Annotated in this window: 53 protein-coding genes (1 of these 53 only partly in view); 31 read left to right on the top strand and 22 right to left on the bottom strand. The window is 69.3% G+C overall.

Going from position 1 to position 55,441, the window contains the following annotated elements; genetic code table 11:
• Positions 1 to 1,800, bottom strand: the 5' portion of a protein-coding gene (locus tag ACQFZP_RS11995; protein ID WP_211891448.1) for a fibronectin type III domain-containing protein. It extends 3,603 nt beyond the left edge of the window; 1,800 of the gene's 5,403 nt are visible here — the first part of the coding sequence; its start codon is at positions 1,798 to 1,800; the stop codon falls past the left edge of the window.
• Positions 1,801 to 2,040: 240 nt separating this feature from the next.
• Between ACQFZP_RS11995 and ACQFZP_RS12000 the strand changes: the two genes are divergently transcribed.
• Positions 2,041 to 3,129 carry a substrate-binding domain-containing protein gene (locus ACQFZP_RS12000; protein WP_211891546.1) on the top strand — a complete coding sequence of 363 codons (1,089 nt, stop codon included), beginning with the start codon at positions 2,041 to 2,043 and terminating at the stop codon, positions 3,127 to 3,129.
• A gap of 3 nt (positions 3,130 to 3,132) precedes the next feature.
• Here the strand turns inward: ACQFZP_RS12000 and ACQFZP_RS12005 are convergent, their stop codons facing one another.
• Positions 3,133 to 3,684, bottom strand: a complete 552-nt coding sequence (locus tag ACQFZP_RS12005; RefSeq protein WP_211891449.1) for a methylated-DNA--[protein]-cysteine S-methyltransferase — start codon at positions 3,682 to 3,684, stop codon at positions 3,133 to 3,135.
• A gap of 188 nt (positions 3,685 to 3,872) precedes the next feature.
• Between ACQFZP_RS12005 and ACQFZP_RS12010 the strand changes: the two genes are divergently transcribed.
• The 3 genes from ACQFZP_RS12010 to ACQFZP_RS12020 all read left to right on the top strand — a co-directional run bounded on the left by ACQFZP_RS12010 (position 3,873) and on the right by ACQFZP_RS12020 (position 7,991).
• Positions 3,873 to 6,044: an ATP-dependent Clp protease ATP-binding subunit gene (locus tag ACQFZP_RS12010; RefSeq protein ID WP_104310132.1), complete on the top strand. Its 2,172-nt coding sequence runs from the start codon at positions 3,873 to 3,875 to the stop codon at positions 6,042 to 6,044.
• 100 nt (positions 6,045 to 6,144) lie between these two features.
• A complete protein-coding gene (locus tag ACQFZP_RS12015) occupies positions 6,145 to 6,672 on the top strand; it encodes a hypothetical protein (protein WP_104254786.1) in 528 nt (175 codons plus the stop codon).
• A gap of 101 nt (positions 6,673 to 6,773) precedes the next feature.
• Positions 6,774 to 7,991, top strand: a complete 1,218-nt coding sequence (locus tag ACQFZP_RS12020) for a hypothetical protein (RefSeq protein ID WP_211891450.1) — start codon at positions 6,774 to 6,776, stop codon at positions 7,989 to 7,991.
• 144 nt (positions 7,992 to 8,135) lie between these two features.
• Here the strand turns inward: ACQFZP_RS12020 and ACQFZP_RS12025 are convergent, their stop codons facing one another.
• Entirely contained in the window at positions 8,136 to 9,245 is a 1,110-nt protein-coding gene (locus ACQFZP_RS12025; protein ID WP_211891451.1) for an alcohol dehydrogenase catalytic domain-containing protein, read from the bottom strand.
• A 55-nt stretch (positions 9,246 to 9,300) separates the two neighbouring features.
• On the bottom strand, positions 9,301 to 10,467 hold the full coding sequence (locus ACQFZP_RS12030; protein WP_211891452.1) for an acyl-CoA dehydrogenase family protein: 1,167 nt from the start codon (positions 10,465 to 10,467) through the stop codon (positions 9,301 to 9,303).
• A 216-nt stretch (positions 10,468 to 10,683) separates the two neighbouring features.
• Between ACQFZP_RS12030 and ACQFZP_RS12035 the strand changes: the two genes are divergently transcribed.
• From ACQFZP_RS12035 to ACQFZP_RS12075, 9 genes are all read left to right on the top strand, one after another.
• Complete coding sequence (locus ACQFZP_RS12035) at positions 10,684 to 11,502, top strand: N-acyl homoserine lactonase family protein (protein WP_249312300.1); 819 nt, start codon at positions 10,684 to 10,686, stop codon at positions 11,500 to 11,502.
• The gene (locus tag ACQFZP_RS12040; RefSeq protein WP_211891453.1) at positions 11,499 to 11,951 is read left to right on the top strand and encodes an FmdB family zinc ribbon protein; all 453 of its coding nucleotides are present in this window, start codon (positions 11,499 to 11,501) and stop codon (positions 11,949 to 11,951) included. Before ACQFZP_RS12035 ends, ACQFZP_RS12040 begins: the two co-directional genes overlap by 4 nt.
• Positions 11,948 to 13,078 (top strand): zinc-binding dehydrogenase, encoded by a 1,131-nt coding sequence (locus ACQFZP_RS12045; protein WP_211891454.1) that lies wholly within the window; start codon positions 11,948 to 11,950, stop codon positions 13,076 to 13,078. The genes ACQFZP_RS12040 and ACQFZP_RS12045 overlap by 4 nt, the downstream gene beginning before the upstream one ends.
• A 72-nt stretch (positions 13,079 to 13,150) precedes the next feature.
• The gene (locus ACQFZP_RS12050) at positions 13,151 to 14,596 is read left to right on the top strand and encodes an aldehyde dehydrogenase family protein (RefSeq protein WP_211891455.1); all 1,446 of its coding nucleotides are present in this window, start codon (positions 13,151 to 13,153) and stop codon (positions 14,594 to 14,596) included.
• 8 nt (positions 14,597 to 14,604) lie between these two features.
• The gene (locus ACQFZP_RS12055; RefSeq protein ID WP_104254779.1) at positions 14,605 to 15,135 is read left to right on the top strand and encodes a MaoC family dehydratase; all 531 of its coding nucleotides are present in this window, start codon (positions 14,605 to 14,607) and stop codon (positions 15,133 to 15,135) included.
• Entirely contained in the window at positions 15,132 to 15,971 is an 840-nt protein-coding gene (locus ACQFZP_RS12060; protein WP_211891456.1) for an HpcH/HpaI aldolase/citrate lyase family protein, read from the top strand. Before ACQFZP_RS12055 ends, ACQFZP_RS12060 begins: the two co-directional genes overlap by 4 nt.
• On the top strand, positions 15,968 to 17,119 hold the full coding sequence (locus tag ACQFZP_RS12065) for a CaiB/BaiF CoA transferase family protein (RefSeq protein WP_211891457.1): 1,152 nt from the start codon (positions 15,968 to 15,970) through the stop codon (positions 17,117 to 17,119). The genes ACQFZP_RS12060 and ACQFZP_RS12065 overlap by 4 nt, the downstream gene beginning before the upstream one ends.
• A 1-nt stretch (position 17,120) precedes the next feature.
• Positions 17,121 to 18,494, top strand: a complete 1,374-nt coding sequence (locus tag ACQFZP_RS12070; protein ID WP_211891458.1) for an MmgE/PrpD family protein — start codon at positions 17,121 to 17,123, stop codon at positions 18,492 to 18,494.
• A gap of 9 nt (positions 18,495 to 18,503) precedes the next feature.
• Positions 18,504 to 19,247 (top strand): GntR family transcriptional regulator, encoded by a 744-nt coding sequence (locus ACQFZP_RS12075; protein ID WP_104254775.1) that lies wholly within the window; start codon positions 18,504 to 18,506, stop codon positions 19,245 to 19,247.
• A gap of 112 nt (positions 19,248 to 19,359) precedes the next feature.
• Here ACQFZP_RS12075 and ACQFZP_RS12080 read toward each other — a convergent pair whose 3' ends face one another.
• Entirely contained in the window at positions 19,360 to 20,139 is a 780-nt protein-coding gene (locus ACQFZP_RS12080) for an isocitrate lyase/PEP mutase family protein (RefSeq protein WP_104310135.1), read from the bottom strand.
• 124 nt (positions 20,140 to 20,263) lie between these two features.
• On the bottom strand, positions 20,264 to 20,845 hold the full coding sequence (locus ACQFZP_RS12085; protein WP_179555724.1) for a nitroreductase family protein: 582 nt from the start codon (positions 20,843 to 20,845) through the stop codon (positions 20,264 to 20,266).
• Positions 20,846 to 21,015: 170 nt separating this feature from the next.
• Between ACQFZP_RS12085 and ACQFZP_RS12090 the strand changes: the two genes are divergently transcribed.
• From ACQFZP_RS12090 to ACQFZP_RS12100, 3 genes are all read left to right on the top strand, one after another.
• The gene (locus ACQFZP_RS12090) at positions 21,016 to 21,714 is read left to right on the top strand and encodes an NUDIX domain-containing protein (protein ID WP_104310137.1); all 699 of its coding nucleotides are present in this window, start codon (positions 21,016 to 21,018) and stop codon (positions 21,712 to 21,714) included.
• Positions 21,707 to 22,600 carry a dihydrodipicolinate synthase family protein gene (locus ACQFZP_RS12095; RefSeq protein ID WP_249312301.1) on the top strand — a complete coding sequence of 298 codons (894 nt, stop codon included), beginning with the start codon at positions 21,707 to 21,709 and terminating at the stop codon, positions 22,598 to 22,600. Before ACQFZP_RS12090 ends, ACQFZP_RS12095 begins: the two co-directional genes overlap by 8 nt.
• Positions 22,601 to 22,745: 145 nt before the next feature.
• Positions 22,746 to 23,351, top strand: a complete 606-nt coding sequence (locus tag ACQFZP_RS12100; RefSeq protein WP_307852825.1) for a 2'-5' RNA ligase family protein — start codon at positions 22,746 to 22,748, stop codon at positions 23,349 to 23,351.
• Between the two features lie 148 nt (positions 23,352 to 23,499).
• On the opposite strand, the gene ACQFZP_RS12105 is transcribed toward ACQFZP_RS12100, so the two are convergent.
• Positions 23,500 to 24,513, bottom strand: a complete 1,014-nt coding sequence (locus ACQFZP_RS12105; protein WP_211891459.1) for an EamA family transporter — start codon at positions 24,511 to 24,513, stop codon at positions 23,500 to 23,502.
• 38 nt (positions 24,514 to 24,551) lie between these two features.
• Here ACQFZP_RS12105 and ACQFZP_RS12110 point away from each other — a divergent pair, with 38 nt between their 5' ends.
• Positions 24,552 to 25,097, top strand: a complete 546-nt coding sequence (locus ACQFZP_RS12110) for a CGNR zinc finger domain-containing protein (RefSeq protein WP_211891460.1) — start codon at positions 24,552 to 24,554, stop codon at positions 25,095 to 25,097.
• Positions 25,098 to 25,201: 104 nt separating this feature from the next.
• Here the strand turns inward: ACQFZP_RS12110 and ACQFZP_RS12115 are convergent, their stop codons facing one another.
• The 3 genes from ACQFZP_RS12115 to ACQFZP_RS12125 all read right to left on the bottom strand — a co-directional run bounded on the left by ACQFZP_RS12115 (position 25,202) and on the right by ACQFZP_RS12125 (position 28,047).
• Positions 25,202 to 25,540, bottom strand: a complete 339-nt coding sequence (locus ACQFZP_RS12115; protein WP_104254769.1) for a P-II family nitrogen regulator — start codon at positions 25,538 to 25,540, stop codon at positions 25,202 to 25,204.
• A 121-nt stretch (positions 25,541 to 25,661) separates the two neighbouring features.
• The gene (locus tag ACQFZP_RS12120) at positions 25,662 to 26,915 is read right to left on the bottom strand and encodes an ammonium transporter (protein WP_151424981.1); all 1,254 of its coding nucleotides are present in this window, start codon (positions 26,913 to 26,915) and stop codon (positions 25,662 to 25,664) included.
• 82 nt (positions 26,916 to 26,997) lie between these two features.
• Positions 26,998 to 28,047, bottom strand: a complete 1,050-nt coding sequence (locus tag ACQFZP_RS12125) for a phosphotransferase enzyme family protein (RefSeq protein ID WP_179555729.1) — start codon at positions 28,045 to 28,047, stop codon at positions 26,998 to 27,000.
• A gap of 235 nt (positions 28,048 to 28,282) precedes the next feature.
• Between ACQFZP_RS12125 and ACQFZP_RS12130 the strand changes: the two genes are divergently transcribed.
• The 3 genes from ACQFZP_RS12130 (at position 28,283) to ACQFZP_RS12140 (ending at position 31,170) form a co-directional block, all read left to right on the top strand.
• A complete protein-coding gene (locus ACQFZP_RS12130) occupies positions 28,283 to 29,614 on the top strand; it encodes an aspartate aminotransferase family protein (protein WP_211891461.1) in 1,332 nt (443 codons plus the stop codon).
• 291 nt (positions 29,615 to 29,905) lie between these two features.
• Positions 29,906 to 30,568: a GAP family protein gene (locus tag ACQFZP_RS12135; RefSeq protein ID WP_211891462.1), complete on the top strand. Its 663-nt coding sequence runs from the start codon at positions 29,906 to 29,908 to the stop codon at positions 30,566 to 30,568.
• Between the two features lie 41 nt (positions 30,569 to 30,609).
• Positions 30,610 to 31,170, top strand: a complete 561-nt coding sequence (locus tag ACQFZP_RS12140) for a hypothetical protein (protein WP_211891463.1) — start codon at positions 30,610 to 30,612, stop codon at positions 31,168 to 31,170.
• 151 nt (positions 31,171 to 31,321) lie between these two features.
• On the opposite strand, the gene ACQFZP_RS12145 is transcribed toward ACQFZP_RS12140, so the two are convergent.
• Positions 31,322 to 31,966, bottom strand: coding sequence for an NAD(P)-dependent oxidoreductase (locus ACQFZP_RS12145; protein WP_211891464.1), 645 nt, complete (start codon positions 31,964 to 31,966; stop codon positions 31,322 to 31,324).
• Between the two features lie 178 nt (positions 31,967 to 32,144).
• Between ACQFZP_RS12145 and ACQFZP_RS12150 the strand changes: the two genes are divergently transcribed.
• The 3 genes from ACQFZP_RS12150 (at position 32,145) to ACQFZP_RS12160 (ending at position 34,127) form a co-directional block, all read left to right on the top strand.
• Complete coding sequence (locus ACQFZP_RS12150) at positions 32,145 to 32,513, top strand: winged helix-turn-helix transcriptional regulator (RefSeq protein WP_211891465.1); 369 nt, start codon at positions 32,145 to 32,147, stop codon at positions 32,511 to 32,513.
• Between the two features lie 103 nt (positions 32,514 to 32,616).
• Complete coding sequence (locus ACQFZP_RS12155) at positions 32,617 to 33,468, top strand: SDR family oxidoreductase (protein ID WP_211891466.1); 852 nt, start codon at positions 32,617 to 32,619, stop codon at positions 33,466 to 33,468.
• Between the two features lie 47 nt (positions 33,469 to 33,515).
• A complete protein-coding gene (locus tag ACQFZP_RS12160; protein WP_211891467.1) occupies positions 33,516 to 34,127 on the top strand; it encodes a hypothetical protein in 612 nt (203 codons plus the stop codon).
• 15 nt (positions 34,128 to 34,142) lie between these two features.
• On the opposite strand, the gene ACQFZP_RS12165 is transcribed toward ACQFZP_RS12160, so the two are convergent.
• The 4 genes from ACQFZP_RS12165 to ACQFZP_RS12180 all read right to left on the bottom strand — a co-directional run bounded on the left by ACQFZP_RS12165 (position 34,143) and on the right by ACQFZP_RS12180 (position 36,918).
• A complete protein-coding gene (locus ACQFZP_RS12165; protein WP_211891468.1) occupies positions 34,143 to 34,580 on the bottom strand; it encodes a VOC family protein in 438 nt (145 codons plus the stop codon).
• Positions 34,581 to 34,650: 70 nt separating this feature from the next.
• Entirely contained in the window at positions 34,651 to 35,424 is a 774-nt protein-coding gene (locus ACQFZP_RS12170; RefSeq protein WP_211891469.1) for a class I SAM-dependent methyltransferase, read from the bottom strand.
• Positions 35,425 to 35,461: 37 nt separating this feature from the next.
• Positions 35,462 to 36,157, bottom strand: a complete 696-nt coding sequence (locus ACQFZP_RS12175; RefSeq protein WP_249312302.1) for an esterase/lipase family protein — start codon at positions 36,155 to 36,157, stop codon at positions 35,462 to 35,464.
• Positions 36,154 to 36,918 (bottom strand): DUF429 domain-containing protein, encoded by a 765-nt coding sequence (locus ACQFZP_RS12180; protein ID WP_211891470.1) that lies wholly within the window; start codon positions 36,916 to 36,918, stop codon positions 36,154 to 36,156. The genes ACQFZP_RS12175 and ACQFZP_RS12180 overlap by 4 nt, the downstream gene beginning before the upstream one ends.
• 247 nt (positions 36,919 to 37,165) lie before the next feature.
• Between ACQFZP_RS12180 and ACQFZP_RS12185 the strand changes: the two genes are divergently transcribed.
• The gene (locus ACQFZP_RS12185; protein WP_307852832.1) at positions 37,166 to 38,110 is read left to right on the top strand and encodes a DMT family transporter; all 945 of its coding nucleotides are present in this window, start codon (positions 37,166 to 37,168) and stop codon (positions 38,108 to 38,110) included.
• 62 nt (positions 38,111 to 38,172) lie between these two features.
• Here the strand turns inward: ACQFZP_RS12185 and ACQFZP_RS12190 are convergent, their stop codons facing one another.
• The 4 genes from ACQFZP_RS12190 to ACQFZP_RS12205 form a co-directional block, all read right to left on the bottom strand.
• Positions 38,173 to 39,402: an MFS transporter gene (locus ACQFZP_RS12190; protein ID WP_211891471.1), complete on the bottom strand. Its 1,230-nt coding sequence runs from the start codon at positions 39,400 to 39,402 to the stop codon at positions 38,173 to 38,175.
• Between the two features lie 44 nt (positions 39,403 to 39,446).
• Positions 39,447 to 40,577, bottom strand: coding sequence for a Gfo/Idh/MocA family protein (locus ACQFZP_RS12195; RefSeq protein ID WP_211891472.1), 1,131 nt, complete (start codon positions 40,575 to 40,577; stop codon positions 39,447 to 39,449).
• A 79-nt stretch (positions 40,578 to 40,656) separates the two neighbouring features.
• Positions 40,657 to 41,733 carry an NADPH:quinone oxidoreductase family protein gene (locus ACQFZP_RS12200; RefSeq protein ID WP_249312305.1) on the bottom strand — a complete coding sequence of 359 codons (1,077 nt, stop codon included), beginning with the start codon at positions 41,731 to 41,733 and terminating at the stop codon, positions 40,657 to 40,659.
• A gap of 269 nt (positions 41,734 to 42,002) precedes the next feature.
• A complete protein-coding gene (locus tag ACQFZP_RS12205; protein ID WP_211891473.1) occupies positions 42,003 to 45,503 on the bottom strand; it encodes a glycosyl hydrolase in 3,501 nt (1,166 codons plus the stop codon).
• Between the two features lie 163 nt (positions 45,504 to 45,666).
• Here ACQFZP_RS12205 and ACQFZP_RS12210 point away from each other — a divergent pair, with 163 nt between their 5' ends.
• From ACQFZP_RS12210 to ACQFZP_RS12235, 6 genes are all read left to right on the top strand, one after another.
• On the top strand, positions 45,667 to 46,290 hold the full coding sequence (locus tag ACQFZP_RS12210) for a TetR/AcrR family transcriptional regulator (protein WP_211891474.1): 624 nt from the start codon (positions 45,667 to 45,669) through the stop codon (positions 46,288 to 46,290).
• Between the two features lie 189 nt (positions 46,291 to 46,479).
• A complete protein-coding gene (locus ACQFZP_RS12215) occupies positions 46,480 to 47,988 on the top strand; it encodes a sugar ABC transporter ATP-binding protein (RefSeq protein WP_211891475.1) in 1,509 nt (502 codons plus the stop codon).
• Positions 47,988 to 49,040, top strand: a complete 1,053-nt coding sequence (locus ACQFZP_RS12220) for an ABC transporter permease (RefSeq protein ID WP_374100762.1) — start codon at positions 47,988 to 47,990, stop codon at positions 49,038 to 49,040. Before ACQFZP_RS12215 ends, ACQFZP_RS12220 begins: the two co-directional genes overlap by 1 nt.
• Positions 49,037 to 50,110, top strand: coding sequence for an ABC transporter permease (locus ACQFZP_RS12225; protein WP_179555770.1), 1,074 nt, complete (start codon positions 49,037 to 49,039; stop codon positions 50,108 to 50,110). The genes ACQFZP_RS12220 and ACQFZP_RS12225 overlap by 4 nt, the downstream gene beginning before the upstream one ends.
• A gap of 96 nt (positions 50,111 to 50,206) precedes the next feature.
• Positions 50,207 to 51,238 (top strand): rhamnose ABC transporter substrate-binding protein, encoded by a 1,032-nt coding sequence (gene rhaS / locus ACQFZP_RS12230; RefSeq protein ID WP_211891476.1) that lies wholly within the window; start codon positions 50,207 to 50,209, stop codon positions 51,236 to 51,238.
• 285 nt (positions 51,239 to 51,523) lie between these two features.
• Positions 51,524 to 51,856 carry an L-rhamnose mutarotase gene (locus tag ACQFZP_RS12235; RefSeq protein WP_211891477.1) on the top strand — a complete coding sequence of 111 codons (333 nt, stop codon included), beginning with the start codon at positions 51,524 to 51,526 and terminating at the stop codon, positions 51,854 to 51,856.
• Between the two features lie 183 nt (positions 51,857 to 52,039).
• On the opposite strand, the gene ACQFZP_RS12240 is transcribed toward ACQFZP_RS12235, so the two are convergent.
• Positions 52,040 to 52,555, bottom strand: a complete 516-nt coding sequence (locus ACQFZP_RS12240) for an adenine phosphoribosyltransferase (protein WP_211891478.1) — start codon at positions 52,553 to 52,555, stop codon at positions 52,040 to 52,042.
• A gap of 70 nt (positions 52,556 to 52,625) precedes the next feature.
• Entirely contained in the window at positions 52,626 to 53,498 is an 873-nt protein-coding gene (locus tag ACQFZP_RS12245) for a LysR substrate-binding domain-containing protein (protein WP_211891479.1), read from the bottom strand.
• Between the two features lie 68 nt (positions 53,499 to 53,566).
• On the opposite strand from ACQFZP_RS12245, the gene ACQFZP_RS12250 reads away from it, so the two are divergent.
• Positions 53,567 to 54,049, top strand: coding sequence for a GNAT family N-acetyltransferase (locus ACQFZP_RS12250; protein ID WP_249312306.1), 483 nt, complete (start codon positions 53,567 to 53,569; stop codon positions 54,047 to 54,049).
• A 249-nt stretch (positions 54,050 to 54,298) separates the two neighbouring features.
• Here the strand turns inward: ACQFZP_RS12250 and ACQFZP_RS12255 are convergent, their stop codons facing one another.
• A complete protein-coding gene (locus ACQFZP_RS12255; protein WP_211891481.1) occupies positions 54,299 to 55,309 on the bottom strand; it encodes a LacI family DNA-binding transcriptional regulator in 1,011 nt (336 codons plus the stop codon).
• Positions 55,310 to 55,441: the final 132 nt, after the last annotated feature.

Raw genomic sequence — 55,441 nt, forward strand, 5'->3', positions numbered from 1 at the left:
GTAGCCGCTGATATTGCCGGTGCTGGCGTACTCGAAGTCGTCGGCGTAGAGGAACGTGTCGTCGGCGACACCGTTCTGGGCGCCGGTCGAGTCCGTGTCCAGGACGTCGCGGCCGCCGGCCGGGTCCGTGTATTCGGGGGACGTGGGCAGTGCGCTCGCGTAGCCGTCCTTGGCGGTGAGCGTGCCGTCGGCTGCTGCTGTCGCCTGGTCGAGCGTCGTGAGGGTCATCGAGGACCAGGGCTTGACCTCGACGGTGTAGAGACCGTCCCCGTTCGGCTCGATCTCCCCGACGGGTGCGAGGTAGTTGGCGTTGTACGCCTGCCCGGCATCCGCGGCGCGAGTCTCCCAGAGCTCGGCCGTGCGGTCTGCGCCGAGGGCCATGTCCTTCGCCGTGATGCGGTAGCTCTTCGTGAAGCTGCTGTCGTTGATGATGACGGTCGAGAAGTCGCTGGCATCTGGAGCCGCCAGGGTCGTGTAGGACGCGCCTCCGAGACGTGCGCCGTCCGGCGGGTTGCCCTTTCCGAGCTGGCTGTCGGAAGCCTGCGGGATGGCACGCCAGATGCCGGCGGTGTTGTCGTCGTTCTCCCAGCCGAGCTTCGCGAACTTGGTGAACTGCTCGATCATGGCGAGACCGCCGTCGTAGTACAGCCAGCCGGACCACGGGTCGCGAGCGCTCACGAGCTCCTTGGACGAGTACTGGAACCCGTCGTAGAAGGAGCCGATCGCGGGCTGGAAGATGTTGAGGGTGCGTCGCGACTCGTCGAACCCGGTCGTCACCCAGTTGCCCATCTCGAGAGCGCTGTTCGGCCCGCCGAATCCGGTGCCCGTTCCGCCCTGCTCGTCGCTGTTGGTGTTGTTCGGGCGGTCGGCCGAGTTGGAGAACGTGGACTGGCCCTCCGAGTTCCACACCTCCTTGTCGAGCTGCTCGGCCACCTTCTTGAGGTTGCCGGCGCTGTCGTCGGCGCTCGAGTAGTGGAAGCCCACGACATCCACCGCGTCGCGCAGCGAGGAATCGGTGGGGGACATCATCTCGTTGCCGAAGGAGACCGGCGGGGTGCCGACCGTGTCGGCGGCGACCGTCTCGATGGATCGGTAGAGGTCCCGCTCCTCATCCGAGGCGAAGCCGCTGTTCGGGTCTGCCGAGCTCGTGCCCTCGTAGCCCTTCTCGTCGCCGCGGAGCCAGCCGGAGAAGTCCTTGTACAGCTGGATCTCGGGGGTACGCGTCTCGTTCGCGTCCGGGTTGATCGAGTCGACCATGATCCCGTACTCGCGGTAGGCGGCGAGCACGGTGTTCTTGAACCAGATGTACTGGGCGGCGTGGTCGGTGGCCCAGGCCGGCCGGTTCCAGCGCAGGATGCTGACGTGCACGTCGCCGTGCGCGACGAGCTGCGCGTCGGCGGCGAGCTGGAAGCCCGGCTCGCGCTGCACGTTGGGGTACTCGTCACGCGTGCGCATCGTCGACGGGTTCGGTCCCGTGGAGGTGTTGCGGTCGTTGCCCATCTCGATCTTGATGGTGTTCATGATCGGGCGGTCGCCCCCGAAGAGGGTCTCGATGAGCTCCCAGTACTTCTCCGGATGCTGCGACTTGTAGTCGAGGAGCAGCGCGCTCGTCGAGTTGGCGGTGAGGACGCCGAAGCCCTTGAAGGTGAGCCCGTTCACGTTCTCGGCGGCCGCCGCGACGTCTGCGGCGTCGATGGTGACCGAGACCGGGTCTGATCCTGCGGCCTGGGCAGGTGTCGGTGAGACGAGGACCGGGGCGATCATCGCCACGGCCGTCGCCGCGATGAGGGACAGGCTCATCCGCCTCCTGCGAGCTCTCGGGGTGCTCGAGACTCGATCGAGCCGCTGGTCCTGAGGCATGTGCGCTCTCCGTTCTGTGCGCTGTCCGCGCTGCCTCGTCGACCGAGTGCGCGGCGGGCACGACTGTGTGCTTCCGAGCTGATCTTGGAGGGGGCCCGGGGAAAAGGCCAGCAAAACGAACAGGATCGTTCATGCTCGACGCGAAGCGAACACCTCTGTACGCTCGGATCCGTGGAAGACATGCCGCAGTTCGGTCTGACGAGGCGAGAACGCATCCTCGGCGAGCTCCGGCGCGCGGGCTCCGTACGAGTGGCTGCGCTGGCGCGGCAGCTCGAGGTGTCCGAGCTCACGATTCGGCGTGACATCACGAACCTCTCCGACCGAGGTCTCCTCACCAGGGTTCACGGCGGCGCGACCCTGCGGAGTCGCCTCGACACGTCGGTGCCAACGGTCGCAGCACAGGCCACCCCGATCCGCTTCCGGGTCGGCATGGTCACCCCCTCGCTCAGCTACTACTGGCCGCAGGTCATCGTCGGGGCGCGGGCGGCGGCCACCGACCTCGGCGTGCAGCTGGTGCTCCGCGGCGCCAGCTACTCCGTCGATGATCAGCGTCGACAGATCTCGTCCCTCGTCGAATCCGGAGGCCTGCACGGGATCATCGCGGCGCCGGAGACCAGCGGCCCCGACGGTTGGGCGCTCCTGCACTGGCTGGAGTCTCTCCCGGTGCCCGTCGTGCTGGCGGAACGCCATGCCGCGTCTGTCGGCTCGCTCACGAGTCTCGAATGGGTCACCACGGACCACGTCTTCGGCGGTTCCCTCGCGGCCGAGCACCTTGCGGCGCTCGGACACCGCAGGGTCGGCATCCTGACGTCGGCGGGTTCCCCGACCTCCGCGCAGCTGCGGCAGGGGTGGACCGGCGCCGTCAAGGAGCTCGGCCTTGAGACGGCCGTCGACGTCGACGCGAATCTCGACGCCATGGATGGGCAGGCGAGGGAGGAGCTCATCGCCCGAGTGCTCGACGACTGTCGCCGGGCCTCGGTGAGCGCCCTGCTCATCCACTCGGATCCTCAGGCGGTCCTCCTGCAGCAGTACGCCCGCGACCATGGCTGGTCGATTCCGCAAGACCTCGCGATCATCGCCTACGACGATGAGGTGGCGCAGAATGCCGAGCCGCCCATCACGGCGCTGCGTCCCCCGAAGCAGCACATCGGGCGCCTGGCTGTCGAGACGATGGTGTCTCGCCTCGACGAGGGGCCAGGCCGCCCGGTCCAGCGCACACGGGTCCTCCCCGTGCTGCACGCGCGCAGGTCGACCGCCGTCCCCTCCTGACCGTCAGCGGCCCATCCCCATCGCCTGCTCGTGGTCGATGAGCGCCTGCCGCACGGCGATGTCGGCAGCGTGCCCCGCGAGCTTCCCGCTCGCCCGCACGATGCGGTGGACGGGCACGAAGAGGCCGACGAGGCAGGCCCCGCAGGCGCTCGCGGCAGCCCTGGCGGCGCGGGGATGCCCCGCGATCGCGGCCACGTCGCCGTAGCTGGCGAGGGTGCCTGGCTCGACGAGCCTCGCCGCCCGCCACATGGCGCGGCGCAGCTCGGTGCCGTCCTGGTGGATGTCGATGGTCTCGAGCAGCGCGGGGTCGCCGTCGTCGTAGGCGCGGACGGCGGCGAGCGCCGGGTCGGTGTCGCCGAGCGCCTGCACGTCGAGGAGCTCCGACTGGCGGCCGAACACCGAGTAGGCGAGCGAGCTGGGGTTGCCGAAGCCGGCCGCGCGCACCGTGTCCGAGTCGCCCGCCTTCACGACGGAGAACTGCTCGCCCAGCAGCTCGACGCTGCCGACGCGGAGCGAAAAGGAGGGGGCGGTTCTCTCGTCGTGGGTATCGGCCATGGCAAGAACTCTGCCACGTTCGGAGAAGTCCTGATCAGGCGCGGAAGAGGGCGGCATGCGCGACGCTGGGAGTTGACTGAGGGAGGCCGCCGATGGTGGCACTGACGCGCTCCAGACTCTAAACTTGAGTCATCACGACTCAACTCTTGTTCGTCTGAGTCGAAAGCACACGTTCAACAAGGAGCCCCATGGCAAACATGCAAGGCGCTCAGGCACCAGACGAAGAGGCCAAGAGCGCACTCGAACAATACGGAATCAACCTCACCGACATCGCCCGCTCGGGTAAGCTCGACCCGGTCATCGGTCGTGACTCCGAGATCCGCCGCGTCAGCCAGGTGCTGACCCGCCGCACGAAGAACAACCCCGTGCTGATCGGCGAGCCCGGCGTCGGGAAGACCTCGGTCGTCGAAGGCCTCGCCCAGCGCATCGTCGCCGGCGACGTCGCCGAGTCGCTCAAGGACAAGGAGCTCGTGAGCCTCGACATGTCGGCGCTCATCGCGGGGGCCAAGTACCGCGGCGACTTCGAGGAGCGGCTCAAGGCGGTGCTCAAGGAGATCACCGAGTCCGACGGCCGCATCATCACCTTCATCGACGAGCTGCACACCCTCATGGGCGCTGGCGGCGGCGAGTCGAGCATCTCGGCCGCCAACATGCTCAAGCCCATGCTCGCTCGCGGCGAGCTGCGCCTCATCGGCGCGACCACACTCGACGAGTACCGCCAGTTCATCGAGTCGGATGCGGCGCTCGAGCGACGCTTCCAGCAGGTGTTCGTGGGCGAGCCAAGCGTCGAAGACTCGATCGCCATCCTCCGCGGCCTGAAGGAGCGGTACGAGGCGCACCACAAGGTCTCGATCGCCGACCAGGCGCTCGTCGCCGCTGCCGCGCTCTCGAACCGCTACATCACGGGCCGCAAGCTGCCGGACAAGGCGATCGACCTGATCGACGAGGCCGCGTCCCGCCTCCGCATGGAGATCGACTCCTCGCCGGTCGAGGTCGACACGCTCCAGCGGCAGGTCGACCGGCTTCGCCTCGAGGAGCTGGCGCTCAAGAAGGAGCACGACGACGCGTCCAAGCAGCGTCTCGCCGCGCTCCGTGCCGACCTCGACGCCAAGAATGCGCGCCTGGGGGAGCTGAAGGAGCGCTGGAACGTCGAGCGCGCATCCCTCAACCGCATCGGCGAGCTGCGCGAGCAGCTCGACAACATCCGCATGCGCGCCGACCGGGCGCAGCGCGAGGGCAACCTCGAGCTCGCCTCTCGTCTCCTCTACGGTGAGCTGCCTGGCATTCAGAAGCAGCTGCATGAGGCCGAGGCCACGGAAGATGGCGGGCCCAAGCTCGTCAACGACCACGTCACGGCCGAGGACATCGCCGGGGTCGTGGCCGCGTGGACGGGCATCCCCGTCGGGCGGCTGCTGCAGGGCGAGATGGAGAAGCTCCTCCACCTGGAGGGTGAGCTCGGCAAGCGACTCGTCGGCCAGGAGAAGGCCGCCGCGACGGTGGCGGATGCGATCCGCCGCACCCGCGCGGGCATCGCAGACCCCGACCGTCCAACCGGCTCGTTCCTGTTCCTCGGCCCGACCGGTGTCGGCAAGACGGAGCTGGCGCGTGCGCTCGCCGAGCTCCTCTTCGACGACGAGAAGGCCATGATCCGCATCGACATGTCGGAGTACGGGGAGAAGCACTCCGTCGCCCGACTCGTCGGCGCCCCTCCCGGGTACGTCGGCTACGAGCAGGGCGGGCAGCTCACGGAGGCCGTGCGGCGCAGGCCGTACTCGGTGGTGCTGTTCGACGAGGTCGAGAAGGCACATCCGGAGGTCTTCGACATCCTCCTGCAGGTGCTCGACGACGGGCGGCTCACCGACGGGCAGGGCCGCACGGTCGACTTCCGCAACGTCATCCTCATCCTCACCTCCAACCTGGGCTCGCAGTTCCTGATCGACCCGCTGCTCTCCCAGGAGGAGCGCGAGGACCGCGTCATGGCGGCTGTCCGGCAGTCGTTCAAGCCGGAGTTCGTGAACCGCCTCGACGACATCGTCGTGTTCAGCGCGCTCTCGCAGGACGAGCTCGCGCAGATCGTGGCGCTCTACATCGACCGCCTGCAGCGCAGGCTGGGCGAGCGGAGGCTCACGATCAAAGTCGACGACGATGCGCGGGCCTGGCTCGCCGAGCGCGGCTACGACCCCATCTACGGGGCCCGGCCGCTGCGGCGCCTCATGCAGCGCGAGATCGACGACCGCCTCGCGCGGGCGCTCCTCGCGGGAACCGTGCGCGACGGCGACACCGTCTCGGTGGTCGTGGCGAGCGACGGCGACTCGCTCAACGTGCAGTCGACGACGCCGCACACGGCCGCAGTGGAGTAGGCGGCTGGCGGCGGGGGAACGTGGTGCCGGAGATCTCTGGTGGGTAACTCGGGCGCGTCGTGCGCATCGCCTGTCCGCATCCGCGCTTATCTTGAGCGGCATGGAGCACCTGCGCTGGATACTGCCACTCATCGCCGCGCCCGTCGTCGCCGTGCTCGGCATCGTCGGCGTCATCGCCCTCTCGTTCCGGAGGCTCACGTCCGCGCCGGTCGCGAGCGACGACGTCATGGTGCTGTTCGGTCGCGACGCCTACCAGTTCTTCCTCGGCACGCTCGTGCCGTTCGTGCTCCTGGTCTTCATCGTCGGCCTCATCGTCTACGCCGTCTACGCCGTCGGGACGACGTTCGGGTGGATCGCGCTCCGTGAGACCCCGCTCTTCAAGACCTGGACGCTGCCCCTGCTCTTCTCGCCAGCCATCGCCGTGGTCGCCTTCTTCGTCGTCGCGTTCATGCCGTTCGTCGCGGGACCGAGCGAGGCGCTCGTGCCGGTCGTCAGCGCGTTCGGCGCGTTCATGGTGTGCCTCGCCGTCGCGGGTGCGCTGTGGTTCCGTGCGACGCTCGGCGCCCGCGCCAACAAGCGCGCCGCGGAGGCGGCGCCGGTGACCGGCGAGGTCGGCGTCACCGCCTGAGGTCGGCGTCGTACCCGCATTCGGGTGCCGTTTCCGCTTCTGCGACGGAGCGGGGAGGACTGACCTGGCCGAACGTCGGCGGGCGGTCGTACGTTGGCAGGATGACGTCGAAACGAGGCTCTCAGGTCGGTCGCTTCATCTGGCTCGGGATGCTCGTCGCCCTGGTCATCTTCGGGCTGGCAACCGCGCCTGAGCTGCTCGAGGGGCTCCACCTCGGTCCAGGGGCAGACGAGGTCGCGTTCAGCTTCGCCACGCTCGCGTACTTCCTGCTCCTCCCCGCCGCGCTGCTCGCGTTGGTGATCCTGTCGACGTACGTCGTCCGCGTCGACCTCCTGCACGCCATGGAGAGTCGGTGGGCATCCCGGATTCGTACTGAGTCAGGCGCCACCAAATCCAGCAACGCCGAGAAGTTGCGGAGGCGAGGACGTTGGGCGCTGCCGCTGCTTGCGCTGGCCGGAACGCTTGCGCTCACCGCGGCTGTCGTCGCCCTGGCCTTCACCGGGTATGACGGGGGTCCGTACGCGGAAGATGACGTCGCTCGGACACTCAGGGGTCTCGGCCTGGCGCTGCTGTTCTGGGCTAGCGTTCTCTTCGCAGTACTTCTGCTCTTCGGACTCGGGCGGGCGTCGCTTCGCGGGGCGGCTGCGAATCGACGAGAGAGCAGGCACCGCAAAGGCAACTACACGCGCAAGGAGCGTTCGCAGTTCGAGACTCAGCGGTACTCGCATGACCGGCTTGCGGCCGCGCTCCGCTTCCGAGATGAGCTGCTCGATGAACGCGTTCCGCAGACCATCGATGTCTGGGATTTCGGAGCCGCGGACGGCGAGGTGTTCTTCCAGGACGCGCCGGCGACCTATGCGCGGTACTACGGCCGCGACGTCGCGTACTCGACGAGTTCAGGCTTCTTCTTCGGCCACCCGGCTTTCGTCGTGGCTGGTCTCGCGGTGACCGCCATGGGCAACGCCTCGGCGCGATCTCGAGCTCAGATGGAAGCCGCGGAGCAGTGGCGCGAGTGGCAGACCGCTCGTGTCCTCGTCTCGAACCAGCGCCTCGTGTGCTTTGCGGGTGGGCGGTGGTTGTCGTTCTGGTACTCGGGCGTCGTCGCGAGCTACCCGTCGCTGCGTGAGCGGTCGCTGGTGCTGCAGTTCGACGGGGCGGAGCCATTGATGCTCGTGGGTGATCACGTGCCCGTCGCCGTCATGATGGCCACGTACTCGATGCACGGGGCGCGAGGGCTCGCGGGACACCCCGACCTCGTGGCTGCCGCCGACGCGCTCCAGCCCGCGCGCCGGTCGGAGTCTGCGACCGGGGCTGGATGAAGCGGAACCTGTCGGCGCTGGAGCGCACTGCGCTGCGCGAGGCGAGAGGCATCCCGCACGCCGAGAGCGGACCTGTGGTCGTCGACCGTGAGGTGCGACGACGACAGGCCCCTCTGCGTTTCGCGGGACCGGCAGGGGGTCGGGTCACTCGTCGAAGATGATGACTTGTCGCACGGCCTGCCCGTCGGCGAGCTTGTCGAGCGAGTCGTTGATCTCCGACAGACGGATGCGTCCGGAGATGAGCTCCTCGACCGGCAGCTTCCCGTCGCGCCAGAGCTGCGCGTAGACGGGGATGTCGCGCGCGGGCACGGCTGACCCGAGGTAGGACCCGACGATGGTCCGCGCCTCTCCGGTGAGCCCGAGCGGCGCGATGGATGAGCGGGCGTCAGGCGAGGGCAGGCCGACGGTGACCGTCGTGCCGCCGATGCCGGTGGCTGCGACTGCCGTCTCGAAGGCGCGGGGGTGTCCGGCCGCCTCGATGACGATGGGCGCCTTCACACCGTTCTCGGCCAGTTCGGCCGGTGTGTAGACCTCGCTCGCGCCGAGCTCGAGGGCGCGGGTCAGCTTCTCGGGGTTCGCGTCGACGCCGATGACCTTGCCCTTCTCCAGCGAGACAGCGGTGAGGAGGGCAGCCATCCCGACTCCTCCGAGTCCCACGATCATGACGGCGTCGCCGTCCTGCGGCTTCCCGGCGTTGATGACCGCGCCGCCGCCGGTGAGGACTGCGCAGCCGAGCACGGCTGCGATCTCCGGCGGCACGTCGTGTCCGATGGGGACGACCGACTGGCGGTTGAGCACGGCGTGCGTCGCGAACCCGGAGACGCCGACGTGGTGGAAGACGTCCTCCCCGTCGCGGTGGAGCCGGAAGTGCTCGCCGACGAGGTATCCGGCGTTATTGGCGACGCTGCCGGGAGTGCACGGCAGCTTTCCGTCGGTCCTGCAGTTGTCGCACTCGCCGCAGCGGGGGAGGAAGACGGTCGTCACCTGCTCCCCGATCTCGAGGTCGGTGACGTTCGCGCCCACCTTCTCCACGATGCCGGAGGCCTCGTGGCCGAGCAGCATGGGCGTCGGCCTGACCCGGTTCCCGTCGACGACGGACAGGTCGGAGTGGCAGAGCCCAGCCGCTCTGATGCGGATCAGGACCTCGTCTGGTCCCGGATCGTCGAGTTCGATGTCGACGATCTTCAACGGCTTCGACTCCGAGTAGGGCCGTGGCAGGCCGATCTCCTCGAGGACCGCTCCTTGGATGTTCATGCTGACTCCTTCGTCGGGACATGCGGTGGATGCTTGGGCCCGTTCCGGGCTCGGTTCAGTACGACTTCGGCAGCCCCAGCACCTTCGTGGCGACGAAGCTGCGGACCAGGTTGTTGTTGATAGGGGCGACGGAGAACATCCGCGTCTCGCGGAACTTGCGTTCGACGTCGTACTCGTCGACGAACCCGTAGCCACCGTGCGTGTCGAGGCACATGTTGGCGGCCGCCCAGGATGCTTCGGAGCTGAGCAGCTTCGCCATGTTGGCCTCAGCGCCTGCGGGCTCGCCCGCGTCGAAGCGTGCGGTCGCCTCGTCCCGCATCAGCTCCGCCGCGCGCACCTTCATGTAGGCGTCCGCGATGGGGAACTGCACGCCCTGGTTGGCGCCGATGGGCCGCCCGAAGACCTGGCGCGACTTGGCGTAGGCGACGGCCCGCTCGATGAACCAGTAGCCGTCGCCGATGGCTTCGGAGGCGAGGAGGATGCGCTCGGCGTTCCAACCGTCGAGGACGTGGCGGAATCCGTTGCCTACGCGTCCGATGACGGCGTCGCCGGGCACGCGGACCCCTCGGTAGGTGACCTGGTTGGTGGCGTAGTTGAACATCGTGCGGACCGGTGTGACCACGAGGGCGCCTGGCTGCTGTTCGCGGATCTCACGCAGATCGAGGAGGAACAGCGTCAGGCCGTCCGTTGTGCCCTTTGGCGTCTCCGAGGTGCGGGTGAGCACGAGGGCGAGGTCGGATTCCTCGAAGCGGCTCGTCCAGGTCTTGTGGCCGTCGATAACGTAGTCGTCGCCGACGCGGGTCGCCGTCGTCGTGATGGCGAGCGTGTCCGAGCCGGCGTCCTCGGTGATCGAGAACGCCTGGAGGCGGATGCTGCCGTCGGCGATGCCCGGCAGGTAGCGGTCCTTCTGCGCGTCGGTGCCGTGGCGGAGGAGGGCGGCCATCGTATACATCTGCGCGTGGCAGGCGGCGGAGTGCCCGCCGGACCGATTGATGGCCTCCATGACGCCGGTTGCCGCGTCGATGCCGTAGCCGCCTCCGCCGTATCCGCGGGGGATCATGACCGACAGCAAGCCCGCGGCTCCCATCGCATCCACGAACTCCTGCGGGTAGCGGCGCTCGCGGTCGGTCTCTCGCCAGTAGGCATCGCCGAAGCGCTCGCAGACCGCTTCGGTTCGTTCGCGCAGGGCGGTCCTGTCGTCGCTGGCAGTCAGGCTGGTCACGGCTGCTCTCCTTCGATCGATGGGCACACCGCTCTTCTGAGCGACAGACCTTCAAATATTTTTAGCGTGCGCCAAACGTAGCAAGGCTGATAGCCAGCTACAAGACGTTGACCACGTGAATATATTCGCTTACGGTGATCGGGAAGCGCTCCGCAAGCTCGTCACCCGCAGAGCCCGAGCGCCTCCCCCCGTTGGGCCAATCAAAGGAGATGGCACATGACGAACGACATCAAGCTCCACATCCTGGAGTCAGGAACCATGGAAGCCGACCTCACCTGGCTGCTCCTGAAGCCAGGCAGGGTCATCAAGACCCGGGATCACCGCCACGACGAACGCGCCTGGGGGCAGGTGCCGACGCACGCGGTCCTCATCGACCACCCGGAGGGGCGCATCCTCTGGGACACGGGCGTGCCCCGCAACTGGGCCGAGCACTGGGCGCCGACCGGATTCGACGAGTTCTTCCCCGTCATCGACGATCCGGAAGCCGACACCGGCTACCTCGACTCGAGCCTCAAGCAGCTCGAGCTCACCCCGGACGACATCGACATCCTCGTGCTCTCCCACCTGCACTTCGACCACGCCGCCAACGCCAGGATGTTCGACAACGGCAAGACGCGCATCGTCACCAGCCAGGCCGAGCTCGACGGTGTCGCCAGCATCACCGGATACAACCAGGGCGCCCACATCCCCGACGACTTCAAGGGCCTCCGCATCGGCGGCATCGCCGGCGACGACGAGATCCTGCCAGGCGTCAGCGTCATCCAGACGCCCGGCCACACCTGGGGGACCATGTCCCTCAAAGTCGATCTGCCCAACGACGGCACCAAGATCTTCACCTCGGACGCGGTGTACCTCGCCGACTCCTGGGGACCACCCGCAGTCGGGGCGGCCATCGTGTGGAACAACCTCGCCTGGCTCGAGTCGGTCGAGAAGCTGCGCCGCATCGCGCAGGAGACCGACGCGCAGGTGATCTTCGGCCACGACGAGGAGCAGAAGAAGGAGCTCACGTTCGCGCCGAACGGGTTCTACTCATGATCCTCTACGACTTCCGCTGCCAGGAGGGGCACCGGTTCGAGGCCGGCATCGAATCGATGCTGGCCGACAACCCGGTCTGCCCTGGATGCGGCACGCCGACGAGCCGGGTCCCCTCCGCGGTCCGCATCGGCGGCGCCGCAGACGCGGGACCCAGCCGCGCCGAGATGCCGCACAGCTGGCAGGGCATCGACCGCGGCCGCCCCGAGGCGGTCGCCCACTGGCGGTCCAAGATCGAGAAGCGGGAGAAGCTGGAGGCGAAGTACCCGGAGCTCGCCGGGGACCGCCGCCCGATCCTCGCGCACGAGGGGATCTTCCAAGGCCGCCCGCTGCGCGCTGGCGACGACATCGACGCATCCGTCGCCTCCGCGACGGCCGCCGCCGCAACGCTCACGCAGGAACCGCACGCCTCCACGCCGAGCACACCCACCAGGAGAGGTACCGGAGCATGACCGCGACAGGTTCAACGCACGACCAGGCCGAAGCGCAGCAGGCGCAGGGCACGACGACGATCCTCGAGGACGTCGACCGCACCGCGTCCCGCTCCTACGAAGTTCCCTCGCCCGTACCCGGAGGGCTCGTGCTCGCCATGATCCGCGCCAACGTGTGCGGATCCGACGTGCACATCCTCCACGGCAGCCACCCCCTGGTCCGCCCCGGCTGCGTCATGGGGCACGAGGGCGTCGGCCGGGTCGCCGCCCTCGGCGACGGCGTGACGACCGACTTCGCGGGAGAGCCTCTCGCCGTCGGCGACCGGGTGGTCGCGACCTACTTCCAGGCGTGCCGCCGCTGCCCCGAATGCAACAACGGGCACGGCAACATCTGCCGTAACGCCTACACGGGCTGGTCGAAACAGGCCGACGAGGCCCCGCACTTCTTCGGCACCTTCGGCACGCACTACGCGGTCGGCCCGAACCAGGCCGTCTACAAGGTGCCGGACGGCGTCTCGTCGAAGGCGGCATCCTCCGCCAACTGCGCCCTCTCGCAGGTCTACTACGGCTGCCTCCTCGGTGACGTCTCCTACGGCGACAAGGTCGTCATCTTCGGCGCAGGAGGGCTCGGCGTCTGCGCCTCCGCCGTCGCCTCGGTACTCGGTGCTGAAGTCTTCGTGGCAGAGATGACCCCCAGCCGTCTAGAGAAGGTCAAGGACTTCGGCGCGCACCACACGATCGATCTCTCCCAGGAGGCAGACGGGGCCGCTCGCGTGCAGCTCGTCCGCGACGCTACGGGCGGCGGTGGCGACGTCGTCATCGACCTCACCGGCGTGCCATCCGCGTTCTCGGAATCCGTCCGCTCGGCGAGATCCGGAGGCATCGTCGTCGAGATCGGCAACATCTCGCCGAACAAGTTCACCGACTTCGACCCGGGACTGTTCACCAGGACCGGCGTGCAGATCCGCGCCGCCATCCGCTACCCGCTCGAGGTGCTCGGCAAGGCGGTGCGCTTCATCGAGGCGACGCCGCAGTTCCCCTGGGAGTCGCTCGTGGACGCCGACTACACCCTCGACCAGGTTCCAGAGGCCCTCGCGGCGGCCGAGGCGCGGGAGGTCACCCGCGCCGGCATCGTCATCGACGACTGAGCGTCGACGACCGAGCGTCGGACTCTGACCACCCGCATCCCGCCGATCACCAGCAGAGACTCCAGGAGAGACATGTCCCAATCAGTGCACACCGCGCCGGGAACGGCCACGACGACGGCATACATCGGCGGCGAGCTCGTGGCCGCTGACCGCAGCTACGAGAACATCGACCCGGCGACGGGGGAGGTGCTCGGCCTCACCGCACGATGCGACGCATCCCACGTGGATGCCGCGGTCGCCGCCGCCCGCGCCGCGCAACCCGGGTGGGCCGCCACCAAGCCGGAGGCGCGCGCAGACCTCCTGCAGGCGTTGGCCGCGGCGATCATCGCGAACCGCGAGGAGCTCACGCTGCTCGAATCGCAGGACACAGGCAAGCCCCTGACGCAGGCCAGGACCGATGCGACCGTCGCGGCCAGGTACTTCACCTTCTACGGCAGGGCCATCGACTCCTACTACGGGCTGTCCCTGCCCGTCGATCCGGCGTTCCACGTGTACACGCGCCGGGAGGCGCTCGGCGTCTGCGGCAGCGTCATCGCCTGGAACTACCCCATGCAGCTCTTCGGCCGGGCTGTCGCACCAGCCCTCGCAACAGGCAACACCGTCGTGCTCAAACCCGCCGACGAGACGCCACGCACCGCGGTTCGCATCGCGGAGCTCGCCGTCGAGGTCGGCATCCCCGCCGGGGTGCTCAACATCGTCACCGGCATCGGTGTGGAAGTCGGCGCCGCCCTCGCCGAGCATCCGGGCATCGACCACATCGGCTTCGTCGGGTCCACAGCGGTGGGCACCTCGATTGCCACCGCAGCCGCCCAGAACGTGATCCCCGCAGTGCTCGAACTCGGGGGCAAGAGCCCGCACGTCGTGTTCGCCGACGCCGACCTCGATGAGGCGACGACGTTCATCACGAAGGGCATCCTGCAGAACGCGGGTCAGACCTGTTCGGCGGGCTCACGACTCATCGTCCACGAAGACGTCGCCAACGAGCTCCTCGCGAAGCTCAAGACGTCCTTCGAGCGGGTGACGATCGGCCCGGGGGCAGACGACCGCGACCTCGGCCCCCTCGTCTCCGTCAAGCAGCAGGACCGGGTGCGCGGCCTCGTCGACGGCGCCGACGGCCGCGTCATCACGGGCGGGCACGTGCCGGACGGGCACGGGGCGGGCGCGTTCTTCGCCCCGACCCTCATCGCCGACGTCGACCCAGCCTCCGAGATCGCGCAGAAGGAGGTCTTCGGCCCTGTCCTCGTCGCCACGACCTTCACCGACGAGGATGAGGCGGTTCGCATCGCGAACGGCACGGACTACGCGCTCATGGCGGCGATCTGGACCCGCGACATCTCCAGGGCGCACCGCCTCGCCGCTCGCGTGGAGGCTGGACAGGTCTACGTCAACGCCTACGGAGCGGGCGGCGGTGTCGAGTACCCGTTCGGCGGCTTCAGGAAATCCGGCTATGGCAGGGAGAAGGGCGTCGAATCGCTCGACGCGTACACAGAGACCAAGACCGTCATCGTCAAACTGTAGGGAGCATCATGACGCAGATCGTAGAAGGGTGGACGGGGCGGGTCTTCGAGGACTTCACCCCCGGAGACCTCTACTACCACCCGTTCTCCAAGACCGTCACCGAGGACGACAACATGACGTCGACCCTCATGACGCAGAACGTGGCGAAGGTGCACGTCGACGCGCGCCTCACGGAGGGCACCGAGTTCGGGCGCATCCTCGTAAACTCCTGCTTCACGCTCGCCCTCGTCACCGGCCAGTCGACGATCGACCTGTCCATGAACGTCTTCGCGAACCTCGGCTGGGACGAGGTAAGACTCCCGCACCCCGTGTTCGTGGGGGACACCATCTCGTCCCGCTCCAAGGTGCTCTCGCTCCGCGAGTCGCGCTCGCGGCCGTCCGTCGGCATCGTCGAGGTCGCGACCGAGGGGTACAACCAGGACGGGGTCGTCGTCATCAGGTTCCGCCGCACCTTCATGGTCTCGCGGCGCGGCTTCCTGCCCGAGTCCCCGACCCCACGCCCCGACGAGTCGTCGCTGCCGGACGCGGTCGACGCATGAGCGCTCTCGCGGCCGCGCAGACGTTCCTGTTCGTCCCAGGCAGTCGCCCCGACCGCTTCCGGAAGGCGCTCGACTCCGCTGCCGACCTGGTGATCCTCGACCTCGAGGATGCCGTCGCCACCGACGACCGGGAGCAGGCGAGAGTCGCCGTCCGCGACCTGCTGACCACGACGGCACCCGGTCGTGTGCTGGTGCGGGTCAACCCGGAGGATTCCACCGACAGCAGCGCCGACCTCGCGCTCCTCGAGGATATCTCCACCCGGTCACAGCGTGTCCTGGCGGGGGTCGCCGTGCCGAAGGCCGAATCGCGCGACTACCTCAGACGGGTGAGCGACGCCTCGGGCGCGGTGCCGCTGCTCGCGCTCGTCGAGACCGTTCGCGGCCTCAGGGCGGCGGGATCGCTGCTCACCCCCGACCCCGGCGCACCCCACCTCGACGTGCGTCTCGCGTTCGGTGCCCTCGACTTCGCCGTCGACGCGGGAGGAGACGCGACCATCCTGCTGGACACGGCGCGCGTCGAGCTGGTCCTCGCCTCGCGTCTCGCAGGAGCGGCAGCGCCCGTCGAGTCCCCCAGCGCGCACATCCGCGACCTCGACGCCGTCGCGGCCGCCGCCGAGCATGCCGTCGCGCTCGGATTCGGGGGCATGCTCGCCATTCACCCCGCCCAGCTGGCCGGCATCGGGGCAGCATTCCGCCCGACCGACGAGCAGATCGCCTGGGCCAGACGAGTGATCGAGGCTGGCGCCGCAGCAACCCAGATTGACGGGGCCATGGTCGACGCGCCCGTCCTCCAACGTGCGCGCCGAATGCTCGCCACCGTCGGGGATGCATCATGAACGGTCGGCCGCTCGACGGCATCACCGTACTCAGCGTCGAGCAGGCGGTCGCGGCCCCCTTCGCGACACGGCAGCTCGCCGACCTCGGCGCCCGCGTCATCAAGATCGAGCGCGCAGACGGCGACTTCGCTCGTCGCTACGACTCCACCGTGCACGGCACGTCGAGCTTCTTCGCCTGGCTCAACCGCGGCAAGGAATCGGTGGTGCTCGACCTGAAGACCGACGCCGACGCCGAGCTCTTCCGCAGCATCGCCGCGACCGCCGACATCGTCGTGCAGAACCTCGCGCCCGGCGCGCTCGACCGCCTCGGCCTCGGCTACGGCGCCCTCTCGGCAGGCAACCCCCGACTCATCTACGCCGAGATCTCCGGCTACGGCACCGGTGGCAGCTACACGCGCAAGAAGGCCTACGACCTCCTCGTGCAATGCGAAGTCGGACTCCTCTCCGTCACCGGCACCCCAGAGCAGCCGTCGAAGGTCGGAGCCTCCGTCGCCGACATCGCAGCGGGCATGTACGTGTACTCCGGCGTGCTCGCCGCCCTCATCCAGCGCGGACGCACCGGCGTTGGCGACCGCATCGAGGTCTCCATGCTCGAAGCGCTCGGCGAATGGATGCAGCAGCCGTACCTGTTCGCCGAATACGGCGGCACCCCGCCCCAGCGCCACGGCGCGTCCCACGCCACCATCGCCCCATACGGGCCGTTCGAGGCCTGCGACGGGACCGTGTTCATCGGTATCCAGAACGAGACCGAGTTCGCCGGCTTCTGCCGCGACGTCCTGGGAGACGCCGGGCTCGCCGACGATTCCAGGTTCAGCCTCAACGAGCACCGGGTCGCGAACCGCGACGCGCTGAACGGCCTCATTGGCGCAGCGCTCGCCGACACCCCGAGCGAGGAAGTCATCCGGCGGCTCGACTCCCTCGCCATCGCGAACGCCCGGATGAGGACCATGTCGGAGTTCTCCGCGCACCCACAGCTCGCAGAACGCAGCAGGTGGGTCGACGTCGAGACCCCTGGGGGCCCAGCCAGATCGCTTCTTCCCCCCGTCACCGCCGACTCCTACCGCCCCGCCATGAAGCCCGTGCCGGATACGGGCGAGCACACCGACCGAGTGCGGCGGGAGTTCACCGCCCCCGACGAACGGAACTGACATGTCACTCGCCCGCGACTACGCGCAGCACGCACTGCGCCCCGTCGACCTCGACGAGGAGCGATCCGCGTGGATGCGCGCGCTCCTGTTCGACTCCCTCGCCGTCACGCTCGGCGGCTTCAACCGCGAGTCCGCCCGAGCGGCCCGCGCCGCGTGCGGCGGGCACGCCTCCCAGTCTTCGCCATCATCCGTCCTCGGAAGCATCCTCCGCCTCTCGGCGGAGGATGCGGCACTCGTCAACGGCATCACCGCACACGGGCTCGAGCTCGACGACACCTTCGAGGAGGCATCCCTGCACCCCGCCGTGGTGCTGTTCCCGGCGCTCTTCGCCGTCGCCGAGGAACGCGGGGCGAGCTACGGCGCCCTCCTCGACGCCGCGGTCGTCGGCTACGACGTGATGTGCGACGTCGGAGTCGTCCTCGGCGCCGCAGAGAGCTACGGCCGGGGATTCCACCCCACGGGGGTGGCGGGCGCGATCGGAGCCGCCGCCGCCCTCTCCCGGCTCCTCGAGTTCGACGAATCGCAGACGGTCGACGCCATCGGGCTCGCCGCGAACCTCGCGGCCGGCTCGCTCGAGTTCCTCTCCGACGGCGCCTGGACGAAACGCCTCAACGCCGGGCACGCCGCCGCCGTCGGCATCCGCGCGACCCGACTCGCGGCCGTCGGCTTCGTCGCACCAGCCGCAGCGCTCGAGGGCCGCGACGGATTCCTTGCCAACTACGGCGAGGGGTTCCACGCCGACCGAGTGCGCCCCATCACGCCGGGCGACTACGCGTGGCGCACGAGCATCAAGCTCTACCCGTGCTGCCGTTACATGCACGGCAACATCGACCTGCTCCTCGACGTCGCAGCCCAGCGACCAGACCTCACGCCCGCCGACATCGACGACGTCGAGGTCGCCGTGATCGAGGCAGGCGCGCGCCTCGTCAGCGTGCCGGCCGAGGCCAAGCTCCGCGTCGAGTCGGCAGTGGATGCGCAGTTCAACATGCCCTTCGGTGCCGCGCTCGCGCTCACCACGGGAACCGCGACCGTCGACCAGTTCGACCGGGCCGCCGAGCTCACGGGTGAGCTGCTCCCGCTCATGCGCAGAGTACGCTGCGTCACCTCGCCCGCAGTGGAAGCCGCGTTCCCGGCAGACTGGACCGCCGAGGTGCGGGTCACGTTCACCGACGGCACGGTCCACGAAGCCTCGACGAAGGCCTACCGCGGCTCACCCGGGGCCCGCGCATCCCGCCAGGACCTCCACGCCAAGGCGCGGGGCCTCGTCGGCGAGACATGCGCGAACCAGCTCTGGACGCTCGTCGAACACGACCGCAGCGCATCCGTCGCCGCACTCGTCGAAGCCATGCCGCGGCCCGAATCGACCCCTCAGTAGGATGGCCCCGTGCCGCTCCCACCCGACGAACGCCTCGAAGACGCAGCCCGTCGCTACGGCAGCATGCGCTCGTTCGCGGCCGAGTACCTCAGGGAGCGCATCATCTCAGGCGTGCTCCTGCCAGGGGAGTCCCTGCAGATCGACGAGATCGCGCAGCGACTGAAGGTGTCGGCGACCCCCGTTCGCGAGGCGCTGCAGTCGCTCCGTGTAGAGGGATTCGTCGACGGCGTGCGAGGCCAGGGGTTCCGCGTGCACCCCATCACCGCGGCCGACATCGAGGACGTCTTCCTCGTGCACGCGAACGTCGCGGGAGAGCTCGCCGCCCGCGCCGCGCGCTCGATCTCCGACGAGCAGCTGCGCGTGCTCGAGGCGCTCCACTACGAGCTGCTCGCCGCAGCTGTGCGGGGGGACGTGGAAGCGCTCGAAGCGCGCAACAACGAGTTTCACCACCTGCTCAACCACATCGTGGACGCGCCACGCCTGCGCTGGCTCGTCGCCCTCTTCTCCAAGTACGTGCCCCGCAACTTCTACGCGCAGATCGAGGGCTGGCCTGAAGCCACCCGCGCGGACCACACGCAGATCATCGACGCCATCAAGGCCAGGGACGCGGAGGCGGCGAGGCACGCCGCGAGCGAGCACATCATCCACTCCGGCGAACTGCTCGCCGCCCACTTCCGGTCGGCGACGGCTGCCGCGTCCGTCTCCGACGCCTCCGGTTCTGCTGCCTCCGCACAAGCACGGACCGACGCCTGATCCCACCCGCCGCGCTTCGCCGCGGACGCAGAGAGCGGCCTTGTGGTCGTCAGAACTCAGCTCTGACGGCCACAAGGCCGCTCTCGGTCGGCCCCGGAATGGGGCGTCGCGACTAGTTGAGCGCGGGCGTGTCCTCCGGGATGACGCCCGTGCCGTACAGGTCGGTGGCGAGGTCGCGAAGCGCGCGCAGTGCGACGCGCTGCGTGAGCGGGCCGTAGGAGACGCGGGCGACGCCGAGCTCCTGGAACTCTGCCGCCGTCAGCGCGCCGGGGAGTCCGATGACGGACAGCTTGCCGACGCCGAGACCCTCGACGAGCGGCTCGACCGTCTCACGGTTGACGGCGCCCGGCACGAAGACGAGGGATGCGCCAGCGTCGAGGAACGCGCGACCGCGGGCGATCGCGTCGTCGATGCTCTCGGAGATGGGGCGCTCGCCGCCGCGCACGATGGCGTCGGTGCGCGCGTTCAGCTGGAAGTTGACGCCCTCGCCCTCGGCTGCGCGGATGATGGCGGCGACGCGGGCGACCGACTCGTCGAACGGACGCAGGCGGTCCTCGACGTTGGCGCCCACGATGCCGAGCCCGATGGCGCGGCGGATGGTCTCGGCCGGGTCCTCGAAGCCGTCGTCGAGGTCGGCCGTGACGGGCAGGTCGACGGCGTCGACGATGACCTTGGCGCCCGCGAGGGCGACGTCGAGGGGCATGGTGCCGTCGGCGTAGCCGTAGGAGGCGGCGATGGAGTGGCCCGCGGTCGCGATGGCCTTCGTCTCGGGAAGGGCCGCGACGGTCTGGGCGCTGATCGCGTCCCACACGTTCACGACTCGGAGGATCTCCCGGGCCTGGTGAAGTTCTGCCAAGCGATTGGCGCGGTCTGCTGTGCTGACATCCGTCATCGTGCTGTCCTCTGCTTCTGGTGATGCGGGCCGGGGCGACCCGAGCGATATGGCCGTGCGGCCACGGTCACTGTTCTTACGGCACCCGGCTGATGCCGGGCGGTGAGCCTCGTCGGGCCGCGGCTCAGCGCTCGATCGAAGCGAAGTCGCTGAGCTCGCGTCGTGAGCGCGGCGACGTGTCGCGGGCGCGGATCTTCTCGTTCACGGCGTCCGAGTCGTCGTGCTGGCCGACGGCGATGACCGTGATCGGGGTCCGACCGGCGGGCAGTTCGAGCGCCTCGGCGAGCGCATCCACGTGGAAGCCGCCCATCTGGTGCGTGTGGAGGCCACGCGACTGCGCCTCGATCGAGAGGTGCGCTGCAACTGCGCCCGCGTCGTACTCGGCCCAGCGCAGCGCCTTCCCGTCGCGCTCATGCTCGACGGTGACGGCGATGAGGAGCGAGGCACGGTCTGCCCAGGCGAGGTTGAAGTCCATGAGGGCGCCGTAGATCTTGTCGAACGTCGCCGTGCCGCGGGCCCCAGCGACGAGGGTCGTCGGCTGCGTGTTGCTCGCCGAGGGCGCCCACCGCCCGGCTTCGAAGATCGCCGTGAGGTCCTCATCGGAGATCTCATGGTTCGCGTCGAAACCGCGCGGGCTCCAACGGTCGGAGAGGGCGTCGAGGATCGGGACGGAAGTCTCGTTGCGGACGGTCAGCTGCTCGGTCATGTGACTCCGTTCTTGGCGCGATGCGCGGGTCTGCGGGGGAGATGGCCGTGGCCACCCGTACGGCAACAACCAGTTGTAGCTGCAAGCTATTCCCCCGAGCTGTGCGGGGCGATCAGGGTTACGGCGTATTTCCAGATGCGCCCGCCCAAGCCCGTGCGTATCTTTGGGGCATGTCGCATCCACACACCCACGGGCATCTCGGCGTCGATGTGCCCGACAGCCGCGGTCGCACGGGCCTCGATCGCGTCGGACGTGACCTGACCCGCAACCCCAACGTCGAGGTCGAGAACGTCGAGGTCACGTCCGACGGCTGGCACGTGCTGCGGCGCACGACGTTCAGGTACCGCGGACGCGACGGCGAATGGGCGACGCAGCAGCGCGAGACCTACGACCGCGGCAACGGCGCCACGATCCTGCTCTACGACCTCGACGCACGCAAAGTGCTCCTCGGCCGCCAGTTCCGCTACCCCGTCTACGTCAACGGACACGAAGACGGCATGCTCCTCGAGACCGCCGCCGGCCTCCTCGATGGCGACTCCCCGGAGGACGCGATCCGCCGCGAAGCCGAGGAGGAGCTCGGCGTCGTCGTCGGCCAGGTCACCCCGGTCTTCGAGCTGTTCATGAGCCCAGGGTCGGTGACCGAGAGCATCCACTTCTTCGCAGCCCCCTGGTCGGCCGACGCGTCAGTCACCGGCGGTGGCGGCGTCGAAGAGGAGGGCGAGGAGATCGAATCGGTCGCCCTCGACTTCGACGAGGCGCTGCGGATGATCGCGAGCGGCGAGATCCAAGACGCGAAGACCGTGCTGCTGCTGCAGTGGGCGGCCTTGAACCTGCCCTGGCCCGCCTCGCGAGGAGGAACCCATGTCTGACCCGTTGTTCGAGGGCCTCAGCGCCTTCCCCCTCACACCCATCACATCAACAGGCGTCGACGCGGCCCGCTACGCCGGGCTCGTCGAGCGGATGCAGGCGGCCGGGGTCGACTCCATCAGCGCGCTTGGCTCGACCGGCAGCTACGCGTACCTCGACGTCGCCGAGCGGGCATCCGTCGCGAAGCTCACCGTGCAGCACGCCGGGCCCGTGCCCGTCATCGTCGGCATCGGCGCGCTCCGGACCCGCGATGTGCTCGAGAACCTCCGCTCGGCAGAAGATGCCGGCGCCGCGGCCGTCCTCCTCGCCCCGGTGTCCTACCAGCCGCTCACCGAGGACGAGGTCTACGGGCTCTACGAAGACGTCGCCGCCACCTCGAGCCTGCCGATCATCGTCTACGACAACCCCACCACCACGGGGATCGTCGTGAGCGACGCCCTGCACGCGCGCATCGCCGGCCTCGACCTCGTACGGTCGATCAAGATCCCGCCAGCATCGCTGGACGTGGCACAGGTGAGCTCGCGAGTCACCGCGCTCCGCGACGCGGTCGGCCGGCCCATCTCCGTCGGCATCAGCGGCGACCCCTACGCCGCGGCCGGCCTGCTCGGCGGATGCGACGTCTGGTACTCGGTGCTCGCCGGCGTTCTCCCCACCGAGTGCCTCGCCATCACCCGGGCCGCGCTCGGGGGCGAGGCGGAGCTCGCGCTCAGCCTCTCGGCGCGACTCGACCCGCTCTGGGAGCTGTTCCGCGCCCACGGCAGCTACCGCGTCGCATCCGCCATCGCCGCCCAGCTCGAACTCGTGCCAACCGTCAACCTGCCGAGGCCCGTGCACGAGCTGGATGCATCGGGCCAGCGCGCGGTCGCGGCGGCGCTCCGCGCGATCTGAGGTGGGGCGGTCGGCGGGTGGCGACCCGGCAGGCGGCGACCCGGCAGTGGGTTCGCGGGTCGGTGGTCTGTTGGATGAGTGGATCACTGGATCACTGGATCAGGGGGTTGCCTGGCTGTTGGATCTCCGGATCGGCGGGTGACGCGTGAGTGAGATCGTCAGCCTCGAGCTGCTCTTCGACCCCGTGACCGAGGCCCGTATCCGGGACGAGTGGCGCGTGCTGCAGGAGCTCGGCGTGTCCAGCATGGGCGCCCACACGAGTGCCAGCAACCGTCCGCATCTGTCGCTGCTGGTGCGCGGCGGCGTCGCCCCGGTCGACGCTGGAGGGCTGAACACTGGTGCTGGCGCCGTCGCTGAGTCCGAACCCGATGCTGCGACGGTGCATCCTCCGCTCGTGTCTGCCGAAGTGCGCCGAGCATCCGGTCGCCTTCCCCTGGCGGTGACGTTGGGTGCGCCCCTGCTGTTCCGGCACGGCGACCGCGCGGTGCTCGCCCGGACCGTGCTGCCGACGAGCGGCTTGCTTGAGCTCCACGCCGAGGTGCACGCGCTCTCCGGAGCGGTCTCGGCCGCCTCGGATCTGCCGCACACGACGCCGGGAAGCTGGACGCCGCACGTCACCCTTGCCCGACGCCTGAAGCTGACCGACCTGGATCGCGCACTCTCGGCGCTCGAGCTGGGGCCGATCGAGGCGCAGGCCACCGAGCTGCGGCTCTGGGACGCGCGCGTCGGCACCGCGCACCAGCTCACCTGACCAACATGAGTGCAGAATCGGCCCGCGCGGCCGGTTTGCGCCGGTTTTCGAGCGATATCACACTGATGTTGGTCAGAGCGCCCGCCGCCCGCGGCTGACCCGCCGTCGCGAGCCGAGCGGGCCGAGCGAGCCGAACGAATCGTGCAGGTCAGCGGGTGATGCGAGCTTCGCCGAGCCGGACGACGACCACGCCGACGAGGATCAGCGCGCCGCCGGCCAGCTGCACCGGGTTGGGGAGCTCGCCGAGCAGCAGCCACGCGAACAGCACGGCGCCGACGACCTCGGAGAGCCCGACAAACGAGGTCAGTCGCGGACCGAGGCGGCGCGCGGCCGCGATGCCGGTGACGTAGGCCCCCGCCGCAGTCACGAGCCCGAGCATGAGGACCGCGGCCCACCATGGCATGGACGCCCCGCCGAGCTGGACCGGCGCATCCGTCACGGTCATCGGCAGCACGCCGACCAGCCCGGCGAGTCCGAGCACGATGGCTCCGACAAGCAGTCCTCCACCCGCGAGCACGGTCGCTGGGAGCTCGGTGTCGGTGTCGGCCGACATGACGAAGTAGAAGGCGACGCCGAGCATCGCGCCGAGTGCCCAGAGCACGCCGACCAGATCGAGCTGGACGCCACCGAAGATCTGCAGCACGAGCAGCAGTCCGCCGGCCGCGATGCCCGCGCCGATGAGCGTGAGGGCGTGGGGGCGCTGGCGGTGCCGCAGCCACATCCACAGCACGACGATGGCCGGTGCCGTGTACTCGATGAGCAGGGCGACGCCGACCTGCAGGGTCGCGACGGCCGTGAAGTAGGCGAGCTGCGTGCCGGCGACGGCGATGGCTCCGTAGACGCCGAGGCGAATCAGGTTGCCGCGGTCGGCGAGAAGGTGCCAGCGGCCGCGCAGCACCAGGAGCGCCACGGGGGCCAGCGCGAGTGCGGCGAGGGAGACGCGTGCCGTGACGGCGGCACCGGGTGTCCAGCCGGCGTCGAGGAGTCCGCGAGCGAAGGGGCCCGACAGGGCGAAGGCGCCCGCCGAGATCAGGGCGAAGACGAGGCCGGATGCGAGGCGAGAGTTGGCCGCAGGCGCGAGGCGCGCAAGCGGTGCCGTGTTCGGCGCTGGCGTGCTCGCCGCGGCGGCTGCGGTCGTCGAGTCATTGGCGTTTGTCTTCATAGAACATGACACTAGCTCTCGTTTGGTAATCTGCAAAGGTGCTTTTCACCAATGACACGGAGGAGGCGCTCGCTGCAGCCGCGGCGATCGTCAACAGCGACGTCGAGCCCCGCACGCTCCGCACCCGGGACGAGCTCGCGGACTTCTTCCGCGACCTCGGCTACACGGGCCGCTTCGACGGGGACGACGCCGAGTTCGAGCGCGTCCGCGCGATCCGACCTCGCCTGCGGGAGCTGCTCACCGCCGACCGGGACTCGGCCGCGGCCCTCGTCAACCAGACGCTCGTCGAGTACGACGCCACCCCGCAGCTCGTCCGCCACGACACGCACGACTGGCACCTGCACGCCATCGGCGCCGACCGTCCCTTCGACGAGCGCGTCTCGGTCGAGACGGCGCTCGCGGTCGTCGACCTCATCCGCGCCGACGAGATGTCGCGCCTCGGCATCTGCAGCGCCGACGGCTGCGACGGCATCGTCGTCGACCTCACCCGCAACCGCACGAAGCGCTTCTGCTCGACGCGCTGCGCGAACCGCACGGCCGTCGCGGCCTACCGCGCCCGCCGCCGCGAGCATCCGCACGCCTGAGGCTCCGGGGACCAACGCCGAGGCACGAAGTTGTGGCCCGTTGCTGCTCCCAGTGCCGGGAACAACAACGGGCCACAACGCTCTTGGGGGAGCAGGCCGGGGCGCTACACGGCCGCGGGCCCGGACTCACCGGTGCGGACGCGGATGACGTGGCTCACATCCGTCACCCACACCTTGCCGTCGCCGACGTTGCCGGTGCGGGCCGCCTCGACGACGACCTCGAGCGCCTTGTCGAGGGTCTCATCGGCGACGAGCACCTCAACGCGCGTCTTGGCGCGGAACGAGACCTTCACGGCCTGGCCCCGGTAGTACTCGGTGAGGCCCTTCTGGTGGCCGTGCCCCTCCACCTCCGTGATGGTGAGGCCCGTGAAGCCTGCCGCCTCGAGGGCGTCCTTCACGTCGTCGACCTTGGTCGGCTGGATCACTGCGGTCACGAGCTTCATCGGCGGGCGCTCCTCTTCTGTGCGGGCGTTGTCTGCGTGTTCTGGTCGTTCGGGACGCGGGGTGTCTGCGTGTTCTGGTCGCGCGGGGCGAACTGCGGTCGGGCGGATGCACCCATCATGGTCAGCGAGTCTCCATCTCGTACGCGCGCTCGGCGTGGATGCCCCGGTCGAGGCCGACCGCTTCCACGTCGTCCGGCACGCGGATGGGCACGATCTTGTTCATGACCCACGCGATGAGGTAGGTCACGACGAACGCGTACACGCAGGTCACGACGATGGCGATCAGCTCGCGCCAGAGGAGGCTCGGGTCGCCGCCGAAGAAGACGCCGGCGATGCCGGCCGGTGCCGCGGCTGCGCCGAGGAACACGACGAACAGGGCTCCGACGATGCCGCCGATGCCGTGCACGGAGAACGCATCGAGCGCGTCGTCGACCTTCGCGCGGTTCTTCCAGCCGATGCAGAGCGCGACGACGGCGCCGGTGATGAAGCCGAGCGCGAGGGCTCCGACCGGCGTGACCGCATCCGCTGCGGGTGTGATGCCGACGAGGCCCGAGATCATGCCGGTCGCCATGCCGAGCGTTGTGGCGTGCTTGTCGCGGATGCGCTCGATGAGCAGGTAGCCCAAGGCGCCGGTCAGCGCGGAGAGGGTGGTGGTGAGCACGACGTAGCCGGCGAGGAAGTTCGCGCCAGCGGCCGTGCCGCCGTTGAAGCCGATCCAGCCGAAGAACAGGAGGCCCGCGCCGAGCAGCACCAGCGGCATGTTGTGGGGTCGCAGCTCCGTGTTCTTGCGGCGGCCGAGCACCATCGCGAGGGCGACGGCGGAAGCGCCTGCGTTCATGTGCACGGCCGTGCCGCCGGCGTAGTCGTGCAGGCCGAGGACGTTGCGCATCCACCCGCCGACCGTCTCGCCGTCATCGCTCGTGAACGCGAACACCCAGTGGGCGAGGGGCGCGTAGACGAGGATCGTCCAGAGCGCGGCGAAGATCAGCCACGCCCAGTACTTCATGCGGCCGGCGGCGCCTGACGCGACGATCGCGATGCTGATGGCGGCGAACAGGATGTAGAAGGCGCCCCAGTACGCGTCGACGGAGATGATGTCGCCCTCGGACGCGTCGGTCATGAACGACTCCATGCCGACGAACGCGAGCGGGTCGCCGATGATTCCGGCACCGCCAACCGAGTTGCCGAGCACCATGCCGTGCACGAAGAGCACGTAGATGACGGCGACCACGGCCATGGATCCGAAGACCATCATGGCCATGTTGAGCATGTTCTTGCTGTTGAGCATTCCTCCGTAGAAGAACGAGATTCCGGGGAACATCAGGAGGACGAGACCGAATGCGGCGAGCATCCAGGCGAGATCGGCAGCGGGCATACATGGCTCCTTGGGTTGGGGTCATGGGAGAGGGCCGTGCGGGGTGCACGGGTGGAGCAGTCGGGGTGTGGTCGCCCCGAAGTCAGTCGACGAGCCAGGTGGGCGAGGCGAGGAAGTTGTCGGCGGCGAGGATGGCAGCGTCGATGACGCCTCCGCCCTGCAGGTCCGGCGGGAGGGCTTCGTCGCGGTGCGTGGTGCTCCAGCCGAGCATCGTGAGGGTGCGCACCATCGAGAGTGCGCAGCCGAGCTCGAGCTGCGCCCTGGTGAGCTGCCCCTCGGATCGATATCCGTCGATCCAGTTGCGCGCCATGGTGCGCACTTCAGGCTTGTGCTCCTGGAAGGTGAGGGCAGACGCGAAGTCGTAGAGGAACCAGCTGAAGCCCGAGTCGTCGAAGTCGATGACGATGAGGCGCTCGCCGTCGCGGATCACGTTGGTCGGGCGGAGGTCTGAGTGCACGAGCCCCCAGTCCTGCCAGCCGGCTGGCGCGGATTGCACGCGCATGAGCGCCGCCATCTCGGCGCGCTCGAGGTGGTCGAGCTGCGCCGGCGTCAGCGAGGCGCGTCGCCAGTCGCCCCACCGTGCGGTGGACCCGAGCAGGTCGGGGAGGCCCCAGGTGAAGCGGTCGAAGCCGGCGGGCCGCCGCCAGCTGCGGGCGTGGTCGTGCAGGCGTGCCGTGATCTGCCCGAGCTCCGTGAACCACGGGGCGGCGTCGTCGACGTCCTGCAGGATCGACCCCGTCACGTGCTCGAAGTAGACGGCTTTCAGCGTCAGCCCGTCCGGCGACTGGATGCGCTGCGTCACCTGCCCGTCCGCCCCGGGAATCGGGGACGGGACGTCCGCACATCCGGAGTCGCGGATGGCCTCGACCCAGAGCATCTCCGAGCGGAGCTGCTCGTCGCCCTCCTGGTAGCCGGGCTGCTGGAGGCGGACGACGCCGACGGGCTGGCCGCCGAGCTCGACGAGGTACGACGCGTTCTCGGAGACGGAGATGAGCTTCGTCGAGGCCTCCGGTGGGATCCCGAACGCGGCGAGCATCCCGTCGTGCAGCCAGCTGGGCGCGGGCTCACCCTTGACGAGGGCGTCGAAGACGCGCAGCCCCGAGACGGGTTGCTTGAGCGTTGCCTCGATCATGGTCGTCTCCTCGGGCTGGGGCGATCCGGGCAGCGGATGCGCGGGTCGCGGCGGCTCTGGTGTGTGCCGGCTGAGTGCGGGGTGTTCCATGTCTAGGTGCTGATTCGCTGAAGATGCGGCCCAGATGGGCACTCGTTACACACGATTTACCGGGAGGAAACAGTGCGCTTGCCTGCGCCGGTCAGGATCGGAGCGCCGAACGGGCGAAGTGCGCCCGCGGGAGAGGACACGTCACGTGAGCAGATCGACGATCATGGACGGCAACAGCTACCGGGCGGGGGAGTCCTCTACGGCGGCCGGCACCTCGGCCATGATCGAGCGGCGAACGCGGCTGCTCGGGCCCTCCTACCGGCTCTTCTACTCGAACCCCGTGCACCTCGTTCGCGGCAGCGGCACATACCTCTACGACAGCGACGGCGTGGAGTACCTCGACATGTACAACAACGTCGCGAGCCTCGGCCACGCGCATCCGCGGGTCGTGGAGGCGATGGCTGCGCAGGCCGGCACGCTCAACACGCACACGCGCTACCTGCACGAGGCGATCCTCGACTACACCGAGGACCTGCTCTCGACCATGCCCGCCGAGATCGGCCAGGTCATGTACCAGTGCACCGGCTCGGAGGCGAACGACCTGGCTCTGCGCGTCGCGGCCGCCTACACGGGTGGCAGCGGCGTCATCGTCACGAGCGAGGCGTACCACGGCACGTCCGGGCTCACCTCGGCCGTCTCGCCCGCGCTCGGCAGCGGCCAGACGCTCGGCCTCGAGGTGCGCACGGTGCCGGGGCCCGACACCTACCGCACCGCGCCGGAGCTGGTCGGGGAGAAGCTCGCTGCCGATATCCGCGCCGCGATCGCCGACCTGGCCAAGCACGGGGTGAAGTTCTCGGCGTTCCTCGCCGACTCGGTGTTCTCCTCAGACGGCGTCGCCGCCGACCCGGCTGGCTTCCTCAGGCCCGCGTTCGACGCCGTGCACGAAGCGGGTGGCGTCTGGATCGCGGACGAGGTGCAGCCCGGCTTCGGTCGCCTCGGCCCGCGAATGTGGGGCTTCGCGAGGCACGACATCGTTCCCGACATCGTGACCATGGGGAAGCCCATGGGCAACGGCATCCCCGTCTCCGGCATGGCCGCGCGGCCAGAGGTGCTCGAGCCGTTCGCCACGGGGATCCCGTACTTCAACACCTTCGGCGGCAACCCGGTCGCGATCGCGGCCGCGCAGGCGGTGCTCGACGTGCTGCGCGACGAGGGTCTGCCAGAGCGCGCGGCAGTTGTCGGCGATCAGCTGCGCGCCGCGATCCGTTCGGTGGGGGATTCGCGCATCGGCGACGTGCGCGGTGCAGGCCAGTTCACGGGAGTCGAGATCGTGGTCGACCCCGCCTCGAAGACCCCGGACGGTGCGACCGCGCTCGCGCTGGTCAACGCGCTGCGCGAGCACCGAGTGCTCACCTCGACCGCCGGGCCGAACAACAACGTGCTCAAGGTGCGACCCCCACTGTCGTTCCAGGAGCACGACATCGACCGGTTCACGGATGCGCTCGCCGCGGCGCTCGCGGACGTGCCTGCGCGCTGAGGCGACTGCGTCGATGGGGTGCCGCGTCTGCGGCGCTCATCGGGACGCTCTGGGTCGCCGGGCTGACACTCAAGGTGACGTGGGGTGTGCTTTGCGCAATCTGCGATCGATCCGTGTGCCACGTCACCCTGACTGCCCGGGCAGCAATCAGAGGCGCCTCCTGGGGGCCGCGCCGCGCCGCGCACGGCTGGCGCCCACGCGTGCGCTGTCGGGGTGCCACGTCGCGAGGGGTGAGAGGCCTTTGAGGGTGCCCGCGCCCGGTAGAGTCCACGGCATGCGGGGAAGCGAGCAGTGAGCGGCGGTCTCATCGCGGCGCTCATCGGCCTCGCGGTCGTCGACTCGCTGAACCTGTCGACGATCGCCGTCGTGATCCTCATCCTGCTCACCGTGCAACGGCCCGCCGCGACCGGTTGGGTCTACGCAGCCGGCGCGGTCGTCGCGTTCTTCGGGCTGACGATGCTCGTGTACTTCGGGGCGAGCTTCGCGGGCACGCTCGTCGAGGATCTGGCGACGTGGATGCGGCGCATCATCTTCGTGGGCTTCGGGGTCATGTTCGTCGTGTTCGGGGTTCGACGCTTCCGCACGCGCGAGCGCCGCGGCTATCCGCTGCTGCGCTGGGTAAATCCCCTCACCGCGTTCCCACTCGGTGTCGTCGCGACGCTCGCCGACCTCCCGAACGCGTTCCCCATGTTCTTCGCGGTGGAACGGCTCATCGACGCCGAGGTTCCAAGCGCCGCGGCTGTTGCTGCTCTCGCGGGGTACACCGTGATCTACGCCGTGCCGACCGTGGCGGTCCTGGTGGTCGGCATCGTGCTCAAGGATCGCCCCCGCGACCGGTTCCGCGCGGTGTACACGCGCCTCACGAGCGGCGAGGTGAGCGCGAGCCGAACCATGGCCGGGCTGCACTTCACGCTCGCGGCCGTCTGCGTCGCAGTCGCCGCCTTCTTCGTGTGAGCAGTGTGGGCATCGTGGCGGCCATGGGTAGTCTCACTCACATGAGCGTCGAGAAGCCGGAGCGGTCGGCCGCTGCCATCGTGGTCGGCGGTGTCGGGTTCCTGCTTGTGGCTGGGTACGCGGGCCTCGGGATGCTGCAGGTTCTTGTGCTCGACCCTCTCGCAGCGGTCCCCGACATGACCCTCGAGGAGATCTACATCCACGCAGCTCGCTCCAACGAGACCATTCACGTCTGGGTGGTTGTCATGCTCTTAGGCCCGGGGCTGCTGCTGGGGTTCGGAAGTCTTGTGCTCTCCTTCAGGCGGGGCGCGACGTGGGTCCAGAGCGCTGCCGTGGCAGCGGGACTCCTGTTCCTCGGTGGGCTTCCTTTCTTCTGGGCGTGGTTCGGTGTCGGCATGAATATCGCGGATGCGTTCGGCACCGGCGGTGGCGACCACACTGGCTGGAGTGCAGTCATGTGGGCGACGAGCGGATGCGCCGCGCTGGTCTTGCTCCTGCTCGCGGTCTGGGTGGGCGTCAGGAGCGGCGTCAGGGCTTGGTGGGGCCGTCGCGCTGTGCTCGCCCAGCCGGAATTCGCTGACTCGCCACATAGCGAGGCGTAGCATAGTGGGTGTCGTCAGCGGCGCCGTCATCGTCCCGTAGCTCGCGCCAGCTCGCTCCCGCCTCCCCGCTGCGCCGCCCGTAGACCTGGGGGTTGTGCATGGTGGTTGAGCCAGGAGCATGCGCAACCCCAAGGTCTGCCGGTGCCGCGGTTCAGTACGCGACGCCGAAGCGCGCGCCACGGTGGGCGGGGTGCTCGATCTCGGCGATGATCGCGGTTGCGAAGTCGGCGCCGGAGATGTTCGAGTCGCCGTTCGCGTCGGTGAGGAGCACGTCGCCGCCGATGCGGTACTCGCCCGTCGCCTCACCGGGTGCCCAGGCGCCGAACGCGGCGGCGGGGCTGACGTAGAACCAGTCGAGTTCCGGGGCGGATGCGCGGAGGTCGTCGAGCACGCCCGCCATCTCGGCGGCCTCCGGCTTGATCGCATCCGGGAAGCCCTCCGTGTCGAACAGCCGTGGGCCGCCCTCGGCGACGAAGAGCGAACCGGCACCGCCGACGACGCCGAAGCGCACGCCCTTCGCGGTGGCGAGTGCCGCGGCCTGCGCGAGCACGCCGCGGGTTCGGCCTTCCAGGTCGCCGCGAGGCGCGAGTGCGGAAACCACGACGTCGGCGCCGTCGATGGCGTGCTCGAGCGTGCCGTCCTCGAGGACGCTGGCGCTGACGTAGGCGACGCCCTCGATCTCTTCGTCCGGGCGCGAGCGGCTGAACGAGGTGACCTCGTGGCCCGCGGACGCCGCCGCCTTGACGAGGTTGCTTCCGGCGTATCCGGTTCCGCCGAGGATGGTGATCTTGGCCATGGTGGTCCTTTCGTCTCGGCGACCGGTGTCGGGCGCCGACAGTCACCGTAGGAGACCGACTGCGGGGAGGGGAAGAAGGCACTTTAGGGGGCGTCGGTTACCGCAAAGTGCCTGTGGCGCAGCCCTTGAGTCTCTCTCGGTGACTTAGTACCGTGCAGTTACCAACGAAAGGTGGGGCATGCCCGAACCGCTCTGGGACCCGTACGTGCGCGACTGCCCGTCGCGCCGCCTGCTCGACCGCATCGGCGACCGGTGGACGGTGCTCGTCGTCGGCACGCTGCACGAGGGGCCGAAGCGCTTCTCGGAGATCCAGGCCGCGATCGATGGGGTCTCGCAGAAGATGCTCACCCAGACGCTCCGCGGGCTCGAGCGCGACGGCCTCGTCACCCGCACCGTGTTCCCGCAGGTGCCACCCCGCGTCGACTACGAGCTGACGGATGTCGGACGCAGCCTGCTCGGCCCGCTGCGCGTGCTCACCGAGTGGGCGACCGAGCACATGTCCGGCGTCGCAGATGCGCAGCTCGAGTACGACGCGGCGCGCGGATGAGCGCTCGGCCGAACCGAGACGAACGCGTGCCGGGCTCGACGCACGAAGCCCCACCACCGCAGCACAACCCCACCACAGCGGCACCGAGTCCGAGGAGTTCACCATGACCGCAGCATCCACCGACCGCATCGCGGTGACCGGCAGCACGGGAGCGGTCGGAGGCGTCGTCGCCGAGCTGCTCGCCGACGCGGGAGCCCCTCAGCTCCTCCTCGCCCGCACTCCGGCGAGGGCCCCGCAGCTGCCCGGGTGCGTGGTCGCGCCGTTCAGCTACGCGGACCGCACCGCATCCACCGCCGCGCTTCGCGGGATCCGGACGCTGTTCATGGTGTCCGCGGCAGAGAGCGAGTCGCGGCTCGACGAGCACAAGGCGTTCATCGACGCCGCGGCGGAAGCTGGCGTCGAGCACGTCGTCTACACGTCCTTCTTCGGCGCCTCGCCGGACTCGACGTTCACGCTCGCTCGCGACCACTTCGCGACGGAAGAGCACCTCAAGGCCTCCGGGATGACGTGGACCTTCCTCAGGGACAACTTCTACATGGACGTCATGACGATGTTCGTCGGCGACGACGGCGTACTGCGTGGGCCAGCTGGCGACGGCCGGGTGTCGGTCGTGAGCCGCGCCGACGTGGCCGCGGTCGCGTCGAGCGTGCTGCTCGCACCGGATGCGCACCGCGGGGCGACCTACGACCTGACCGGCCCTGAGGCGCTCACGGCGACCGAGATCGCCGCGGCGATCTCGCACGCTCGGGGCACGGCGGTGACGTTCCACGACGAGAGCCTTGAGGAGGCGTACGAGTCGCGGGCGAAGTGGGGTGCGCCCGCCTGGCAGAACGACGCCTGGGTCAGCACGTACACGGCCATCGCGAGCGGTGAGCTGTCTCGAGTGACCGGTGACGTCGAGCGCGTCACCGGCCGGCCGCCGCTGACGTTCGCGGCATACCTGGCGGAGGAGTAGCGGGCGTCAGGAACGCAGGAAGCGGTGCTCGGTGCGAGAATCTTTCGATGACGTTCGCAGCCGCTCGCCTCGCTCTCGTTTCCGCGCTTGTCGCCGCGGCGCTCACACTCAGTGGCTGCACGGGGACGGGAACCTCTGGGGGCTCGTCCCCTGAGGCGGCGTCCCCGACGCCGACGATCGCGGAGCCCCCGAGCACCCCGATCGCCGAGCAGACGATCACGGACGAGCTCACGGGAACGTCCGTCACCACGCTCGCGATGGTGACAGATTTCGAGTCCGCGGCGAACGCGTCCGTCTCCGACGGGCTCCAGGCGGTGCTCGTGAAGGTCCGCTTCACTGCGGGCGACGAGTACGGCGGCGCGGAGAGGCCGACGCTGGTCTCCATCACCGACCGCGACGTCAACCTCGACTACGTCTCGCTCGGCCTGACGAACCCGGAGACGCTCGCGCCGGCGATGACCGCCGCCGGATACACGCCGATCAACAGCGTCCAGCCGGGTGAGACGGTGACCGGCTGGGTCGGAGCGTGGCTGCGCGATGACTACACGCAGTTCGACCTGGTCTACGACCGCGGCGAGAGCACGGTCTTCGGCGGCGACCAGAGCGGGGACAAGATCCCGCCGTTCCAGCAGATCGTGCCGCTCGAGCCGAGCGCATAGCGCCTGCGCGGCGCGTCAGCTCTTCGTCAGGTCCTGCGCGAGCATCACGATGATGCCGCTCGGGCCCCGCAGGTACGTGAGCTTGTACACATCCTGGTAGTTGGCGACGCCCCGCAGCGGGTGGCAGCCGTGCTTCGCGGCGATCGCGAGCGACTCGTCGATGTCGTCGACGGAGAACGCGACGCGGTGCATCCCGATCTCGTTCGGCAGCGTCGGCTCCGTCTCGATGGCATCCGGGTGGAGGTACTCGAACAGCTCGAGCTGCCCGTGCCCATCCGGCGTCTGCAGCACAGCGATCTTGGCGTGGTTGCCGTCGAGGCCGACCGCGGTGGAGGCCCAGTCTCCGCTGACCTCGTCGCGGCCCAGCACGGTGAGCCCGAGGTCGGTGAAGAAGGCGATGGTGGCTTCGATGTCGCGGACGGCGATGCCGACGTTCTCGAGTCTGATGGGCATGGTCCGCATGCTACCCAGCGCTGTCGAGCGGATGCGGAATCCCGGGTAGGGCGGTCGCCGCGGGCGGGGTTCAGACGCCGCTGGCTCTCACCCGACCGACGCGGCCGCTGATGGGCCAGGTCGTGAGCCGCTCCGTGGCCGGGTCGCCCCAGAGGGCCGTCAGGTCACGGCCGACGTCCTCCAGCAGGCCCGCCCGGCCCGCCTCCCGCGCGGCGCGGACGGCCGACCACGTCGAGAAGTACCCGAGCAGCCCGTCTAGGGTCAGCCGCTTCCGGATGCTCGGGGCCCGGAAGTCGAGCTCCTCGAACGGAAACGGCAGGTCGCGGTATTCGCGCTCGACCAGCCGCCGGGACGGTGGCCAGTACGCGTCGAGGTCGTCGGCGTAGAAGCGCTGTGCTCGTTCGTCGATGGCGGGGTCCTCGATGCTGAGGACGCCGTAGCAGAGGAGCGCGATCACACCGCCATCGGCGCTCACACGGGTGACCTCGTCATAGAACCTGGGCAGCTCGAACCAGTGCGCGGCCTGAGCGGCGCTGACCAGTCCGACGGAGCCGCTGCCGATGCCAGCAGGCAACGACTCCGCGGGTGCCTGCTGGTACTCCACGCCCGGATGCGGAGCCGCGTTCGCGATCTGCTCCGCGCTCGGGTCGACACCGATCACCCGGTCGAAAGCTCCCCCGAGCGTCGTCGTGAACTGGCCGTTCCCGCATCCGACATCGACGGCGAGGTCCGTGCGCGGGGCGAGCCGTGCGAGGTCGGCCGCGAGCGAGGCCGGGTAGCTGGGGCGGAAGCGGGCGTACGCCTGCCCGCCCTCGTCGAACCAGTTGCGTGCATCCGGGGTCATGCCGTGATGCTAGGCCGGACAGCTGGACGCGCCACGGTCACTCCGCGGCGGTCTCCGCGGCGAGTCGTTCGAACTCCACCAGGACGCGCGGGTGCTCGAGCACGCGGAAATGCCCACCCGTGTCCAGCTGCACGTTCTCGGCGCCCAGCAGGAAGCTGCCCCTCGGGATATGCGGGTCGAAGCAGCCGTAGACCGACACGATCCGGGAATTCACCTCCTCCTCGAGGGAGAGCGCCAGGATCGTGCGGTCGCGCGGCGAGAAGATCCGCAGGCTCGGGGTGAACAGGAGGCGCGCGTACGAGGATCCTCCGAAGGGTGTCGCCACGGCGAGCATCGAGCGGATGCGCGGCACCCCCGCGCCCTGCGTCATCGCGTACTTGCCGACGAGTCCGCCCTTGCTATGGGCGACGATGATGACGTCGTCGAGGTCGTCGCGCTCGAGCGCCTCGACGAGGTGCGCGGCCGCGTCCGGCACGGGCTTCCGGTTGAAGCCGAGCGGGTCGAGGACATGCACCGGGTGTCCCGTCGCGTGGATGGCGCGGATGGTCGGCAGCATGAAGCGCCACGGCTCGTACACCCCGGGGATCACGACGACGGGGGCACGGTGGCCGTCGAGGAATGCCGCTGGGTCCGTGCGATCGAGTGCGGCGCGTGCCTGCTGCGCGACGACGTAGGCGTAGTCGAGGGCCCACCACCAGAGGCGCGTGGCTGAACGGCGGATGGCGCGAATCATGCGGTCCCCGCGAGCTCGGAGACGCCGCAGGTGGGCAGCGCCACCCACCCCTCGATCTTCGCCGCCTCGAGCAGCTCGGTCGGCACCGGTAGCGTCTTGTCGAGCGCGTGGGCGCGAGCGATGAGGGAGGCCGCGACGGCGTCGAGCGCATCGTCGGAGCTGCCCAGGAGCGCCTGCTGCTCCTGAGTCGTCTCGAGCCAGGGAAGCGCCTCGAGCAGCATCTGCGCGGCCAGGACGCGCGCTTCCGGCTTGGTCTTGTAGCCGGGTGTCAGCAGGCCCCACGCGCGCAGGGCCGCCGCCGGGTACACCTCGGCGAGGCGACCGCCGCCGGAGCGGTCGACCTGCTCTCCTGCGGCCGCGAACCCGTCGAGCAGCTCGGCGCAGTGGATGGCCGTCATGCCGAGGCGGTCGGTGGAGACGCTGAGCGGCCAGCGGCCCGTCTGCTCCCGCAAGACCCGGTCGGTGTGCCGGTAGGCGAGGCGACGGCGCAGGTCGATGCCGGTGTGTGCGTGCGTGCCTGGCACTCGGGTGGCGTGGGCTGAGACGAACTCCACGAACTCGATCGGCCAGCCGAACGCGCAGTCGATGCCGATGCTCGCCGCGTCTTCGGCCAGCTCGATGATCTCGCTGTCCGAGATGCCGAGCTGCAACTGGGTGAGGCGTGCTGCGCCTGCATCTGCACCCGTACTGGCGCCCCACTCGATGCTGGCGAGCGCCGTGCGCGTGGGTTCTGCTGCCAGGTCGACGCCAACGGTTTTCACCCGCGCCACGCTACGCGAACGTGCTCTGGTCGGTGCTCAGCTCCCGCGGGGTTGACAGTCACGGTGACGACAGCGCGATTCCTGTCTCCGGGAAGCGTGATCGGGCTGTGTCGTCACCGTGGCTGGCAGCTCGGTGCGCGCACCGGGGGCTCTGCCGCGAGGGGCGGTCGGTTCGGCGGCACCTGGCTAGGCTGGCGGGGTCGAGGCGCGCTCCGCTGCGCGGGGTCGGGGAGGTGCGCGCTTGAGTGTGGAGTCGAGGACCGCGGGATCGGATGCGTCGGCCCGCCGTTCGCTGCTGATCGCGGTCTTCTCGCTGCTCGGAGCCACGCTCTTCTGGGCGAGCAATTACATCGTCGGCGCGGCCGTGCTCGAGACGATGGACCCGCTCAGTCTCGTGCTGTGGCGGTGGACGCTCGCAGCCGTGCCGCTGCTCGCGATCGCGCACTTCGTGGAGCGCCCGGATTGGCGCGAGGTGCTGCGGGCGTGGCCGTGGCTGCTGGCGCTCAGCTGCACTGGCCTGGCCGGGTACAACCTGACGCTCTACGCGGCGTTGCAGTACAGCGACGCCTTCAGCGCGTCGCTCATCAACGCGTTCAACCCTGCCGTGATCGCGGTGGCGGCGGCGATCTTTCTCAGGCAGCGCCTCACGCGGACCGGTGTCGCCGGCGTGGTGATCGCCCTGGTCGGGGTGTTCGTCGTGGTGAGCGGTGGCGACGTCGGTGCGTTCCTGGAGACGGGGTTCGGCGTCGGGCAGATGCTCATGTTCGGTGCTGTCGGCATCTGGACGGCCTACACGATCATCGGCCGCAGGTCACCGCCGCTGCCGCCGATCACGTCGACGTCGATCCAGGCGGTCATCACGGTGCTCCTGGTCGCGCCCGTCACCTTCGCGACGGGTGGTCCGCAGCTCCCGGTGTCCGCGGATGCGGCCACCTCGCTGGTGCTGATCGCCGTGTTCCCGTCGGTGCTGTCCTACCTGCTCTGGAACCGCGCGCTCGCGGTGATCCCGGCGGCTCGAGCGGGGGTGTTCCTGAACCTGATCACGGTGTTCACGGTCGCGTTCACCCTGCTGGCGGGCCAGCCGTTCACGGTCGGACAGCTGGTGGGAGGCGGCGTCGTGATCGTCGGCGTGGTGGTCGCGAACGCCGAGGCGTTCCGGCGGCCGGGGGAGCCGCATCCGCGGATCTCCTGATCAGCTGGCTTGCGAGCCCGCGCGTCTTCACTGCGGCGAGGTCGGGAGTAGCTCGGATGCGCTCAGTCGGCTCGTGTGCCCGCGGGCGCCATCGGGGCTCCGGCCGAATCTTCGTGCGTCGGCGTCCTCCGGCCGACCAGCCAGCTGGAGACGGCTGCCAGGGCGACCAGCACCAGCACGGCGATGAGCGCGGACCTGAGCCCGAAGTCCTCGCCGAGGAAGCCGAGTGCGGGCGGGCCGACGAGGAACGCGATGTACCCGAGGGTGGCGGCGAACGCGACGCGGGCATCCGGCCGGTCGCCTGATGCTCCGGCTGCCGACAGCGCGACGGGGAAGCCGAGTGCGGTGCCGAGGCCCCACAGGATCGCGGCGCCGGCCGCGACCGCCTGGTTGTCGACGAAGATGATGAGCGCCAGGCCCGCCGCCCCGATGAGCGCGCTCGCGCACAGCACTGCGGGCCGGCCGAAGCGGTCGACGAACGAGCCGCCCACGAAGCGACCGACGGTCATCGACAGGGCGAAGACCGCGAAGATCCCGGAGCCCCAGGCGGCGTCGAAGCCGTGGCCGTCGACCATGACGAGGGGCAGCCAGTCGTTGGCGCTGCCTTCGGCCATGGCGAGCGCGAGCACGATGACGCCGATGAGCAGCAGCGTCCTGTCTCGCCAGAGCGGGTGGCTCGCAGGCGCGCCTCGCTCGTCGGTGCTCACGGTGGTCGCAGCCTTCCCGGTGGCGGGCGGCAGGAGGCGGATGGACGCCACGAGCCCGACCGCGACGACCACCGCCGCGATGCTGAGGTGCAGCAAGACCGGGAACGACGTGGCCGTGGCCACGATGCCGCCCACCGCGCCGATGGTCGTGCCGAGGCTGAAGAAGCCGTGCATGGCCGGCAGCGTGGACTTGCCGAGCTGCCGTTCCACGTCGGCGCCCTCGATGTTGAGGGCCACCTCGGCGCCGCCCATGCCGAGGCCGAAGAGTGCGAGGCCGAGCGCCACGACGGCCCCGGACGCCAGTGCTGCGCCCGCCCCGATGGTGAGGGCGCTCGCGGCGACGAGCGACATGCCCACGGTGATGACGGGGCGGGCGCCGAACCTGCTGACGAGCCTGCCGGAGCTGAGGATGCCGACCATCGAACCGACCGACAGGCCGAAGAGGATCAGCCCCATCGTCGCGGTCGAGGCGCCGAGCGCATCCCGAACATCCGGGGTGCGGGTCACCCAGGAGGCGATGGTGATGCCGGGGAGGAAGAAGAGCACGAACAGCGCGATGCGGCGCCGCTGGGGGGAGGGGGACATGGGGTCCGTTTCAGGCTGGGGAGAGGCTCCAGCCTAGCGACGCCTCACGACGCGGTGGCTTCCCCCGGGTAGACGACGCCGATGGCGGCTCGAGCCTGGTCGAGCACCTCCATGATCTCGATGGATGCCTGCCAGGGCATCACCGGTGACTGCGTGGCACCATTTGCGAGGAGGCGCGCGAACTCCGCGGCCTCGAACTGGAAGCCGCCCGGTACGGTCGCATCCCACTCGGTGGTGAGGGTACCGCTGACACCGTCGGTCGATTCTTCGGACGCCTGCTCGGAACCGTCACCGCCGAACTCGCTCACGCGCAGCATCCCGGGGACGAAGAACTCGGCGGGCAGCTCGACGATGCCGCGCTCGAACACGAACTCCGCCCTCGAGGGGGCCCGCCCTTCGAAGCTGCAGCGGGCTGTGCCGACGGCGCTCGCGGTGCGCATGATGACGGATGCGGACCCGTCGACGGCGTACCCGGGCAGCAGGTTGCCGGCTGCGGCGACCTCGACGGGCGGGCCGAGGAGGTCGTGCACGGCGGCGATCGAGTAGACGCCGATGTCGAGCAGTGCACCGCCGCCCTGTTCGACGTCGACGATGCGCGGGACGGGAGCGTGCATGATCCCGGCGAAGTTCGCGTGCGCCGTGACGAGGCGGCCGAGCAGTCCGTTGGCGGCGATCTGCCTCGCCACCGTGAACTGGGGGAGGAACCGGGTCCACATGCCGTCGACGACCAGCACTCCATGCTCTTCTGCGGCGGCGAAGACGTCGCGGGTCTCGGCGGCGTTGAGGGCGAAGGGCTTCTCGAGGAGCACCGGCTTGCCGGCGCGGATGCACGCGAGCGCGAGGTCGCGGTGGTTCGAGTTGATGGTGGCGAGGTAGATGGCGTCGACGTCAGGGTCGGCGATGAGCTCGGCGTAGGAGCCGTGCGCGCGCTCGATGCCCAGCTCGTCGGCGAACACCTGGGCGCGTGCCAGTTCGCGCGCCCCGACCGCCGCGATCGTCGACAGGGTGTGCTCGGGCACCTCCCGCGCGAACCTGCGCGCGATGTGGCCGGCGCCGAGGATCCCCCAGCGCAGCGGGGGCGCATCCACCGGGTCGAGCAGCTCCACGCCCTCCACGAGGCGGGCGATGGCGGCGGGGAGCTGGGCGACGAGTGCAGGGGATGTGGGGGAGGTCATCGTTCGAGTCTGGCATCGGAACGTGGTCGGTCGAGGTGCGGATCCGTCGCGCGGGTGCTCGCGGGCTCGCGCTGTCCGCCTACTCCAGCCCCAGGTCGATGACGATCTTGCCGCGCGCGCGGCGCTCGTCGAGGCTCGCGACGGCCTCGGGGACCTGCTCAAGCGGTACGACCTCGCTGACAGAAGCGCGCAGCTCCCCGCGCTCGACCGCGGGCGAGAGCCGTGCCCACTGTTCGGGGAGCGAGACGAGGCACTCGGGCATGAGCCCCTCCCAGGCGGCTCCGACGACGGAGATGTTGTTCAGGAGGAGTCGGTTGGCCTTGACCGTCGGGATGCTGCCGCCGGTGAACCCGAGCACGACGAGGCGCCCGCGCTTCGCGAGGCACCGCAGGGAGTCGGTGAAGCGGTCACCGCCGACCGGGTCGAGGACGACGTCGACGCCGCGGTGGTCAGTGAGCTGGCGGACCTCGGTCAGGAAATCGGCCGCGAACACCGTGTGGTCGGCGCCGACCGAGCGTGCCAGCGCGGCCTTCTCCTCGGTCGAGACGACGGCGATCACGGTGGCGCCGATGAGCTTCGCCTGCTGGATGAGGGCGACGCCGAGACCGCCGGCGGCGCCTTGGATGAGGACGGTCTCGCCGGGCTGCACCTGCCCGCGGTCGCGGAGCGCGAAGTCGGCGCTGAGGAGGTTGATGGGCAGCGCGGCGGCGTCGACGAAGCCGATCGAGTCGGGTAAGGGCAGCACGCGGTCGCCCGGAGCGGCGACGTAGTCGGCGAAGGTTCCATGGCTCGCGACGCCGAAGACCCGGTCGCCTTCTGCGAACCCGGAGCCTTCGCCAGCCTCGGCGACGACGCCCGCGAACTCGCTGCCCAGCGCAAACGGGGTCGGGATGCGGTGCTGGTACTCGCTGCGCGACTGCAGCACATCCGGGAACGCGACGCCGGCCGCACGCACCTCGACGAGCACGTGGCCGGGCGGCCGGTGCGGGACGGGCAGGTCGCGGAGCTCGAGGCTGCGCGGTCCGCCGTCCGTCGAGTTCACGATCGCCCGCATCGAGCCGGCACGGCCGTGCACGGGCGCGGTCACGGTCTCGCGGGCGTGGTCGGGGTCGAGCGTCGGGTGATGCGTGGGCTGGTCTGGCTGCGCATCCGACATGACTGCCACTGTAGCCGCTGCGTTGCGAGCTCGCCCGCGAGCTGCCCCGAATGGTCGCTGGTCGTGCTCCTCCCGGCGCGAGATCCCCCAAATGGTTGTTTAGGAGGGCTCCAAGGCGACCATTTGAGGCGACTCACGGGGAGTGGGAGTGGGAGTGGGAGTGGGAGTGGGAGTGGGAGTGGCGCGGGGCGTAGGGCGAAGACGACTGCAGCCCCGCGCATCACCTCCGAGGTGGATGCACAGGGCCGCGGCCGTGGGGCAGGTGTGAGCTACTCGCTCGTCGCGCGTCCTCGGCGCTTCTTGATGAGGAACGCTGCTCCGGTGCCCGCGAGGACGACCCCGAGGAGCGCGAGGAAGCCGGCGAGGCTGCCGTCGACGCCCGTGGTGGCGAGGTCGCCGTCCTGTCCGCCAGCATCCGAACCACCGTTGCCGTCTCCAGAGCCGTCTCCGTTTCCGGGGCTCGACGTTGGCGCGGTCGTGCCGGTGCCGTCAGTCGAGGTCGGCTGCGGCGTCGGCTCGGTCGTGCCGGTCGGCTCCGGCCCCGGCTCCGCGATGCTCTCGACTGCGCTGTTCAGCGTGACGGGACCTGTGAGGCCGGCCGGGATGAGACCGGATCCGCCGTGCACGCTGTTGTACGCCTGGTACTTCACGTTCGCGGCGGGATCGCTGTTGTACAGCTCCTTGAGGCCTTCGCGGCGGTTGCTCTGCACGGGCTGCACGTCGATCTCGATGACATTGGAGCCGTTCACGAGCGCCGGCGCGATGTCGACCTCGTAGGGTGCGGCGTACAGCTGCGTCACGAACTCGTGCTCGGTGTTGGGGTTCACGCGCACCGTCGCGGCGTTGTGCACGGTGCCGAGGTTCAGCACCGCTCCGCCTTCGAGCAGGTCGGCCGCATCTGGAATCTCCACTGAAGTGCGGTAGGTGCCCGAGTCGGTGACGTACCGAAGCTCGTTGCCGAGGAAGCCGTCGGCGCTCCAGTCGCCGAGCACCTCGCCCGTGTACTCGGACGTGCCCGCCTCGCCTGGCGCGTTCGAGCCGATGTTGTCGGCCGTCACCTCGAGCGAGAACGCCCCGAGTTCGTAGGCGACGCCGCGTTCGGTGGTGTCGATCGACGAGGGGGTCCCGGCGGAGACGGCGGCGTTGGCGATGCCGGTGCCGGCTGGCTCGCAGAGCAGGGCGACCGCTCCGCTCGCGTCGAGCGTCGCTGAGACGACGTTGCCGTCGACCTGCGCGTCGAAGATCTCGCCCGTCTCCGGGTCGAGCCACCAGCACGCGTCGAGGCCATCGCCGACGGTGAGGTTCACACCCGTGGCCGCTTCCGCGGAGGTGTTGCGCACGTAGGCGAGCTCGCCTCCGGTCGGGAGCGTGCGCCGCCCGAAGCGGACGTCCGTGTTCTCCTCGTAGGAGATGGGTGCGTCGACCGAGGCCGCGAGGGCCGCGGGAACGGCGGCCGCATCGACGGCGCCGCCCATGGCCGCGGCGATCTCACCGACCTGTGCGTCCAGGGCTGCGTAGTCGCCGCCGGCGTAACCGGGCTGCGCGGCGGGAGCGGCGCCCACGAAGACGATCGGAGCGCCCGCGTCCTTGAGCTTCTGCAGCGCCTGCATCGTCTCGAGCGGCACGGTGCCGCTCTCGACGAGCATCGCGTCGAAGGATGCGTTGCCGCCGTTCGCGACGAGGTGCGAGCCGTCCCAGCTGAGACCGGTCTGGATCGTGTCGTCGTTGATCGCATCCCACGCCCAGCCGTTCGCCTGGGCCGTGGTGACGGATGCGAGCGGCGTGGAGCCGCCACCGAACCCGCCGCCGCTGGCGAGTGCCCCGAAGAGCGGCATGTAGATGGCGACGTCGCTGCTGTTGGTGCCTGACTGCATCAGGTAGTTCGCACGCGAGGCGTAGGAGTTCATCGACGCGTAGTAGTCGGCGATGCCCGCAGTGTCGGCCATCTCGACGCCGATCGTGGGCCAGGCGCGCCAGCCCTCCTCGGCGTAGAGGTTGTCGTCGGAGGTGAAGGCGGGGTCGTCGTTGCCGCTGTAGGTGGCGCTGAGGCCGTGGTAGAAGAAGTTGTTCACGCCGCTCGTGGCCATGAGGTCGTAGCCCTGCTTCATGAACTCGGGCGTGATCTGGAACGGCACCGAACCCAGCGTGAAGACCTCGGAGGTGACGAGGTTCTTGCCGTAGAGGTGCGCTCCGGATGCGACGCGCTTCAGCGAGTACTCGTCGAGCCCCTCGGTCTCCGGGATGTCGACGTACTGCGACGACTTGAGGGTGTCGATGGGTGGATTGTACGCCTGCTGGCGGTAGTCGATGCCGTACTCGCCGAGGGTCGTCGAGAAGGCCTCGAGGCCCTGCAGGAACGAGTCGTTGAGGAGCACGCCGTAGTCGTGCACGATTCGCTGCGACTCCTCCTCGCTGAGGTTCGAGGCGAGGAGCGGGACTCCGCTGCCGCCGCCGAAGCGGCTGACCTCGGGGGTCTGCATCCCGAGGGCCGCGTACTCGGGCTTGACCGTCGGGGTGCCGTCGATGAGGAACGAGTCCTGGTAGAGCGAGTAGAGGGAGGGGAGGTACGGGGTGATGTCGTAGCCGAGCAGCTCCTGCGACTCCGCCGCGGCCTGAATGAGGTCGTTGTAGTGGCGGTCGGTGTAGAACTCGTAGCTGTCGTTGAAGGCCGCGCGGATGTCGCGCGACTCGACGATGTCGTTCAGCGCCGCTTCGCCGAGCCAGCCGTCGACGAGCTTCGTGATGGCGACCGGGTTGAGGTGGTCGACGACGTAGTTGCGCTTGTCGGTCGTCGTGTTCTCGATGATCGAGTTGAAGCCGTAGGCGCCCGTCGCGGCGCTGTAGAGCGCGACGACCTCGTAGTCGCCGGCTTCGAGCTTCGAGGTGTCGACGCCGAAGGTCGTCTGCCCGTCGCTCGGGTAGGCGAGCTGGGCGGCGTCGAGATCGAGGACGGGCTGCTGCTCGTACGTCTTGACGGCGCTGAGATCGGAGGTGAGTGTCTGGTTCGCCGTGGTCAGGTCGGCGCCCTGGCCGGTGATCGGGGCGAGCATGACCGAGTTGAGGTGGACGTTCGCCGGGTCCCACTCGCCGAAGTCGAAGCCGAACTTCTCGGACGCGAAGAGCGGGCTGACCTCCGGGTTCGGGATGCCGAGTGAGACAGGTCCCGTCCCCGAGGGGACCGACACGTCGCCGGACACGAGGGTGAGGGTGCCCGCGGCGTCCACGCGAACGGTCGCGCGGCCGAGCGCCATCGTGTTCTGGCTATCCTCGAGGCCGATGGAGTCGTCGCTCGCCAGGTATCCGCTGCCGATGTTGAGGTCGACCGTGATGCCGAGCTCGTTGGCGCGGGCGACGACCGCGTCGAGCTTCGCGAAGTACTCGGGCGACTCGTAGCCGAGGATGGCCTCGGTGTCGTGACCCGGCGCCGCGTCGTAGATCGAACCGCCGTTGCCGCCGTTGCCTGCGATGCCCTCCTCGGTCAGGAACCCCTTCGAGAAGGCGACGATCTCGACCGCGCCGAAGCCGTTCTCATGCAGGTAGTCGACCTGGGCGAGCAGGTCCTCCTGGCTGGCCGCGTTCCCCGGCCACCACCAGCGGACGCCCGGCCGGAAGTCGACGCCCGGCTCGGCGAACTCGGTGGGGTCTATGGCGCTGGTCGTCGTGGAGTGCTCGTCTCCGACGGCGGGGCCCGCGACCGCGAGCGTGCAGGCCACGGAGAAGGCCGCTCCGAGCGCAAGCGCCCGTCGCCCTCTTCTTCGTTGATCGTTCATCTTTGGACCTCTCTGGCATCGTTGCCAATGACGGGGTGTGAACTGTCGCGCGGGCGCACACCGTGGGGGAGAGCTGCGGTGTGCGGCGCGAACCGCTTCGATTGAATCGATTCACGGGTGAACCTAACACGTGTTAGGGAACGCGGCAAGAGACAATGAGGACATGCCTCCAGGCCTCAGCGATAGCTCCATCCCGCGGTACTCGCGACGGGACGTCACCCCGCATCCGCGACGCGACGAGATCCTGGATGCGGCGACGCGTGTGTTCACAGTCAAGGGCTTCAACGCGGCATCGATCCGCGAGATCGCCGTCGAGGCTGGCATGTCCCACACCGGCGTGCTCCACCACTTCCCCGACAAGGCCGTGCTGCTCGAGACGCTCCTCGAGCGCCGCGGCCAGCGCGCCGCCGCGGAGGTCGGCCTCGACTTCTCCACCGGGCTCTCCTACCTCAGAGGACTGATCGCGCTCGCCACTCGCGACGTCGAGAAGCCGGAGGGGGTCCTCATGTTCAGCATCGTGTCCGCAGAGGCGCTGGCGCCCACGCATCCAGCACACGCCTCGATAGCGCGCTGGTACGAGTTCCTGCGCTCGACGGCACTCGACGCGCTCACGGATCTGCAGGAGAAAGGGCTCTACGCTCGCGCCGACGTTCCGCTGGAGCTCGCGGCAGTCCAGATCGCCGGCCTCAGGGCAGGGCTGACGCAGCAGTGGCTCCTGGCGCCCGAGGTGGATGCGGTAGGAGCATTCCGCGTGCAGTTGCAGTCGTACGTGACCGAGGCGCTCTAGGTGCGGGTTGAGTCCCGTCGATAACAACTCTGCATCCCCCGCTTGACGTTTTCTGCGAGCGTCGCGTAGTGTCACATCCAGTCGCTTGAAACGATTCACAAAGTAGGTGAACGACAAGCGGATCACCACGCTCGCCACCGAGCATCCCCTCGATACCCCGCAATACTCAACGAAGAGAACGGAGCCACCGTGACGAGTTCGCAAGTCGTACTCGAGCTGCGCGATGTGCAGAAGTCATTCGGATCCGTCGTCGCACTCCGATCCGGCACGATCGCCGTCGAGTCCGGTTCCATCCACGCACTTGTGGGTGAGAACGGCGCCGGCAAGTCCACGCTCGTCAAGATCGTCGCTGGCCTCTACCAGCGCGACGCCGGCACCTTCCAGCTCGGCGGCGAAGACGTCAACTTCACATCCACGGCCCAGTCGAAGGCCGCGGGCGTCGCGGTCATCTACCAGGAGCCGACGCTCTTCCCCGACCTCTCGGTCACCGAGAACATCTTCATGGGCCGCCAGCCCACGAACCGCTTCGGCCGCATCAACCGCGCAGCGATGCGCGATGAGGCGCAGGCGCTGTTCGCTAGACTCGGCGTCAACATCGACCCCGACCGCCCGGCCGAGGGCCTCTCGATCGCCGACCAGCAGGTCATCGAGATCGCCAAGGCCGTCTCGCTCAACGCGCGAGTCCTCATCATGGATGAGCCGACCGCCGCCCTCTCCGGCGTCGAGGTCGACCGCCTCTTCGCCATCGCGCGCAGCCTGCGCGATGAAGGCCGAGGCCTCATGTTCATCTCCCACCGCTTCGACGAGGTCTTCGCGCTCTGCGACAAGGTCACCGTCATGCGCGACGGCAGCTACATCGCCACGAACCTCATCAGCGAGACGACGGTGGATGCGCTCGTGCAGCAGATGGTCGGCCGCGAGGTCACCGAGCTGTTCCCGAAGCAGGACGCCGTCATCGGCGAACCCGTCCTCGTCGTCGAGGACCTCGAGAGCCCCGGCATCTTCCACGACATCAACTTCACGGTCCGCTCCGGCGAGATCGTCGGCCTCGCCGGCCTCGTCGGCGCCGGCCGCAGCGAAGTCGCCCGCGCCGTCTTCGGCGTCGACAAGTACAAGTCGGGGCGTGTCACCGTCGACGGCAAGACCGTCAAGCCGGGCTCACCCGTCGCCGCCATGCAGGCTGGCCTCGCGCTCATCCCCGAAGACCGCCGCAAGCAGGGCCTCGTCGTCGACTCCGGAGTCGGCGAGAACATCACGAGCGTCATCCTGAACCAGCTCACCAAGCTCGGCGTCATCAGCGGCCGCAAGCAGAACGACGACGCCCGCGAATGGGCAACGAAGCTCGAGGTGAAGGCGCAGGCGCTCGACACGATCGCCGGCACCCTCTCCGGCGGCAACCAGCAGAAGGTCGTCATCGCCAAGTGGCTCGCGACGAACCCCAAACTGCTCATCATCGATGAGCCGACGCGAGGCATCGACGTCGGCACCAAGTCAGAAGTGCACCGCCTGCTCTCGCAGCTCGCGGGCACCGGGATGGGAATCCTCATGATCTCCTCGGAGCTCCCAGAAGTCCTCGGCATGGCCGACCGCGTGCTCGTCATGCACGAAGGCCGCATCGCCCAGGAAATCGATCGCAGCCAGGCCACCAGCGAGAGCGTCATGCGCGCCGCGACCGGCGCAGTGACGGTGGTGCTCTGATGACCACGACCACCACCCAGGGGCCGCACCCCACCGCCGGCGCACCCATGCCGCCCAAGAAGGCCCTCCGCTTCGGCAACTTCGGCAAGGCGCGCGAGCTCGGCATCCTCCTCGCCCTCGCGATCGTCCTCATCGTCGCGACCGTCGCCAACCCGAACTTCCTGTTCAGCCCCGACGGCTGGCGCGACCTCTTCCTGACGCCGTCCATCCTGCTGCTCGTCGCAGTCGGCCAGGCCATCGTGCTCATCACCCGAAACGTCGACCTGTCCGTCGGCTCCGTGATCGGCCTCACCGCCTTCCTCACGGGTCGCCTCTTCATCGACTTCCCGGGCATCCCGATCCCCGTCGTCGTCGTCGCGGCCGTGCTGTTCGGCGCGATCCTCGGCTTCGTCAACGGCGCGCTCGTCGCCTACGTGCGAGTCCCCGCCATGGTGATCACGCTCGGCACGCTCTACGCCTACCGCGGCATCAACGTCATGTGGGCTGGATCGAGCCGCATCAATGCAAGCGACATGCCCCGCGACTTCCTCGGGCTCGGCACCGGTCAGATCCTCACGATCCCGATCCTCACGATCGTCGCCGTCATCGTGCTCGCCATCGCAGCCTGGGTCATGAAGAACACCCGCCCAGGCCGCGAGTTCTACGCCATCGGCTCCGACCCCGACGCCGCGAAGCTCTACGGCCTCCCCGACGTGCGCCGCGTGCTCACCGCGTTCGTGCTCTCCGGCGCGCTCGCCGGCCTCGCCGGAGTGTTCTACGTGGCCCGCTACGGCACCGTCAGCTCCCAAGCCGGAGCCGGTTGGGAACTGGATGCCGTGGGCGCTGCCGTCATCGGCGGCGTCGCCATCACCGGTGGCGTCGGAACGCTCTGGGGTGCAGCCATCGGCGCGATGCTCCTCATGACCATCAACCGCGTGCTCCCGCTCGTCGGCATCCCGGACTTCTGGCAGCGCGCCGTCGTAGGTGTGCTCATCCTCGCCGCGATCGTGCTCGACCGCGTCCTCGCCATCCGCCAATCCCGCAAGCTCGTCGAAGCGAGGGAGGAATCATGACCGCTCTCACGACCCCAACGTCGTCCGCTGCCACGCAGCGCACCATCGAGAACTACTCGCAGCCAGCCTGGCGGCGGATGCTGTTCACCCGAGAGATGGCGATCGTCGCCCTGCTCGTCGTGGTGTGCGTCGTCTCCATGGCCGCGGTGAAGGGCTTCTCGCAGCCCATCACCATCACCTACCTGCTCATGGACGTCGCCGCGGTGCTCATCATCGCCCTCCCGATGACGCTCATCATGATCACCGGCGAGATCGACCTGTCGGTCGGCTCCATGGTCGGACTCTCCAGCGTCACCACCGGCGCCCTCTACCAGGCGGGCCTCCCGTTCGAGGTCGCAGCCCTCGCCGCGATCATCGTCGGCGTCATCGGCGGAGCGTTCAACGGCTTCCTCGTCACCAAGGTCGGCCTGCCATCGCTCGCCGTCACCATCGGTACGCTCGCCCTCTTCCGCGGCATCGCGGTCGGCGTCCTCGGCACCGCGGCGGTCACGTCGTTCCCCGAGTTCTGGACCGACATCGCGAAGGCCAAGATCGTGGGCACGCCCCTGCCCGCCATCATGATCCCGTTCCTCATCCTCCTCGCGATCTTCATCATCGTGCTGCACTACACGCCCTTCGGACGCGGGGTCTACGCGATCGGCCTCTCCAAGGAAGCCGCCCACTTCTCGGGCGTCCCCGTCGGCCGCACGAAGTTCATCCTGTTCGTGCTCTCCGGCGCCCTCGCGGCCCTCGCCGGCATCTACTTCACGCTGCGCTACGGCTCAGCGCGAGGCGACAACGCGACCGGCCTGGAGCTGCAGGTCATCGCGGCGGTCGTGCTCGGCGGCGTCTCCGTCTTCGGCGGACGCGGCAAGCTCTTCGGAGTCGTCGCAGCCGTCCTCCTCATCGGCGTCCTCGCGAGCGCCCTGCGCCTCGCCAACGTCACCTCCGACGTCATCAACATCATCACCGGAGTGCTCCTCATCGCCTCCGTCGTCGGAGCAAGCCTCCTGCCCAGGATCCGCCGCAAGCGGCCCAGGGTAGAGAAACCGCTGGTCGGCACGACCAGCGGGACAGCTCCGAAGGCCTGAGCGGCCCCACGAACTGAAGCTCACATCCACCCACACACGCAACACCCCAACCGTCGCCCGGAACACCGAGCGGCTCAGTACCCGAAGGGAAACCCCATGAAGCTCGCAACGAAGCGGCTGAGCGCAGCTGGCGCACTCGCACTGAGTGCAGCACTCGTGCTCACTGGATGCACCACCGGCGGCGACGACACCGCAGCAGGCGGCGGAGACACCAGCAACCTCACCGTCACCTTCCTCCCCAAGAACCTCGGAAACCCGTACTTCGAGGCGTCCAGCGTCGGCGGCCAGGCCGCTGCCACCGAGTTCGGCGGCACCTTCGCCGAGGTCGGCCCGTCGGAGGCAACCCCCGACGCGCAGGTCAGCTACATCAACACCCTCACGCAGCAGGGCGTCGGCGGCATCGTCATCGCCGCCAACGACCCCGAAGCCATCTGCGACGCCCTCAACGAGGCCCGCGACGCCGGCACGAAGGTCGTCACCTTCGACTCCGACACCAACCCGGAGTGCCGCGACCTCTTCATCAACCAGGCCGACGCCGACGGCATCGCCAAGGCCCAGATCGACCTCATCGCCGAGCAGATCGGCGGATCCGGCGAGATCGCCATCCTCTCCGCAACGGCCAACGCCACGAACCAGAACGCCTGGATCGAGAAGATGGAAGAGTACGTCGGCACCGAGTACCCCGACATCACCATCGTCGAGACCGTCTACGGCGACGACGACGACCAGACCTCGTTCGACAAGACCGCAGCTCTCCTCCAGACGCACCCCAACCTCAAGGGCATCGTCTCGCCCACGACGGTCGGCATCGCGGCTGCAGCACGCTACATCCAGACGTCCGACTTCAAGGGCAAGGTCGCGGTGACCGGTCTCGGCACGCCGAACCAGATGCGCGAGTTCGTCGAGGACGGCACCGTCACCTCGTTCGCCCTCTGGAACCCGGAAGACCTCGGCTACCTGTCGGCCTTCGCAGCCCAGGCACTCATCGCAGGCGACATCACCGGCGCTGAAGGCGACACCTTCACCGCAGGCGAGCTCGGCGAGTACACGGTCGGCGCCGACGGCACCGTCCTCCTCGGAGAGCCCTTCGTCTTCGACAAGGACAACATCGGCGACTTCAGCTTCTAAGAGCTGAGCAGCTGAAGGCGGGCGCCAGTCGCCACGCCGAACCGAACTGCAGACGCCGCGCCGGGGCCACCTCCCGGCGCGGCGTTTGCGCGTCCCGCTCACTGCGCGCCCGTCGTTCCTCGCGCATCCCCCCCCCCCCGAGCGCATCCAGCGGGAGATGCATGCTCGTCGCGCAACGAAGCTGCACCTCCCGGATGTTTGCGGAGGTGGGTGGTGGCGGACGGGTCGGCAGATGCGGAACGGCACTCACTCAGGCCAGCCGCCAAACCAGATAGGAAGAACCTCATGCCAAGAATCGGATTCCAGCTCAAGGTCGCACCGCAGCACATCGACGAGTACGTCCGCCGTCACGCCGAGGTGTGGCCCGAGATGCTCGCCGAGATCGCCGCCGCAGGGCGACGCAACTACTCGCTGTTCCTCGCCCAGGACGGCACGCTGTTCGGCAGCTATGACGTCGACGACGAGGCCGCGGCCAACGCCTACCTTGCGGCCTCCCCGGTCGCTGCCCGCTGGGAGGCTGACATGTCCCAGTTCTTCGACGGACTCGAGGGCCGCGCCGATCAGGCGGCGTCACCTCTCGTCGAGGTCTTCAACCTCGAAGACCAGCTCGGCGCCTAGCGTCCACTCCTCGCGGGGTCTCGGCGCGTCCCCGCCGCTGATAGGTCACCTTTGCCCCGTCCCGGCGCCCGATACGGGGTGAAAGTGCCCCACTCGGCGAGGGGTGCGTCGGATGCGGCGCGCAGAGGGCAGGCGGCGCGCAGGTTGGGGCCGCGCGGCGGGGGAGCGCAGGTCGAGCCGAGCTCAGACCTCGAAGAGGCTGTGCACGGGGCCGCAGATACGCTGACCGTCGAGCTCGAGCAGCTCCATCAGCACGGCGGTGCCGGCGAGCGTGTAGCCCAGCTCTTCGAGCAGCTGCTGCCCGGCGCGGAGCGTCCCACCGGTCGCGAGGATGTCGTCGACGAGGAGCACACGTGTGCCGGCGGGGAGGTCCTTCGACGCCTCGAGTCGGTCCGTCCCGTACTCGAGGTCGTAGGTGACTGAGACTGCGGGGCGCGGCAGCTTGCCCGCTTTCCGGATGGGGACGAGGCCGACGCCCGTCGCGTTGGCGATGGCGCCTGCGAGCAGGAACCCTCGCGCCTCGACGCCTGCGACGACGTCGAATGTTCCGGCGAAGGGCTCGATCACGGCGTCGACGGCGGTGCGCAGGGCAGGCCCGTCGGCGAAGAGCGGGGCGATGTCGCGGAACTGGATGCCCGCTTCCGGGAAGTCGGGGATCGTCGCGATGAGCGACTCGGCGCGCGCGAGCTCAGGGTTCACGCGTCCAGGATACGTGTGGGGAGCGAGCGGGCACGGGTCGCGCAGGCCCCCGACCCCCGGCGATGATCTCTCAGTCCACGTCGATGAAGGCGCGCAGGATGGGCCGGTGATCGTCGGCGCGCGATGCCCACGCGAGCTCACTGAAGGCGTCGGTGTCCGTCAGACCGAGCACCGCGATGCCTGGCGGCGGGGAGAGGACGGTGCTCGCGGGAGCCACGGTCACCCCGATGCCAGCCGCGACGAGGTGCAGCAGCGTCGTCCAGGTGCTCCCTGTCTGCACGATGGTCGGCATCCGCCCGCCTGCCAGCACTGGCGCGAGGTTGCGTTCCGTCGCCAGCGCCCCGGCTTCGGCGGGGAAGAACACGAAGGGGTCGCCGGCCAGCTCACTCGCGCGGATGCTGCCCCGCGTCGCGAGTGGGTGCGCGAGGGGCACGGCTGCCACGAACCCTTCCGCGCGGAACGGCGTCAGCCGCACACCGTCGACGGGGTCCGGGTCGCGGACGATCGCGAGGTCCAGCTCGCCGAGCGCGACCTTCACGAGGAGGTGCGCCGTCCATCCTTCGAAGAGCTCGATGTGCACTCGAGGGAATCGTGCTCCGAACCGCTGGACCCGTTCGACGGGGCCGAGCGGGAGTGCTGAGCTGACGAACCCGACGTCGAGTCTGCCCTGCTCTCCGCGGCCGATGCGGGTGACCTCATCCACGATGCGTTCGGACTGCGCGACCAGCGAGATGGCCCGCTCGCGGAGCACGACGCCCGCCGCGGTGAGGCTCACGCTGCGGGAGGAGCGGGCGAACAGCTCGACGCCGAGCTCCGTCTCGAGTCGCTTGATCTGCTGGGACAGCGCGGGCTGCGCCACGTGCAGCGCGGCCGCGGCTCTGCCGAAGTGCAGTTCGTCAGCGAGCGCGAGGAACGACCGAAGCGCTCGAATCTCCAGATCCATGCATCCAGCTTATGGATGCGTGCGCATCCGTATTGGACTCGCGGCCTTCGCTTCGCGAAACTCAGCTCATGACGACGACGACCATCACCATCGCCCCGCTGCAGGATGACGCGGACGCGGCGGCATTCCGCACCCTCAACGAGGAGTGGATCACCACGTTCTTCGCGCTCGAGGACGCCGACCGTGCCGTGCTCGGTGACCCTCAGCGCGCGATCGTCGACCAGGGCGGGACGGTGCTGATCGCACGCGACGGTGAGGCGCGCGTGGGCTGCGTCGCGTTACTGCGGGTCGGCGAGGGCGTCGCTGAGCTGGTCAAGATGGCGGTCGCCCCGGAAGCCCGCGGGGCGGGGATCGGGCGGATGCTCATCACGGCCGCGATCGAGACTGCGCGCGAGCAGGGCCTCACGAAGCTCATGCTCGAGAGCAACCAGTCGCTGGCTCCGGCCGTTCGCCTCTACGAGTCGGTCGGATTCCGACACGTGCCAGCATCGGCGCACGCACCGACCCCCTACTCGCGTGCCGACGTCTTCATGGATCTCGACCTGGTCTGAGGGCACAGGCGCCTCTGCGCGTCTGCTGCCTGCCTGCCTGCCTGCCGCCTGCCTGCCTGTCTGCTGCCTGCCTGCTGCCTCCGCCCCGGTTGCAAGACCTGGGGCTTGAGCATCCGCACCATCGGATGCGCGTGCGCAACCCCGAGGTCTGCGCGCGGGTTGCCGTTAGGCCTGGGGGTTGTGCATGCCGGGCGGCGCGGGGAGGTGCGCGAACCCCGGGCCTCCGGGAGGTTGAGCGGCGCGGGGGCGCTAGACGCGAGGCGTTGTGGACGCGCGGGGCACGAGCTCCGGAGTGAAGCGGATGTGCTCAGGGCTGGCTTTCGGGTCGCGGGCTGATGCGACGAGGAGGTCCATGGCCTTGGACCCGATGAGGTGCGCCGGCTGGTGGATGGAGCTGAGGGACGTCGATGCGAAGGCGGCGAAGTCGATGTCGTCGTAGCCGATGAGGGCGATGTTCTCCGGCACCCTCGCATGGCTGGTGCCCTGCAGGCTCTGGAGGAGGCCGAGCGCGAGCATGTCGTTGGCGGCGAAGACGGCGTCCGGCAGCTCTGCGGCGCCTCGCTCGGCGAGGACGAGCCCCGCGCGCCGGCCCTCTGACATGGAGAGCGCATCCGTCGCGAGCACCTCGAGCGTCGCGCCGGTGACCTCGTTCACCGCGTCGCGGGCTCCTTCGAAGCGGTCGGTGACCTGCTGGATCTCCATCGGGCCGCCGACGAACGCGATGCGTCGGTGCTCGGTCTCGAGGAGGTGCTCGACGGCGATGCGGCCGCCCGTTCGGTCGTCGACGGCGACGGATGGGTAGCGTTCGTCGTCGCTCTCGCGGTCGACGAGCACGACCGGCGTCCCGCGCTTGTGCAGGAGCTCGAGCTGGGGCATGTTCGCCGCCATGGGCGTGACGAGCACCCCGAAGACGCGCTGCTCCTCGAAGAGCCCGAGGTGGGTGCGCTCCCGCTCCTCCTGTTCGTCGCTGTTGGCGACGAGCACTGAGAAGCCAAGCTCGGCGGCGCGCTCTTCCGCGCCGCGTGCGACCTCGGTGAAGAAGGGGTTGCGGAGGTCGAGCACGATGAGGCCGACGGTGCGGCTCTCGCCGGCGCGCAGCTGCCTGGCGGCGTCGTTGCGGACGAAGCCGAGCTCCTCGATGGCCGACTGGACGCGCTCGACGGTTGCCTCGGACACCTTCTCGGGGTGGTTCAGGACGTTCGAGACCGTGCCAACGGAGACGCCGGCGAGAGTCGCGACGTCGCGCACGCTGACTGCCATGGGCCTCCTTTGGTGTACTGAGCAGGATAGGCCACGGGTGAGCGCTCCCGGACCTCGTCCTCGGCGCGGCGTCGTGCGTTCGGCGGGCAGTTCTGCCCCGGCGCTGCGACGCGATTGAAACGTTCTTGACTT

Source organism: Pseudoclavibacter sp. Marseille-Q434 (genome assembly GCF_050315415.1).
Classification (GTDB): domain Bacteria; phylum Actinomycetota; class Actinomycetes; order Actinomycetales; family Microbacteriaceae; genus Pseudoclavibacter.

Bases quoted from the DNA above. Each gene is read 5' to 3' on its own strand.
- ACQFZP_RS12000 (WP_211891546.1), top strand. From the start codon at position 2,041: ATGCCGCAGTTCGGTCTGACGAGGCGAGAACGCATCCTCGGCGAGCTC.
- ACQFZP_RS12005 (WP_211891449.1), bottom strand. From the start codon at position 3,684: ATGGCCGATACCCACGACGAGAGAACCGCCCCCTCCTTTTCGCTCCGC.
- ACQFZP_RS12010 (WP_104310132.1), top strand. From the start codon at position 3,873: ATGGCAAACATGCAAGGCGCTCAGGCACCAGACGAAGAGGCCAAGAGC.
- ACQFZP_RS12015 (WP_104254786.1), top strand. From the start codon at position 6,145: ATGGAGCACCTGCGCTGGATACTGCCACTCATCGCCGCGCCCGTCGTC.
- ACQFZP_RS12020 (WP_211891450.1), top strand. From the start codon at position 6,774: ATGACGTCGAAACGAGGCTCTCAGGTCGGTCGCTTCATCTGGCTCGGG.
- ACQFZP_RS12025 (WP_211891451.1), bottom strand. From the start codon at position 9,245: ATGAACATCCAAGGAGCGGTCCTCGAGGAGATCGGCCTGCCACGGCCC.
- ACQFZP_RS12035 (WP_249312300.1), top strand. From the start codon at position 10,684: ATGACGAACGACATCAAGCTCCACATCCTGGAGTCAGGAACCATGGAA.
- ACQFZP_RS12040 (WP_211891453.1), top strand. From the start codon at position 11,499: ATGATCCTCTACGACTTCCGCTGCCAGGAGGGGCACCGGTTCGAGGCC.
- ACQFZP_RS12045 (WP_211891454.1), top strand. From the start codon at position 11,948: ATGACCGCGACAGGTTCAACGCACGACCAGGCCGAAGCGCAGCAGGCG.
- ACQFZP_RS12050 (WP_211891455.1), top strand. From the start codon at position 13,151: ATGTCCCAATCAGTGCACACCGCGCCGGGAACGGCCACGACGACGGCA.
- ACQFZP_RS12055 (WP_104254779.1), top strand. From the start codon at position 14,605: ATGACGCAGATCGTAGAAGGGTGGACGGGGCGGGTCTTCGAGGACTTC.
- ACQFZP_RS12060 (WP_211891456.1), top strand. From the start codon at position 15,132: ATGAGCGCTCTCGCGGCCGCGCAGACGTTCCTGTTCGTCCCAGGCAGT.
- ACQFZP_RS12065 (WP_211891457.1), top strand. From the start codon at position 15,968: ATGAACGGTCGGCCGCTCGACGGCATCACCGTACTCAGCGTCGAGCAG.
- ACQFZP_RS12070 (WP_211891458.1), top strand. From the start codon at position 17,121: ATGTCACTCGCCCGCGACTACGCGCAGCACGCACTGCGCCCCGTCGAC.
- ACQFZP_RS12080 (WP_104310135.1), bottom strand. From the start codon at position 20,139: ATGACGGATGTCAGCACAGCAGACCGCGCCAATCGCTTGGCAGAACTT.
- ACQFZP_RS12085 (WP_179555724.1), bottom strand. From the start codon at position 20,845: ATGACCGAGCAGCTGACCGTCCGCAACGAGACTTCCGTCCCGATCCTC.
- ACQFZP_RS12090 (WP_104310137.1), top strand. From the start codon at position 21,016: ATGTCGCATCCACACACCCACGGGCATCTCGGCGTCGATGTGCCCGAC.
- ACQFZP_RS12095 (WP_249312301.1), top strand. From the start codon at position 21,707: ATGTCTGACCCGTTGTTCGAGGGCCTCAGCGCCTTCCCCCTCACACCC.
- ACQFZP_RS12105 (WP_211891459.1), bottom strand. From the start codon at position 24,513: ATGAAGACAAACGCCAATGACTCGACGACCGCAGCCGCCGCGGCGAGC.
- ACQFZP_RS12115 (WP_104254769.1), bottom strand. From the start codon at position 25,540: ATGAAGCTCGTGACCGCAGTGATCCAGCCGACCAAGGTCGACGACGTG.
- ACQFZP_RS12120 (WP_151424981.1), bottom strand. From the start codon at position 26,915: ATGCCCGCTGCCGATCTCGCCTGGATGCTCGCCGCATTCGGTCTCGTC.
- ACQFZP_RS12125 (WP_179555729.1), bottom strand. From the start codon at position 28,047: ATGATCGAGGCAACGCTCAAGCAACCCGTCTCGGGGCTGCGCGTCTTC.
- ACQFZP_RS12140 (WP_211891463.1), top strand. From the start codon at position 30,610: ATGAGCGTCGAGAAGCCGGAGCGGTCGGCCGCTGCCATCGTGGTCGGC.
- ACQFZP_RS12145 (WP_211891464.1), bottom strand. From the start codon at position 31,966: ATGGCCAAGATCACCATCCTCGGCGGAACCGGATACGCCGGAAGCAAC.
- ACQFZP_RS12150 (WP_211891465.1), top strand. From the start codon at position 32,145: ATGCCCGAACCGCTCTGGGACCCGTACGTGCGCGACTGCCCGTCGCGC.
- ACQFZP_RS12155 (WP_211891466.1), top strand. From the start codon at position 32,617: ATGACCGCAGCATCCACCGACCGCATCGCGGTGACCGGCAGCACGGGA.
- ACQFZP_RS12160 (WP_211891467.1), top strand. From the start codon at position 33,516: ATGACGTTCGCAGCCGCTCGCCTCGCTCTCGTTTCCGCGCTTGTCGCC.
- ACQFZP_RS12165 (WP_211891468.1), bottom strand. From the start codon at position 34,580: ATGCCCATCAGACTCGAGAACGTCGGCATCGCCGTCCGCGACATCGAA.
- ACQFZP_RS12170 (WP_211891469.1), bottom strand. From the start codon at position 35,424: ATGACCCCGGATGCACGCAACTGGTTCGACGAGGGCGGGCAGGCGTAC.
- ACQFZP_RS12175 (WP_249312302.1), bottom strand. From the start codon at position 36,157: ATGATTCGCGCCATCCGCCGTTCAGCCACGCGCCTCTGGTGGTGGGCC.
- ACQFZP_RS12190 (WP_211891471.1), bottom strand. From the start codon at position 39,402: ATGTCCCCCTCCCCCCAGCGGCGCCGCATCGCGCTGTTCGTGCTCTTC.
- ACQFZP_RS12195 (WP_211891472.1), bottom strand. From the start codon at position 40,577: ATGACCTCCCCCACATCCCCTGCACTCGTCGCCCAGCTCCCCGCCGCC.
- ACQFZP_RS12200 (WP_249312305.1), bottom strand. From the start codon at position 41,733: ATGTCGGATGCGCAGCCAGACCAGCCCACGCATCACCCGACGCTCGAC.
- ACQFZP_RS12205 (WP_211891473.1), bottom strand. From the start codon at position 45,503: ATGAACGATCAACGAAGAAGAGGGCGACGGGCGCTTGCGCTCGGAGCG.
- ACQFZP_RS12210 (WP_211891474.1), top strand. From the start codon at position 45,667: ATGCCTCCAGGCCTCAGCGATAGCTCCATCCCGCGGTACTCGCGACGG.
- ACQFZP_RS12220 (WP_374100762.1), top strand. From the start codon at position 47,988: ATGACCACGACCACCACCCAGGGGCCGCACCCCACCGCCGGCGCACCC.
- ACQFZP_RS12225 (WP_179555770.1), top strand. From the start codon at position 49,037: ATGACCGCTCTCACGACCCCAACGTCGTCCGCTGCCACGCAGCGCACC.
- rhaS (WP_211891476.1), top strand. From the start codon at position 50,207: ATGAAGCTCGCAACGAAGCGGCTGAGCGCAGCTGGCGCACTCGCACTG.
- ACQFZP_RS12235 (WP_211891477.1), top strand. From the start codon at position 51,524: ATGCCAAGAATCGGATTCCAGCTCAAGGTCGCACCGCAGCACATCGAC.
- ACQFZP_RS12245 (WP_211891479.1), bottom strand. From the start codon at position 53,498: ATGGATCTGGAGATTCGAGCGCTTCGGTCGTTCCTCGCGCTCGCTGAC.
- ACQFZP_RS12250 (WP_249312306.1), top strand. From the start codon at position 53,567: ATGACGACGACGACCATCACCATCGCCCCGCTGCAGGATGACGCGGAC.
- ACQFZP_RS12255 (WP_211891481.1), bottom strand. From the start codon at position 55,309: ATGGCAGTCAGCGTGCGCGACGTCGCGACTCTCGCCGGCGTCTCCGTT.